The organism is Listeria immobilis (assembly GCF_014322845.1).
GTDB lineage: Bacteria > Bacillota > Bacilli > Lactobacillales > Listeriaceae > Listeria > Listeria immobilis.
Genome location: NZ_JAASUA010000010.1, coordinates 1 through 57,671 on the forward strand (window position 1 = coordinate 1; position 57,671 = coordinate 57,671).

Consider the following 57,671-nt stretch of genomic DNA (forward strand, 5'->3'; position numbering starts at 1 on the left):
CTTGCTACTGTACCCATTTTTCTTCATCCCTTTCTGCTCATTTTTAGAAAAAAACGCCACTTACGAGAATCTCATAAGTGGCGTATTCGGTATTAGGCTTAAAACCCGAAGTTTTAAGAAAATTGTTGCTCAATTTGATCCATCAAATTCGCAAATTCCGTCACCTTTAGTTTTAATTGATTAAACTGATCAAAAAATTGTGAAAAAGCTTGCCTCTCCCATTCACTGCGAAAGTGTTCACGTAATGGAAATAAGCATTATGGCATTTGTTCGATTTCTCGTGCACTAATTTCAAAAGGTTTCACACGATCCCGTAAATCAGCTGAGGTCATTCTAATTGTCCAGCCATAAAAACCATCTTCTATATATTTTTTCAATTCCCAATATATCACAACTCTACTCTATTGTCTGTGTCTAATTTGTGAAATTTATAACTTAAAAATATCCTGTTTGAGAAAGCTATTACTATCTATGTGTAAGGGTAAAAAACTAGGGGCACATGGATTGATGAAGATCTTTTTTATCATAGGAAAAAATTTCATTCGCCTAAAAAAATCAGCGGTACCAAAATCAACACAATAATAGTGTGAAATAAAAACATCCTTTTCAATCACCTAATCATGGAAAAAGTAATCAACTAATCACATATCCGGGACTATGATATGAACCTTATCCAAGTATCACTACCTTTACATTTGGATAGGGTATGTGTTTTAAGGAATTAAACATACCACACATATCAAGAAAATTGGTTTTTGTTTGGTATTCATTTTCGTGGAATTGGCATAGTTTAAAACAAGATGGCTCTGCAAACTAATAAATTATTTCCAGTGAAATCAAAAACCGCACTCCTTTAAAAGGAAATGCGGCTTTTTATTGGTTGTTATTTTTTCGGTGGGACGTTTTCTTGATGGTCTCCTTTTCTTGTAATGAATGGCCACCAGTTACCACGACCGAAAAGTTTTACCATAACTGGAACGAACAATGGTAAAATAACGATGGCATAAAGGATAAGCCCGATTAGAACTACTGTTGCAATTTCTAATAGCGAAAGAACACCAGCTGGCATCATTGCGGCAAATGTTCCACCAAGAATAATGACTGCCGAGAAAATGACGCCTCCCATGTTTTTCATCGCTTTTATCATTCGTTCACGAACCGAAAGTCCATTATATTCGTTAAATCGGGACATTAAGAATATGGAATAATCAATCCCAAGTGCGACTAGAACAACAAATCCAAAGAATGGAGTTGCCCAAGTAAGTCCACTATAGCCTAGGATTCGCATGAAGATAATTTCTGCAAAACCAAGGGCTGCAAAATAAGTTAATACGAGTGAGGCGATTAAATAAAGTGGCATTACTAGAGAACGTAATACAATAACTAGAGTAATAAATACACTTGCCAAAACAATGATCAGTACTAAATGATAGTCGGCGGTGGACATATCACGTGTATCATAATTAGCGCTTGTCATCCCGCCAATCCCAATTTTAGCATTTTCAAGTTTAGTTCCTTTTGTGCTGGCTGCTAACTGCTCATTAATATCATCTATTGAATCCATTGCTTCATTAGAATATGGATTTTTTGTTAATACAACATTAATTGTTGCTAGTTTGCCGTCATCAGAAATATATTGATCTAATACTTTTTGAAAATCTTCATTTTTTAGTAGTTCATCTGGAACATAAATTCCGGAACTTGCATACGGCACATTGGACCAATCATTGATAAGACCATTTGCAGTATTTAAACCACTTTGTACTTTGCCTAAACCGTCTGCTCCAGATTTTAAGCCACTCGTAAGTTCACCCATCTGCCCACTAATTCCAGAAAATCCATCTTTTAGTGCGCCTTGTCCAGCGGCAATTTGACTTAAAGCGGTTGATATTTCGGGCATTTTAGCAACAACTTGACTTTGACCATCTGCGGCTTGATTTAAACCTTGTTCCAATTGATCAAGTCCTGTTTCTATTTGGCTAAGGCCGGAATTAAATGCACTTAGACCACTAGAAATTTGTTTTGATTGTTCATTTAATTGGGCCATTGCAGTAGCCAACTGTTGGATACCTTGATTTAGCTCGGTCATTTTTGTTTGTAGTGTAGCCATTTGGTTATCGGCGGCTGTTTTAAGTTCAGTTCCAGCAGTTTGTAAACCTTGTATATTTGCGGCTAGTTGTTGGAACTTAGGATCATTGCTAATTTCTGGATGTGCCGCAGCGAAGGTTTGGAAGGAATCTGCAATTTGTTTAAACTGCGCTTCTAATTTAGATGTATCAATTGCTTCTGCATTTGGATCCGTGAAACTATTTAGCTGATCTGCTACACTTTGGAGATTTTTTTGAATTTCTACATAACCAGCTTGAATTTGAGTCTCGCCATCTTGTAGTGCAGTGAGTTGTGTTTTCGCATCTGATATGCCTTGTTTTAGGTCACCTGCTCCACTTGCTCCGCTTTCAATACCTGTTTGAATTTGTGTAAGAGCGGTTTGGAGTTGTGTGATACCTTGTTGAGTTGCGACGGTACCTTGTTGTAAATCACTAACACCTTCCACTGCCTGATTTAACGCTGGTTCCGATTTTTTTAGTTCGGAGCTGGCTGAATCAAGCCCCTCCTTCACTTGTCCAACACCATCTGTTGCTTGATCGACACCGTTATTTACTTGACCGGCTTGGTTGTTAATGTAGATATCATCCACACGTTTCCCTGCTGGTCGTGAAGCACTCATAACCATATCGACACCTTTTAAATGTGATAAATCTGCTGAAATTTTTTCAATTTGAGCAATATAATCTGCTGTCCGCATATTATCGTCATTTTCAATAAAGATTTGCGTTGGTGCTACTTGCCCTGCTCCAAAACTATCTGAAACAATTTCAAATCCTTTTTTTGATGGATATTTATCACTAATTTCATCTAATGAGTTAAATGATTCTGTTCCTGTATGAAGTAAAATTGGAGGTAAAGTAATGGCTGCCACGATAAGTAATGCTATCCAAGGTCTTGCAAATGCGAATTTACCAGCAGCTCCCCAAACTTTATTTTCTTTATGACTAATATTTTTATTTAATGGCCAGAATAAATGGGTTCCTAGTGTACTCATGAAAAATGGCACGAGTGTATAGAGCGAGGCTAGTAAGACGATAATACCAACACCAACTGCTACAGCGGAACGATATAAATCAAACTGTACAAAATAAAGAGAAGTAAATGCCACGAGTACAGCTACCCCACTATAGATGACTGTTTTTCCAGCTGTACGATAAGTTGCATGAACAGCTTCTTGCGGATTTAACCCTGCGCCCATTTCTTCTTTAAAGCGACTCATTAAGAGAATACAATAATCCGTTCCTATTCCAAACATAATACAAACCATAAATATTTGTGTATATGTAGAAACAGGGAAATTAAATAGGTCGATTAAAAAAGCTACGGAACTTTGAGCTACGAGATAACTTATGCCAACTGTGATAAGTGGAATAAATGGTGCTACTGCTGAACGAAATACAAGAAATAGTACGACAAGAATAAAGACAACAGTAATTCCTTCTGTTTTATGTAAGCCATCTTCTGAACCTTGTATAACGTCCTCTTGAATTAATTTATTCCCAGTTAAATAACTATCCATTCCTTGGATATCCATTTTTTTATCTAATGCGTTACGAATGCTCTTAACAGAAGCTTCTGAGTCATCCACTGTTAAAGTAGCCACCATTGTTTTTCCGTCTTTTGATAAGAATTTTTCTTTTAATTCTGGCTGGTTAAAACTAGATAAAACGTTGGTTACATGGAGCGCTTCTTTATCTTTATCAATGGAGTCCAATGATTTTTCGATATGCTTTAAATCAGTCCCAGTTAATTTATGATCTGCATTATAGACTGCTATATAGGCCGAACCTTTTTCATCAGGATTATGTTTCTTTTGCATTTCTGTAGCTAGTGAAGACGGATAGCCATCAGGTAATTTTAGCTCCCCTTTTTCACGTACTAAATCTGCCATGGGCGGCGCAACTAGCATTAATACAACAGCTGCCACAAGCCAAAAAGCCAAAATAGCCCATCGTAGTTTTAAAACCCATTTCATACCAAATCTCTCCTTTTACATTCTTGTTTGAATGACTGACCTGGTGATTTTTTCATATAGCTTTAAAAATTGTTCGCTCTCTGTTTCTCCTAGAATTTCTAACCATTCATTAACAAGGTTTTCCATTTTCTTTTCACATTCTTGATAAACCTCATTTCCTTTTTCGGTGATGGTTAAAACAATTGCTCGCTTATCACTTGGATTTTTTGCTCGGGTAATATAGCCTTTTTCTTCTAGCTTTTTAAGTTTTGGTGTGACTGCACTTTTATTTACTAATAAAGAAATAGCTATATCACTTGCGCTAATTCCATCATTATCAGCAACTTCACGTAAAACAAAAAATTGCTCGATAGATATATCCGCAGTATTAGTAGAAAGTTCTGATATAACTTGATGAATTTGTGTTAATGCAAATATGTATGTTTGTTGATAGCTACGAATCAGTTGTTTTATTTTTTGTTTTTCCAAATAAAGTTCACCCCTTTAACTATTTTTTAAGTTTAGTATTTTTTACGGATTTAGTCAAATAAAAAAACCTGCTAAAATGAGTCGGCTCCTAAAAGGTGAATTTTGAGTTTTCCTTTTAAGAACCGCTTCAAAAAGCAGGTTTCTCCTTATTCTACTGATTTAAGTGCTTCAATCATATCAATTCTTTTTAATTTAATATGCATAACTATCATTACAATAGAAGCGAAAATTAATGTTAGAATACTAGAAAATAGGTAACTTGTCCAATTAATTGTTGGGCTAAACATCATTTGGTCCACTTCTGCAGTGGTGATAATAAAGCGATGTAGGAAAAAGCCGAGTACAAAACCGGTGACAATCCCCATCAGTGTCAAAATAATGTTTTCTCTATATACATACATTGTCACTTCTTTTGGATAAAAACCAAGTACCTTTATGGTTGATAATTCTCTAATGCGTTCTGATACATTGATATTTGTTAAATTATATAATACGACAAAAGCAAGCAATGCAGCAGAAGTGATCAGTACGACAATAACAATATTTAAGCTATCCAATGTATCTGTCAACATCGAACTTACATTGTTAGAGAATGTTACGTTTAAAATCGATTTACTGTCCACTAATTTCTCCGCAAAATCGGTTTCGGTCTTTTGTGAAGTATCCTTTAGCATTAATAAATCTAAATTATAAACAGGCTTTTTATCAAAAATTTGCTGATAATAAGTTGGAGTCATATAAAGGTAGTGCATTGCATAGTTTTCGGTAATCGCACTAACTTTAATGCTAAACTTATCATTTTGCGCATTTTTAACTGTAACTTTATCTCCTGGTTTTATATCATATAATTTAGCTAATTTTTCACTAATAATCGCTCCATCGTTTGTTAGTTTTTCAGTTGTATGGCTCGCCCGATCGCGAAGCACAATATAATCAGGTAATTCATTTACATTTTTAGGAACAATAATCGAAAGTGCTTGTGCTGATTGACCAGACTTCACTGCATCCAGATTGGTTTGCGCAAAAGCCAATTTATTCGCAACATTTGGATCTGCTATAAGTTCTTGATACGTTTCTTTCGCTGACTTGGGTGCGCTAGTATCTTGATAGATGGCAGCATCGTACTTCATAATCTCCCCATACTGCATTGTGGCAATATCACTAATAGAGTTTCTAAGGCCAAAACCTGTCAAAATCAGCGCTGTACAACCTGCTACTCCAAGTACCGTCATTAACATCCGCTGCTTATAACGGAAAAGATTACGTGCTGTTACTTTACTTGTAAAATTCATTCGCTGCCAAATAAAATGAATACGTTCTAAGAAAATTCTTTTGCCTATTTTTGGTGCTTTCGGGCGCATTAGAGTAGCTGAATTCGCGCGAAGTTCCGCACGACAAGCCACATATGCAGTAAATGTAGTACAAAGTAGTGCTACAAATAAAGCTAATAGGCTGTAACTCCAGTAAAATGCTATGTCTACAGATGGCATTGCATACATTGATTTATAGGCATTAAAAATAATATTTGGGAAAAACTGGAAACCAATTAAGATTCCCACGACACTTCCAAGCACACTTGCAATGGAACCATAAACAAGATATTTCAAAATGATGCTGCTATTGGAATAACCGAATGCTTTTAATGTCCCAATTTGTGTTCTTTGTTCCTCCACCATTCGAGTCATTGTTGTTAAACAAACAAGGGCAGCAATTAAGAAAAAGAAGATAGGAAAAGCGGTTGAAAGGGAAGTTAAACGATCTGCATTTTCTTTATACTCGCTATAACCAGGATTATCATTTCGGTCCAGTACATAATATTTTGGTGATTTTAATGCATCTAGTTTTTCTTGACCAATTTGGACATCTTTTTCCGCTTTTGAAAGTTTGGTTTCTGCTTTTTTCTTTTCAGCTGTAAATAAGTTGAGATTTTTTTCGTATTCAGCTTCTGCAGTATTTAACTTCGTAAGTGCCTGTTGTAATTCTGCTTGTCCTGTTTCTTTTCCAGTAGCTAATTCTTGTTTGGCGGAAGTAAGTTTTTTCATTCCTGCCTCATATTGTGCTAGCCCTGTTTGATAAGTGGTTTTGGCTGTTTGTAATTCTTGTTTTTTCTGCGCAAGATTTTTAGCACCTTGATCTAGTTGTCGTCTATCAGCATTTAATTCATTTCGCGCTGCTTGATAAACTTGTTCTCCCGCAGTGACCTGTTCAAGTGCTGCATTAAGACTAGAACGAATTTCAGCATCTGTAATAGTACCGCTGTCGTAATCGTCCATCAAATTATCTAATGTCTCTTTATAATCAGCTTTTTCACTCGCTGATATTTCTAATTCTGTTGCAATTTGTTCAAATGAATCTGTTAAAGCTGCTCGGTCTAATTGATAATTAGTTAAATCTGGTTGGCTTAACGCATTTTCTAAAGTTGATCGTGCAGTTCTTAAATAACCATTAACACTGTTTAAAAGGATATTGTTATCTTCCCATACAGCTTGATTATCATTTAGCTCTTCTTCTGCTTGTAAAAGTGCTTCTTCTCCGTCGGTAATTTGGCTTTTAGCAGCAGTAAGTTTTGTATTGGCATTAGCAAGTTCCTGTTCTCCAGCAGTAATTTCTGCCTCCCCTTGCTTGATTTTAGCATCGTAACTTGCTTTAGCGGCATTATACTCTGAAAAACCCGTATCGATTTGTGCTTTTGCGTCTGCTAATTTAGCTTCATTTGCTTGCAGTTCAGCTCTAGCTTTATTTATATCATTTGTTGCATCGTCCAGTTTCTTTTGCTCTGTTTGTTTAATTTTAGCTAAGCGATTTGCTGGTTGTTCTTGAAGTGCCTTTTCAATATTTGCCTTGTCTTTTTTTTCTGTGGAAATATATGTATCACTAAAAGCTTTTTGGGAGGCTAAATTTTGAAATGTTATATTGGCAACTGTATATTCTGGCAAATCAAAATCTTGTTCTGGAATGACACCAAAAGCATCTGTTTTTCCTTTACCAACAGTACTTGAGCCACGTTCAGATTTTTGAATGTAAGCAGGCGACTGAACAAAACCAACCACTTTATAAGTTGATTTAGCTAATGTATTAGTTAATTCATCCCCGCTACTATCCACAAAAGTTACTTTATCGCCAAGTTTTACATTTTGGTGAATCGCTTTATTGTTATCCAGTGCAATTTCTCCAGATTTTTCTGGTAAATGTCCACTTATCACTTTGTATTTGTTTAAGTTTGCTTTTTCTGATAAGGAATATAATTTAGTTACTATATTTTTATCTTTCATCAGTGTATCTGCCGTATAGCCAAGTTCCACTTCTTCTATACCTGAAATTGATTCTAATGCTTCTTTATCTGATTTATCTATGCCATAGGTGGATTGTACACGAAAATTTGCTAACTCATATTTCTGAAAATAATTATCAGCAGTTAAAAGCATGTCTGGTCCTGTCGCTTTAAGTCCGGAGAAAAAAGCAACCCCCAGCATAATCAACATAAAAATTGAGATAAAGCGGCTTTTCGAACGCCAAATTTCACGGAAAATGTCTTTCCATAATGCTGTACGTTTCACTAGTTGCTCCTTTCTACCATTCTAAGTCATTAATAGACATTGGTTCCGGGTTTTCTTTAATACTACGAACTTTTGCGTTATTAATTTCGATGATTCGGTCCGCGATAGGAGTTATTGCTGTATTATGAGTAATGATAATAACTGTAGTACCCGTGTTTTTACAGGTTTCTTGGAGAAGCTTTAAAACTGATTTTCCCGTATCATAATCTAGTGCGCCTGTTGGTTCATCGCAAAGTAATAATTTAGGTGCTTTTGCAAGAGCCCTAGCGATAGCCACCCGTTGTTGCTCTCCACCAGAAAGTTGTGCGGGAAAATTATTTAAACGATGACTTAAGCCGACTTGTGTTAAAACTGTCTCCGCATCTAAAGCATTGGGTGCAATTTGAGCAGCTAATTCCACATTTTCTTTGGCAGTTAAATTCGGTACTAAATTATAAAACTGAAAAACAAAACCAACATCTGTTCGGCGATATTTGGTTAATTGTTTTGTATTATACTGAGCAATATCTTGGTTATCAACCATAATTTTGCCCTCACTGGCGTTGTCCATTCCTCCTAAAATATTTAGAACAGTAGATTTACCTGCACCAGAAGGACCAACAATAATAACTAATTCCCCTTTTTTTATTCCAAAGTTTATTTTGTCATTTGCTGTAACAACATTCTCACCCATTTGGTAGTATTTGGATACATCTTTCATTTCTACATAGGTCATTTTTCCCGTCCTTTACTTTGTGCCATATTTAATTATTATACCATGCACTATTTCATTAAGTGAAGTTAAAAAAGTTAACCTGTAAGAAAATTGTTTCTCACAGGTTAACTTGGATAATTAACGAATAATCGCGTTTAATTTTTCTTGTAACGCTTCGATAACCTTATTTGTTGCTTTTTGTACATCTTCTTCCACAAGTGTTCTTTCGTTATCAAGGAATGTTAATGTATAAGCGAGTGATTTTTTATTTTCCCCAATGCTTTCACCTTCAAAAATATCAAATAACTCTATATTTACCAACAAGTTTCCGCCATGTGCTTTGATAACTTGTTCAATCATTGCATGATCAGTCTCTTTGTCAACAAGTAGCGCTAAATCACGTGTCATTTCTGGATAGCGTGGAATTGGATGGTAGACAATTTTTTCTTTAGATGCCGCAAGTAATGCTTCCACATTGATTTCAAAGACATATGTTTCTTTTAAATCGACACTTGCTTCTAAAGCTGGATGAAGACCAGCAAGGTAACCAATTTCTTTTCCTTCTATATAAATGCTTGCAGTTCTTCCAGGATGTAACTCTTCTTTTTCAGTTTGTTTCCAAACTAGTTCTGCTTTAATGCCTAACTTCTTCACTAAACCTTCGACAATTCCTTTTAGAACGAAAAAGTCTACTGGTTTCGATGCTTTTTGCCAATCATTCTCTTGCCAGTTACCGGTAATCAATCCTGCCAAATGTTCTTGTTCAATTGGTAAATTATCACCTTCTGTTGCAAAAAATACTGTTCCCATTTCATAAAGTGCCACATCCGTATTTTTACGAGCAATATTATAACTTGCGCTACGAATCAGTTGTGGTACGATACTTGTTCTTAAATGGCTATGTTCTTCACTCATTGGCATTGAAAGTGCTACTGTGTTTTCGTTAGTTAGCGCTAAACGAGTCGCATCTTTTTTAGAAGTCAGCGAATAAGTCAATGCTTGGTTAAGTCCCGCACCTTCTAAATAAGTACGCATTACACGGCGCATTTTTTGACTTTCTGATAAGCCACCAGTTGTACTTGTTGCTGGAAGTGTAGCTGGAATTTCATCGTAACCATATATACGAGCAACTTCTTCTAAAATATCAGCTTCAATCGTGATATCCCAACGTCTAGATGGTACTTCAATGATTAAGGCATCTTCTTTTACTTCTAATACAAAGCCAAGTCGATTAACAATAGTTTCTATTTCAGATTGAGTGATTTCTGTTCCTAAAATGCGATTAATCCGTGTTAAGCTTGTTTCAATTTTATTGATTGCTTTTTCACGGTTATCTACTTCGACAACGCCACCAACTAATGTGCCACCAGTAAGTTCGGCGATTAGCGCACCACCATGAGCAAGTGCTTTCTCAACTTTCCAAGCATCTGATCCTTTATCATAACGAATACTTGCTTCGGTGCGTAAATATAATTCTCTCGATGCTTTCCCTATAGAAGAACTACTAAAAATAGCGCCTTCTAACGCAACAGTTGTAGTATTTGCCGTAACTTCTGAAGATTCTCCGCCCATAACCCCTGCAATTGCAATTGGCTCTGTTCCATTTGTAATGACAGTATGACCAGCTTGAAGTTTTCGTTTTTCACCATCTAATGTAACAATTTCCTCATGTTCTTTAGCGGAACGAACCACGATTTTTTTGCTGCCAATTTTATCATAATCAAATGAATGTAACGGTTGTCCATATAATAAATTAATGTAATTAGTGACGTCCACCACATTATTATGCGGTCGAATTCCTGCCTTCATCAGTTTTGTTTGTAACCATAGTGGCGATTCTTCGATAGAAATATTTTCAATCATTTTAATTGCATAATAAGGTGTTTCGGTAGGATTTTCCACTTCTACAGTTAAAAATGCCTCCGCTTTTCCTTTTTCTGAAACATCGGGTTGTCTTGGTTGCGCTGGTTTTTGGTGAATAATCGCTCCAACTTCATGGGCTACACCGTTCATACTTAAAGCATCTGCACGGTTAGGTGTAATAGCCATATCCAAAATTGCATCATTTAGACCCATTAATGCGATTGCGCTCACGCCAACTTCCACATGTGCCGGTAAAACATAAATTCCCTCTGCATAAGCTTTAGGAACAACTTTACTTTCAAACCCTAGTTCTGCGAGTGAACAAATCATTCCTTCTGATACTTCACCACGTAATTTAGCACGTTTGATTTTAAGACCACCGGGAAGTCTTGCGCCAACTTTAGCAACAATCACTTTTTGTCCAGCAGCAATATTTGGTGCCCCGCAAATAATTTGTACAGGTTCTTCATCGTCTGTTTGTACTAAACATTTATTTAATTTTTCTGCATCAGGATGTCGTTCACAAGTTAAAACTTCCCCGACAACAATGTTTTTCAAACTAGCGCTTAATTCTTCTACACCTTCAATTTCGATTCCGGTTCTTGTAATTGCTTCTCCTAGCTCTTCCGCAGATAACGGGAACTCTTCAAAAAATTCTTTAACCCAATTATATGAAACTAACATTAGATTTCCCCCGTTTCTGTACTTTGAAATTGCTTCGTAAAGCGTAAATCATTGGTATATAAATGGCGAATATCATCTACCGCATATTTCAACATGGCAACCCGTTCTGGTCCAATACCAAAAGCAAACCCACTATAACGAGTAGAATCTATCCCGGACATTTCAAGTACATTTGGATGAACCATGCCACTACCTAGAATTTCAATCCACCCAGTTCCTTTACAAACTCGACACCCTTTTCCACCGCATTTAAAACAAGAAATATCCATCTCAACGGAAGGCTCTGTAAACGGGAAAAATGATGGGCGCAAACGAATTTCACGTTCTTCGCCAAACATGGTTTTAGCAAGTACAGTTAAGGTTCCTTTTAAATCTGCAAAAGTAATATTTTCACCAACCACTAGTCCTTCGATTTGGGTAAATTGATGGGAGTGAGTCGCATCATCATTATCACGACGATATACTTTACCTGGACAAATTACTTTGATGGAACCATTTTTAAAATCATGTTTTTCCATCGTTCTTGCTTGTACTGGTGACGTTTGTGTGCGAAGTAAAGTATTTTCTGTAATATAAAAGCTATCTTGCATATCGCGAGCTGGATGGTCTTTAGGTAAATTTAATGCTTCAAAATTGTAATAATCTAGTTCTACTTCTGGACCTTCAGCAATTTTGTACCCCATTCCAATAAACATATCTTCCATTTCTTCCACTACTTGAGTCAACAAATGGCTAGTCCCAATACTTGGCTTACTTCCAGGTAAAGTTACATCAATTGTTTCGGATTTTAGCTTTTCATTAATTGCTTCTTCTTCTAAAATTGTTTGTTTTTCAGAGATAGCTTCTGTTAAAGCTGTTCTTACTTCATTAGCGAGTGAACCCATTTTTGGTCTTTCTTCAGCAGAAAGTTTCCCCATTTGTTTCATGATTTCTGTCATAGGACCTTTTTTACCAAGGTATTTCACTCGTAAATCGTTCAATGTTTTTAAATCAGTTGCCGCGGAAATTTGTACTTCTGCCTCACTTTTCAGCGTTTTCAATTGTTCTAACATACCGTTCACTCCTTCTTTTTAGACAAAATAAAAAAGCTCTATCCACAAAGGGACGAGACTTCTCGCGGTACCACCCTAATAAGAACAAATAAATTGCTCCCACTCAAAATTTTGATAACGGCTTAGTAACCGGTCCACCTTCACGTTAACTACGCTTCCCAGTGGCGACTCCAGAGCTGAAATGTTCACAAATTTGTTTGCAAAGTGGCTTCCAGTCTTTGACCACTTCTCCCTATCCAGACGCACTTTGTTACTTTTCTCTTTCATTGTCTTTTCGTATTTAGATAGTATCTATTATAATATGCTTTAATCAAATATTCAAGCTAAAAAATAATCTCTCCAAATTTAGAGGAGAGATTATCCTTCGTTTAATTTGGCACTTCCACCCATTTATCAGCCCAGCACTGGACCTCTAGCATTACTTCTTGGAGTGCTTTACCTTTTTCAGTTAGTTCATATTCAATGCGTACAGGAGTTTCTGGATATACTTGTCTTAAGCAAATATCCATTTCCTCAAGTTCCTTCAAACGTTCTGCAAGCACCCGATCACTCATTTGTGGTATCTCAGCGGCAACTTGTTTAAACCGTTTTGGACCAGTCAGTAAGACATTGATGATAAGTCCTGTCCAGCGTTTACCTAATAATTGGAACGCCGATTCAAATTTCGGACATACTGTATGTGCATCAGTCATAATTCTCACCTCTCAAGACATTGTAACATATTTATCATCAGAAAGTAACTAATTAATACCACGTTGCTTATTTTTAGTAAGTTGTTGGTCTATTTGACCTATTTTTGCTTTTGGATTAAACTATTTATAAGAAATATGATAAAAAGGAGAAATTACTATGCCATCTATTCGTTACCTTGTAAAAACAGATGTTTCTGAGACTTTAGAGATTATTAAACGAGGTCAAGTTGGTTCTAATATTGTCTTTTCAGAAATTCAAACATTTGAATTTGGAGATTTGGCGATGCTTGCTTGCGAAAAATATTATTTCCGTTCCTCTAATCGGGCAGCTTTATTTGTAAATATTAATAACTTTCACGGAGAAACTGAGGTTACCATTATTTCAACAGGTAGCTCGAATGGCTTTTTTACGGGTATTGATTGGGGAGCAGCGTTTGATTATATGCATAGTGTGGTAGCAGATTTAAAAAATGTCGTTATACGTGAAGTAGAAATGGAGCAAATGAAAGAAGTATAAATAAAAAAGAGTGCGCAAGTTTTTAATTACTGTAGTGCGCTCCTAATGTTAGATTTTTATTCTAATTTTAGGGGCGCATACATACTTAGCACTCTTTTTTATTATTTTCGTAATCCGTATAATAAAATTCCTGCAGCAACAGCGACATTTAATGATTCACTATCACCATAAATCGGAATATACACTTTTTCTGACAATCGCGCTTGTAATTCTGCTGAGATACCATTTCCTTCATTCCCAACAATTAAAGCTAGTGTATCTCGTTTCATTGTGTCATTTAATGACTTAGCTTGATTATCAAGAACAGCTCCAATTACTGGTACACCTTCTTCTTCCAAGTTCACAATCCAATCCACTAAGTTTGCTTGGATTACAGGAATATGGAAATGGCTACCTTGCGCACTACGAATAACTTTTGGATTATAAAGATCTGCACTGCCACGCCCAAGAATTACGGCATCATATCCAGCTGCATCTGCTGTACGAATCAGGGTGCCAACATTACCAGGATCTTGAACGGCATCAACTAAAAGTAGTTTTTTTCCGTAAAGCAATATCAAGTCCGGTTCCGTAGTAGCAACTACCGCAAAGACTCCTTGTTCTGTCATCGTCTCACTTATCAAATGACTGATTTCTGTACTAATCTCAAAAATATCGTAATGTCCTTTTAGCCACTCTTCTGGAACAGATACACCTTTTGAAACAAGTAACTCTAGTACGAGACCGTCTTGGCGTAATGATTCTTCTACTAAATGAAAACCTTCTACCAAATAAGTACCTGTTTTATCACGGCCTTTTCTAGTTTGTAATTTTTTCCATGTTTTCACACGGTCGTTTTTTACAGATTGAATCTGCTCCATGAAAGTTTTCCTCATTTCTCGAAACTCAACCTAGTCGAATTTCTGTTACTTTTTCTTGATCAAGTCGTTTAACAACTTCCGTAATTAATTTTACTGCATTTTCGAAATCATCGCGATGTAACATAGATGAATGCGAATGGATATAACGGGTTGCGATAGTAATGGATAGCGAAGGAATTCCATTGCCAGTTAAATGGATAGAACCAGAATCTGTTCCGCCCATTGGAATAGCTTCAAATTGGTAAGGAATGGATAATTCGTCCGCAACATCGGTCACAAAATCACGAAGACCTGCGTGTGCAACCATTGACGCATCATAAATAACAATTTGTGGTCCTTTCCCCATTTTACTCATTGCTTCTTTCTCTGTTACACCTGGAGTATCTCCTGCGATACCAACGTCAACACCAAATCCAATATCTGGTTGAACAAAATGTGTTGCTGTTTTTGCTCCGCGTAAGCCTACTTCTTCTTGAACTGTTCCAACTCCATAAACAATATTAGGATGTTGCTCTTTTTGTAAATTTTTTAGTACTTCAATGGCAATTGCAAGGCCAATTCTATTATCCCATGCTTTTGCAAGTAAAAATTTCTCATTTTTCATTACTGTAAAATCAAAAGCAGGAACAATCATATCACCAGGACGAATTCCGTAACTTTCAACTTCAGCTTTATCAATTGCACCAACATCAATAAACATATCTTTAATATCAAAAGATTTTTGGCGTTCTGCTGCGGTCATAACGTGTGGTGGTTTTGAACCAATCACACCCGTAATTTCTTCTCCAGCACGAGTGACTATCGTTACCTTTTGTGCAAGCATAACTTGTGAAACCCATCCACCTACTGTTTGAAATTTGATGAATCCTTTATCATCAATTTGGCTGACCATAAAACCGACTTCATCTAAATGACCGGCTATCATAATTTTTGGTCCAGCTTCATTACCTACTTTTTTAGCAATTGCGCTACCTAAACCGTCCATTTCAAACGTATCAGCTAACGGTTCAATGTATTCACGAAATACGTTTCTAACTGCACGCTCATTACCAGGGATACCTTTCGCATCAGTTAACGCTTTTAACATCTTTAATTGTTCATCCATATAAAATAACCCCTCCTTAATAAACTCCTTATACATTATAACAGTTTCTTCAGAAAAAACCTGTTAAAATGCAAAAAAAGCTGAGAATGACTTTTCAGCTTTTTGTGATATTATTACCAAGTGATGGATTGTATATTTAATAAAGGTACTTTTTGAACTAATTTTTCTTTTGGCTTAGTGATAGCATACTGTGTTTTATGAAGTTCTGAAGTATCGATTTTCATATTGATTACTAAGCGATTTTGCTCATCTGTTTTTAATAGCGACTCTAACGTAGGTGAATAATCTTCTGACTGATAAAAGTTTTTAACTGCTGTGCTTTCCACCCAACCAATTGATTCACCATTTTGATGGATGTGATACCATAAAATATTGGAATCGGATAGCTTTACTTCTTGGTCAATCGAAACTTTTCGCCCAATATATTTAGAAATACTTTCTAACGGTTTTGCTTCTTTTGTACCACTTGGAGCGGACCAAATAAAACTATTGTCTTTTGATGTTACTGCCCCAACAGCTTTAATTGCTTTTTCAGATACAGGTTCACTGTATACTGTGTCATATTTATTTAAATTTGCTTTTTTTATTAGTTCGATTAATTTTGCTGCATATTCTGGATCAGATGAATAACCTGTTTTACCTAATGCAATAGCTGCTTTTTCAAAATCATATTCATTGATTAAACCTGCATATAAATGTTTGTTCCAAGATGGGCCATTAACAAATAAAAGTGCGTGATCCTTCATGGATTCGTACCAACTTGGATATGCTCTAAATTTAGCATCCGTTCCAACCCATACCACACCATTATGCTCTTTGGTAGGTAATTTAATGGATGCTCCGTTGTAAGCTCCTTTTATTCCGAATAAATTATTACCATCTTTTGCGAGCACACTTTCTCCCCAGTTAGATTCAAGGATTGCTTGCGAAATAGTAATGCTTGCCAAAATGCCATGTTCCTTTTGTACTTTCTCTGCATGCGGCGCAATCTCATTAATAAACTTCTCTTGCTTGGAAGTTAAGCCGTCCTCTAGACCAGCAGCTTGGCTATGGAGTGGTAATGCACATAATGTAATTGTAAGTCCAATTCCAATTGTCACCAAATGCTTCTTTGCGAGTTGTAACATAATGATTTTTTGCACATCCTTTTTGAGTTATCCTTCTAGTTTTGATTTGCAACTAGAAACCAGTGTCCTTTTAAACAACCACTTTATTCTATCAAAAGTTTCCTGTAATACACATTACTTTTAGATGACATATGTTACAAAACGTGGCAGTATTTGGTAATGAAGTTATTTGCTTTGCTTATTTTTTGCAAATAAAATAGAAAAAGCCGGAACAAAGGACTATTTGCCTATAAATAAGACAAGCCTTTTTGCGTCTTTTTCTATTATTTCGTTATTTTTTTTCCACTAATTCTTGTTTAACCCAACCAATTGGCTCATCTTTTACAGCTATTTGATACCATGTTCCACTATCTGTTTTTGCTTCACGTAAAAGTTTTAAATCTTCTCGTTTATAGTAGTTTATTTCTTCTACTTTTTGCGCACCTGATAGTCCATATGGTCTTGTCCAAATGGCCCCCGATACATCTTTTTTAACATTACCATAGCCTGTTGATTTAGTATCATAATAGATTTTGTCATCAATTCTATCATATAGCTGTAAATCATAGTTTTCAATAATAGTCGTTAGTTTTTCCGCATAGTCGGGGTCCGTTGCATAACCTGCTGCTTGCAGTTCTTGTGCAGCTTTTTTATAGTCATCTGCTGCTACAACACCATTGTATTTATCTTTACTCCAAGTGGTTCCATTTAAGAAAAGTTCTGCGTGCGCATCTAATGACTCATTCCAGTCTTTATATTTTCGAAAGTTTGCTTTTACTTCCAGCCACTTCCCATCTACGAATTCCTTCGTTGACATTGTTACAAGTGGTTGCGGTGATTTACCTTTTACACCAAATAAATTATTACCTTTTTGCGCTAAACCACTTTGTCCCCAATCAGATTCCAAGATTGCCTGAGCTAAAGTAATACTGGTTAAGATACCATGTTTTTCTTGTATTTCCTGCGCATGTGGTGAAAGTTCATTTAGAAAATTTTGCTCTTTGGAATGAAAAGCTGGATCAGGTTCTGGAGCCGTCATAATTAAATACTGCTGTTTAACAACGGAGGCAATAACACCAACTAAGATGATAAGAACTAGTACTCCTGCTATTCCAAGTAGTCTTTTTTGCTTTTTCTTTTTAGATAGTTTTCGATATTTCAGAAGCCGTCACGCCTTTCTGTCTACGAATCCCTTGATGGTATTAGAATACGTTAATTTAGCAACAATTGCAATCCATCTTGCGCTCTATTTATATCAATTTAACAAATCTTAAACATTAAAAAAAATCACGTTTCTTCTATATTATAAGAAATCAATTTGTAGTGATGTAAAGAATGACTTTACTTTTCATTATGTTTTTGCTAGACTCAAATGGAAAGGTGGTGTATAAATGTCAAAGGCAAGCTTTATTGCTTCTTTGCTACAACAAGGTCAATTCATTGAAAAGTATAAAGAAGCAGGAAATTCTATGTTGCCAATTATAAAATCGAACCAACCAGTCAGTCTTGTTCCGATTACAACTGATACCAAACTTGAGGTAAAAGATATTGTATTTTGTAAAGTAAAAGGTAATTACTATACACACTTAATTTCAGCGATTCGTACGCGGAATAATCAAGTAGAGTATCAAATTTCTAATAATCATGGATTTGTTAATGGATGGGTTAAACAACGAAATATTTTTGGTAAAGTAGTAAAAATTTGGTGAATCGCCAAATTTTATTTTTTTGCTTTTATTTTCTTTCAAATGATTTTGGTTTTCTAACATGGGGTAGCATTTCTCTTTCACAGGCGCCAAATTCTTTATAATTTTGTTGTCCTTCTTTTAGTGTCAGCCCATGATTTGCGCTGGAACGCATTTCACCTCTATCTAATATTAAATTTGCATCATCTTCCCAAAAACAGACTGGACAAATATCGTAATTCCCTCTTGTTTGCAATGTTAAATTGCCGCAACAAAAGCATTTATATTTCTTCAATTCATTTTCCTCCTTCAATGCTTCTTTGATAATTAGCCGATCTGCTACGCTAGTTTAAAACACCTTATGCTCCACCTTAAATCTATCTCTTTCACTAATATCTGAAATACTTTTTTCTTTGGCATGGTTTGTCGAATAATTCCAATTTAATAATCAAGCGAATTTTTTCAGTGCTTTTTTTAAAATGAAGTTAAAAGGGCCTATGTATGTTTTTATTTTAAAAAGTTATGCATTTCATTATATCAGTATAACGTCAAGTTCATCCAGCTAAATCATCTCTAGTTACGAGCCATATATATAAAAGCAAGCACCATCCGAATATTTACACGAATAATACTTGCTTTTAAATTTGCTTATTCTATTTAGATACTACACTAAAACGTTGATTTAAATGTTGGGCCTTTTCTATTTCGTCCACGAAGGCCATGGCATAATCAGCATAACTAATTTCGCTGTTTCCTGCTGCATTTGTCGTTAGAACATTCTGTGCGGTTTTATATTCCTCCGTTCTAGCTCCATCTGGATTAAAGAAAGCGGCTGGACTTATGTATGTCCAATTAAGATTCGTTTCTTTTTGCAGTGCATCAAAAGCGGCTCCCATGTTAGTTGCTGTTGGTAAAAATGCAGCTGGGAAATCTGGTGTATCCATAACTCTAATCGTTTCTTCCGGGTCAACATATAAGCTTCCTGCCCCACCAACAACGATTAAGCGTGTTTTCGTCCCTTTTAATATAGTAGAAAGGTGTTTTAACGATGTTTGATGTAGGTTTTCTTCCCCTGGAGCTGCATTAAAAGCATCCACAACTGCATCAAAATTTTCTAAATCGCTGGTTGTTAAAGCAAAAATATCTTTCTCTACCGCTTTAATTTCAGTCGAAAGTTTTGCTTTATTTCGAACAAATCCCGTAACGTCATGTCCACGGCGAATTGCTTCTTTTGTAATTTCATTGCCTGCTTTTCCAGTTGCACCAATAATTGCTATTTTCATTATTTATTCCTCCAGTTTCATTAGTAACCATATTAGTTACATTTAGTTTAAAAATGAACGGGAAATACATCCCGCTAGTTTGTTGCTTTTTGTTTAATATCAGAAATTATTTGACTCAATGTTGTCCGTTTTAGATCTGCTTCCATTTGCTGTTCAGCGTGGTTAAAAACGTTGTCTAATGTGCCTTGAATATTTGCACCTACTTCACAATTTGGATTAGGATTTTTATGAATATCAAACAGATGATCCGCTACACCCACTGCTACATATATGTCATATAACGTGATTTCAGAAGCGTCTTTTAATAAATAGGTACCGCTTATTCCAGGGCTAGACTTAATTAGTCCTGCTTTTTTTAGTTTGCTCATAATTCGTCTAATTACAACTGGATTAGTGTTAACACTTGCAGCAATAAGCTCAGAAGTAATCGAGCGTTCTTGATTCATATCTATTAATGTTAAAATATGAACTGCAACGCTAAAACGTGTTGAAATGGCCATTTCCTCACCTCTTTGTAACCATTATAGTTACATTTGTTTTTATTGTCAAGTACTACTATTTAATTTATTGATTTTTCGTGTGAGATTAATAAACATTTTTCCATATAACACGATAATTAATACAATAAGAATAGCATAGATAAATTTTAAAGAATTGGATGGAAGAAATATGGCTATAAAAAGCAAAATCAGGCTTAATAATCCGCCAAATAGCGACCAGCGTTTACGGATGTTTTGAAATAAATGAACGAACGATTCTTTATCCGTGAAAATGGCTTCGGTTGTTTCAGTCTCAGTAGCTAGTTTACGAAAATACATCCAGTTGCCATTTAAAATTGGGTATGAATAGACATGTTCCCAACCTGCATCCGCAAAAAGTGTTTTATACGCCTCTTCATCACCAGTTGTTTCTTTAAAATCGAGTGCATAAGTGTAAGTTGCTGGCTCTCCTTTTTCAAAATGATATCTAAATGATTTGTACTCTGTAAAAAGCCAGCCTTGCTTTGCCATTTCATTTAAATAGGCTACTTCCTTTTCCATATTGTCCACTGTGAAAAATTTCAAGACTTTCTTTTCCATTTTTATATCCCCCTCGTATTTCTATATAATTCTTCAATGCGTGTTTTTTCTAACTGTAAAATTGCTTTGCCGGTTTCAGTAATTTGATAGATTTTTCGATTGCTTTCTTCTTGGATAATCTGGATAAGTCCGTCTTTACTCATTTTGGATAGGCTTCCGTAAATAGTTCCTGGGCCGAGTTTTATTCGATTATTTGTCATTTCAGCAACATTTGTGATAATTGCATAGCCATGTCTTGGTTCTATTAATGATAATAATATGTAAAAAGCGGTTTCTGTCATTGGTAGATAGATTTTTCGTAATTTTTCTTCCATAACTATATCGCACCTCGATGTATTTAATAATCATACTATATCACGACTCGATATAATTTGCAAGATAGTTTTAGCTAACTTTTCACTTCCGATATTTTTGTTAAATACCAACCATTTTTCGGGATTTTCCATCATTTTAGTATGAATAATGGCTTTGCTTTTACTAGTAAATAGGTTATCCCAGTAAAACATTTTTTGGAGCATTTTCCATTTAACTGGATAATGTGCTGATTCGATTCGTAGCCATTGTTTAACTTGGCGTTTTATTAATTGATAGCGGATTTGCTTTTTAGGAAAATCTAAAAAAACGATGATATCTGCTTGATTAAAGCTATCCATCGTCCATTGTTCTATATGTACGCCTTCGATAAGCCAGTCTTCCTTTTGCAAAATCTGCCTTAATAATGCGGCTTTTTCAGAATTGGGTCGTCTTACTTCTGTTTGCTCTCTTTTCCAGACAAGTTGGTCGGTTTCAAAATACGGAATACCTTCTTTTTCTGAGAGTTTTCTTGCTAGTGTCGTTTTCCCACTTCCGACAGATCCAATGATACGGATTTTCATTCAATTACCTCACTTTAAAATTAATACTATCTTTTTACCCCACTTTTATTTTATAATTATCTCATTGTGATACAAAGGAGGGACTTACTTGATTATCTTATTTATCGTATCTGGTTTACTTGCCGGCATGGTTTTACCAGTACAAACAGCTATTAATACACGGCTTAGTACATATACGAAATCCCCATTTCTAGCTTCATGGGTTTCTTTTATGGTCGGGACAACCGTTTTACTGATTGTTTGCTTATTTACCCAAAGGTCGTGGCCGATTTCATCCGAAATGATTAGCTCTAATCCTTGGTATATTTGGGTTGGGGGTGGTACTTTAGGAGTTATATTTTTAACTGCTAATATTTTACTTTTACCTCGTCTTGGTTCTGCACTACTGGTAATGATTACAGTTTGTGGACAAATGATTATGGCTATTATAATTGATCATTTTGGTTTATTTCAAGTACCAATACATGAAATAAACATGGAGCGTTTGCTTGGTGTTATTTTAATGTTTGGTGGCATTTATTTGATGCAACGATTTTAAAAGGGGGACAAAAACATGGCAAAAAGATCATCTAAATCATTAATACTTTTTATGGCGATGGGGCTTGTTTCTGGGCTTTTGTCACCGATTCAAACTTCGATTAATAGTCAATTGCGTGTGACAGTTGGTTCTCCTTTTGTGGCATCTTTTATTTCTTTTTTAGTCGGAACCACTTTACTTACAATTGTTTGCTTAATCATAGAGCGACGTTTAACGTTCCAGCTTAAAGGGGTTGGCCGGATTCCGTGGTGGGTCTTTACAGGCGGCGCGCTTGGAGTACTTTTTGTTACTTCAAATATTTTATTGTTACCGTTACTTGGTTCAGCGATGACGGTTGTTTTAGCACTTTGTGGTCAGATGATTATTGCACTTATTATTGATCATTTTGGCTTTTTTGGTGTCATTCCCCATCCGATTAATCGTTACCGAATGATTGGCGTTCTATTAATGCTTATCGGTGTGTTTTTAATTCAACATTTCTAATAATAAAACCTCTCCTACAATTGGCTGGAGAGGTTTTATTATTATTATTTCTTTTTATTTCTAAACACTAATTCGGAATTTTTATAAAAAACATCTGTTTTACCTGCACGGAAATTGACTACTCGAGCAACTGCAAAGAAATAGTCTGACAAGCGATTGACATATTTCAGTACCTCTTGATTAGAAGTGGCGATTTTTAGCATCCCAACGATTTCTCGCTCTGCTCGTCTTGCCACGGTTCTTGCCATATGAAGTAAGGCCGCTGCTTCTGTACCACCTGGAAGGATGAATTTTTCGATTTCTGGTGGCTCGTCGGCATAGTTATCAATTCGATTTTCTAACCATGCAACGGGTTCACTAGTTAGTTTATATGGACGTTTCCCTTCTTCTGTTGCTAAGTCTCCTCCAGCATCAAATAATTGTTGCTGGATTTGTTCTAATTCTGCTTGAATTTCCGGTTCAGTGGAAAGTGTTGTAATCGTATAACCAATCAGCGAATTTAGTTCATCGAGTGTTCCATAAGCGTCTATTCGAATGTTGTCTTTACTAACTTTACTACCTCCAATAATTCTCGTCATTCCTTTGTCGCCGGTTTTAGTGTAGATACGCATATTTTTTCTCCTTTCATAATTTTCTCTAGCTGATCCATTTGAATATTTTCTTCTAATAGGGTTGCTAATTTATTGTATTCTTGCTCTTTATGTTCTTTTAAAGGAATGATTTCATGGGGATATAGCATTTGTTGTTTCCTAATTAGCAATTCATCTAATAGACTTTTTAAGAAATCCGCATTATCAAAAACGCCGTGGATATATGTTCCGATAATATGTTGATTGGCAGAAACGGCACCATCTTGATGAATTTTTTCGTCCCCATTGACGGATTGAATTTCACAAAACGGCTTCGTATTTTGCATTCGTTTCGTTTGTCCCATGTGGATTTCGTATCCTTCAACTGGTTCGCCTAAAAATGTTACTCCGCTAATTTGTGTCGTTTGTTTTTCGGTTTGAAAAGTGGTTTCGGTATTTAACAATCCTAGTCCGGCAATTTCATGATGATTACTTTCGACTTGGTTTGGATCCAACATTTTTTGACCTAGCATTTGATATCCACCACAAATCCCAATTACTTTGCCATTTTTACAAGCATAGTTTTGAATTGCTTTTTTAAGACCTGACTCTTCTAAAAAATGCATATCCTCTAGCGTATTTTTGCTGCCAGGAATAATTAGTAAATCTGGATTATCAAAATCGGCGACATTTTTTATGTAACGTACACTTATGTCTGGTTGGATTTCCAAACTATGAAAATCAGTAAAATTGGAAATGCGCGGTAAGCAAATAACGGCAATATCAAGTAATGCGGAATCGTCTGCGGTGACATTTTTCCCACTAAGAGCAACACTATCCTCTTCTTCTAATTGTAAGTCTGCATATGGAATAACGCCGATAACGGGGACATTGGTTAGAGCTTCTATCATTTCAATTCCAGGTTGTAGTAGTGCCACATCTCCTCGGAATTTATTGATAATCACTCCTTTTAACCGTGCACGCTCTTCTTCTTTTAAGAGCATTATCGTTCCATAAATCGAAGCGAACACGCCGCCTTTGTCTATATCTGCAACTAAAACGACTGGCGCATCTACCATTTTTGCCATTCCCATATTGACGATATCGCGATCATTTAAATTAATTTCTGCTGGACTACCGGCACCTTCTAATACAATAATATCATTTTCAGCTGCTAAACTCTGGTAAACTGCTTGTATTTTTGGAATGAGTGTTTGTTTGAAATCATGGTAACTAACTGCGTCCATATTGTTGAGAATCGTTCCCATAAAAATCACTTGTGACTGCCGGTCGTTTGTTGGTTTAAGTAACACTGGATTCATACGGACATCAGGAAATACTCCGGCTGCTTCTGCTTGGAAAACTTGCGCTCGTCCCATTTCTTCTCCTGTTGCTGTAATAAAGGAATTTAGTGACATATTTTGTGATTTAAAAGGAACTACACGAAATCCTCTATTTTTAAATAAGCGACATAAACCTGCAACAATAACGCTTTTGCCTGCGTCCGATGCGGTTCCTTGGATCATAATTTGTTGCGTCATTCATTTACCTCCTTGCTTGACTGTGCGAAAAATTCAGCTTCTTTTTTAAATAATGGATAACCCGCTTGCTGATGTAATTTAATTAACCATGGTTGAACTAGACCTGCTGCTTCTATATGGTTTTTTTGTAAAAACACAGCACTAGTTTCCCCATCAGTCAAAACTTCCCCGTTTTTTAACATATACACATAGTCACATATTTCATATATTAAATCGATATCATGGCTAGAAATAAGTATTTTCTTTCCTTCTTTTGCCAACCGTTCGATAATTTCCATCATGATTTTTTTACCAATTGGGTCTAGCCCAGCAGTAGGTTCATCGAGGAGCAACCAATCTGTATCAAGGACTAATGCACCTGCAATTGCAACTCGTTTTTTTTGACCGTAGCTTAAATATTGAACTGGTTTGTCTTGGAAATCTGTTGCACCAACAATATTAAGTACGTGCGAAACCCTCGCTTCAACTTCTTGTTCTGCAACACCTAAGTTTCTTAGCGCAAAAGCAACATCATCCCGAACATTGGAATAAAAAATTTGCTGTTCTGGATCTTGAAATACGATACTCACTTTTTTTCGTAAAGCAAATAAGGTTTTTTTATTATAAGTAAGTGGTTTACCTTCAAAATATACCTTGCCTTGTGTTGGCTTATTAATTCCTAATAATTGCATAAAAAGCGTGGATTTTCCTGAACCATTTGCACCAATTAAGCCGATAATGTTTCCTTTTGCTAAATCAATCGACACATTAGTTAGCGCTTTTTTTCCGTCTTCGTATGCAAATGAAAGATGTTCTGTTTTAAGCACCTTGGCTTCCTCCTAGATATGAAATTCACCTTGATATAGCTTAACATCAAGTGTTATTACCATTTCATTATATCTTTTCATCACTCGATTAAACAATGTATTTACGAGCATTCCAAACGAACGATAGCTATTTTTAAGCCCATAATAACCAAAACGCAAACTCTGTGCTTTTCGAATTGCAGCTGCTTCTTCTAAAAAGATAAAGATAAATCGATAAATCAAAATCGTTAATTCAATAAGTATTTTAGGAATAAAAATTTGATGCATTACTTTGGTTAACTGTACTACAGGAACTGTCAAAACAAAGAAGTATGTTGCGGATAAACAAGCAATGCTACGAAAGAAAACTTGTGTTGCCGTTGTAATTGTCACTTCTGAAATTCCAAAATAGAAACTACCAATGGAAATGGATGTAATAAAACTGCTAGGATCTTTGGAGATGGAAATTAAAATAGAGAGCAAACTAAATAATAAAAACGAAAATGGTAATAGGAGCCATTTCAAATACAGTTTAAAATGAATTTTAACAACATATAAAGTGAGTGGCACTATACATAAAAACAGGAGTGCTTGAACAATAACGGGTCCTGTTAGCGATAAGATTAGTATAGCTAAATAAAATAATGCTTTTCCTGATGGAGAAAATGCTATCCAGCGATTTTGGTACGCGTATTTATCAATCGTCAACATCAGTTTGCGCCTTCTTTTTACCGCGACTTACGCCAATAACATAAGCAATTATTCCTGTTCCAATACAACCTTGAAGTGTAAATAATAAGCTTTCAATTTCACCACTTTTCGGTTCATAAATCGGTGTAAACCATGGTTCATAGTCAGGATCGATTTTGGTAATTTCTGCTTCTGCCTCGCCGTCAGAACCTCCGTATTCAGCCGTTTTATTGAAGAAAAATGGACTCACCATAATTAAAATGACTAAGAGGATTAAAATAATATTAATATTAATTTTTTTCATCGTAATTGTGCCACCTTTTCTGGTAGATTTTTACTAATTAGGTTATACATAACAACTGTTAGTAACCCTTCTGCAATGGCAATTGGTACTTGGGTAACACAGAAAATCGCCATAAATTTAAGAATAGATGCCATCATTCCGGATGCCGGATCTGGAAAAACAACCCCCAGCTGTACACTAGTTGTAAGGTATGTTGCTAAGTCTGCTGTCATTGCACACAGGAAAATCGAAACACTTTTATTACAGTTTAATTTACGTGCTAATTTATAAACGACAAAACCAACCATTGGACCAATAACAGCCATTGACATTGCATTTGCTCCAAGTGTTGTAATCCCACCGTGCGCCAGAAGTAAGGCTTGGAAAAGTAACACAATGACACCAAGCACACTAACAACAAGAGGACCAAACATAACCGTTGCAAGACCAACACCGGTTGGATGCGAACATGAGCCTGTTACTGAAGGAATTTTTAGTGCTGATAAAACAAAAATAAAAGCCGCACATAGAGCTAAGAGTAATTTATTATTTTTATCTAATGCAATCAATTTACGAATTCGGATTAAGCCAAGTACAAGAAATGGAATAAAAACAATCAACCAAAAAACAGCCCATTTAACTGGCAAAAACCCCTCCATAATGTGCATTGCGTGGGCAGATTCTGGATTTGTTAAAGTAAAATAAATGACGCCAATTAAAATAAATGGTAGGAATTTCCATAATTTTTTCACCTGTATTGCTCCCTTCTTTTTTTCACGATAATGGTGGTAAAATAAGATATTTTCTCTGTAGGATTAATGTTTTGCATGCCATTTGTTATTTTTTCTGTCGCCATTGCAACATCACTAACGATAACTGCTGCATCTAATAAATTCATTTTTTCAAGTAAGGTTTTAATAAGTGGTAAATTACTTGCTGCTTTCATTAAAACAACCGTATCAAAGTGCTGTAATGCTTGCTCAATTTTTTCCGCACCTGCTGTTACAGGAACCACTGCAAAACTTTCTTCATCCATTACAAGTGGCAATTCAATCCGAGAAGCGATATTTACGAAAGAAGAAATTCCTGCTAAAGTAGTTGTTTCAATTTCCCCTTTTAAAAGCTCTAGTAAATAGCTGTATGTACTGTAAATCATTGGGTCACCAAGGGTAATAAAGCCAACATCATATCCTTTTTTAACATCTGCTTTAATTTCTTCGGCAATTTCTTTCCATGCGAGCTTTTTCTCATCTTTATTGTAGCTCATTGGAAAATGGCGCTCTTTTATAATAAGTGAGTCTTGTAAATAAGGTGCTACAATTCTCTTCGCTAAACTTTCTCCACCTTTCTTTGGCTGTGGTGTGTAAAGAATAGCTAATTGTCCTAGCCTTTCAGCTGCTTCGATAGTGATTAATTTGCTATCTCCTGGACCAGTACCAATTCCATAAAATTTAGCCACGATGATTCACCCTTTCAATTGCGGTATGAATATGTTCGATAAACTGAGCTTGGATAAGCGGATTTTCACCTAATCCTTGTAAATAACATTCAGTCTCGATGCCAGCTTTTTCTAATGTACTTTTCCATGAATCCTCTTCATCTGAAGCCATATCATTTGTCGCATGGTCTCCGGCAACAAGCATAAATGGCATTAGATGCGCTTTTGTTATTTGCGCCTTTTGTAGCCGATCAATCACTTGGTCAAGACCTGGATAACTTTCTACTGCACAAAGATAGATAGGTTCATTTAGCAGCATATGATCAAGGCAAGCATAGGCACTAAAAGCGTGATGTTTCGAACCATGTCCCATTAAAATAAGTGCTTCATTTGCATTTAATTTTGGCATTTGATAGCGAATCGCTTTGATAGCTGCTTCATAATCCTCCTTAGAATCTAGCAGTGGCTGGCTAATAATGATCGAATCAAAATCTGCTTGAAATTTTTCAACTTGAGCAGTAATTTTCTCGAACTCCCCACCACTAATAATATGAAGTGACTGAATAATGACTTCTTTATAGCCTAATTCTTTTAGTTGACGCAAAGCCTGACTCGGCGTATTAATGTCCATGTTATCTCGTGTTTTCAATTTTTTTATTATTTTGTTGGAAGTAAAAGCGCGAAAAACCGTATAATCGGGAAATTCCTTTGCAACTCTTTTTTCACACGCTTCGATAGTTTTTTCTCTTGTTTCTGGGTAACTTGTACCGAAACTGACAACTAAAATGGCTTTTTTCATTGTGGTACTCCTTCTAGTTTTGTTTTTTTAATTAATTTAATAAGACTTTCAGGCGTAGCGCTTTCGGCTTCGTAAAAATCATGGAATCCAAACGTTTTTAATGTGGCACTAGTGAATTTCCCGATGGATAAAATGGTTTTCTGTTGTAAAAGAGCTTTTTCTTCGGATGTTAATACTTCTAGTAAATTATGAACTGCGCGCGAACTTGCAAAACAAATTTGATCAAAACATTGTAGATCAAATGGGCGTTCGGTCACTGGTCGCATATCATATAGTGGCATCATTTGGATAGATGCTATTTCTGGTAACATCGCTTTTACTTCCGCTGTATCAATCACACTTCCAATAATAAGGCTGCTCTCATTTTTTTGGATACGCGGTAAATGTTCTAAAACAAGCTCATTACTACGTCTTTTAATGAATGTATCAGGAATAATTCCTTTTTCTTTAAACGCCTCGTTTGTTTGCTTGCCAATTGCTGTAAGATGCGTATTTTTCAAGCTGCGTATATCCAAATTAATTTCTGTAACATAGCTAAAAAATCGTTCTACTGCCTCTTTAGAAGTAAACAGTAGCTCACTTTTTCCAGCAAGTTGCTCAGCTGTTGTGGTTGGCTCGATGTCTAACACTTGAATATTAGGATACATGGTTACTTCTCCGCCTAAATCACGAATATTTTCTGCGAGCATGCTTTTTCCTGCTCGTGCTCTTGGTAACAATATTTTTGTATGGAATAAAGGCATTTCTTCAAAAAAGTTCAATTGCGGTCTGAGTGTAACCACATCCCCCACTACAATAAGTGCTGGTGATGAAATACCTGATTCAGCTACTTTTTGTTCAATCGTAACTAGGTTGCCAGTAACAGTAAGTTGTTTCCCGCGTGAAGCCCACTGCACGATTCCAACTGCGGTTTCTGGCTTTCGACCTCCTGCTAGCAAGTTAGCGCAAATATTGGGAAGATTAGTCATTCCCATCAGAAAAACGAGTGTTCCTTCTAGTCGCGCTAATGCTTCCCAATCAAGTGGATCGCGACCTTTTTTCAAATGTCCCGTAATAACGTGAAAACTAGAAGCAAAATCCCGATGTGTAACTGGAATTCCAGCATAGGCTAATCCACCAATGGCAGAAGTAATTCCTGGGATAACTTCAAATGGAATCCCTGCTTGGTAAAGTGTTTCACCTTCCTCCCCACCTCGTCCAAATACATAAGGATCACCAGCTTTTAGACGAACAACCAACTCATTTACTTTTGATTCGCGGACTAAAATTTGTTCGATTTCTTCTTGTGGAATTGGGTGATGGGATGGTTCTTTTCCAACATAAATTAGTTTACAGCTTGCTTTTCGTTCTTGAAGCATTGCTGGTTCGACTAAACGATCATATACAATCACATCTGCTTTTTGGAGTGCAGCAAGTCCTTTGACTGTTAGTAACTGCGCATCTCCTGGACCGGCACCAATTAATATGACTTTTCCCATTAGTAGACCTCCAATTGTGTTAAAATTTCTGGTAGTTCGGATAGTTGATTTATTTCAACTGGATAATTTAAGCATTTCCGGCGAATAACGATCACCGGAATGTTTAGTTCGGCGGCGGCGACTAGTTTTTCTTGAAAACCACCTTGCTTGCCGCTTTCTTTTGTGATTAACACATCTGCTTGCGTCATTTCCAGCTGTGTTTTATTTGCTTCTGTTGTGAAGGGACCTTTCATTCCAATTAACTGATCCGCCACTAGTCCTAGTTCTTCTGCAGAACGAATAACTGCTGAGACTGGTAAAATGCGTGCAATAATATGTTTATGCTTTAATCGCTCGACAAAATCCGGTAAATTTTTGCTGCCAGTAGTTAAAAAAATTCGTTCTCCGAGTTTATTAGCAACTGTGCAAGCTTCTTCTACATCTGCAACTAAAATAGTATTATCGGTTTGTTCCCTCGTACGTTCAAAACGAATATAAGGAATATCTGCTTCTAAACATGCTTCCATCGCAGTTTCAGAGACAATCGTCGCAAACGGATGGGTGGCATCAATTACGGCTGTCACTTTCTCTGTTTGCCACTTTGTGAGCATCTCTGCTTTCGTTAATCTGCCACAAAAAACCTTTTTCGCATGTTGCTTTGCTAGAGTCTCACCATATTCCGTTGCAACAGAAAGTGAAAAATTAGCTCCTTTTTTTGTTAGCATATCACTAATCATTAAACTATCCGATGTTCCGCCAAGTACGAATATCATAGTGAGTATCCACGTGGCGTTATCATTTTGCCATTTTTTACATAGGTTTCTTTATTTCCAACAATAACCATCGTAGTCATATCTACTAATTCATAATCAATGTCACGCATAGTAGTAATGATTTTTCGCTCTTCTTTACGACCAACATCTTTTACTATACCGACGACTGTATCAGGTGATTTAAATGCCATCATTTGCTGAAGAGCATTAGCTAAATGATTGGCGCGCCCTTTGCTTCTTGGGTTATAAAAGCAAACGATAAAATCGCCCATTGCAGCATATTTTAGCCGTTTTTCAATAACTTCCCACGGGGTCATTAAGTCACTCAAACTAATATGGCAAAAATCATGCATAATTGGTGCACCAAGGACAGCCGCCGCACCAATACTCGCTGTTATTCCGGGAATGACTTTTACTTCTAGGTTTGAATCACTTTTTTCAGCTAGTTCTAAAACTAAACCAGCCATGCCATAAATCCCTGCATCTCCGCTTGAAACAACCGCAACTTTTTTTCCAGTTAAAGCAATATCAACCGCTTTTTGACAACGATCAATTTCTCTCCGCATACCTGTTTTTACAACTTCTTTTCCTTTGATAAGTTCTTTGATTAATTTAATATATGTTACATAGCCAACGATAACGTCTGCTTCCTCTATAGCTTGGAGTGCTTCCCCTGTCATTAAACGTTGATCTCCTGGGCCAATACCAATCACATAAATCATTTTGCCACCTCATTATTATTAGTTAATTTTCCTGCTGCAAATGTCACACCATTTTCTGCATATCTAGTAGAAATAACATTCCCATTACTTCCAATATCTGCAGCGGATAAAGCAACATTTCCCACTTTGACTGTTTTTTTGACAAATTCGGATGTTGGATATTTTTCTGCAACAGTTTGTAATTTTTCTGCAGTATGGACGATAAATTGCATCTCCCATTTTGCTGCTAAATGTTGCATTGCTGGTTCTTGTTCTTTAATAGAAATACTATGAATTTCTGAAAATGCACGTGGATGAATGTTTTCTTGTTCACAAAAATGCTGAAAGGCTAAATCAATCGTTTCATTTGAAATGCCTTTTCGACAACCAACACCTAGCACATATAACTTAGGAATTAGCTGAATTTGTTCCACGTTAGTTGCTGGAATTTGTTTTTTTGTGGAAATATAAATTTGCGGACTAACTGGCTTTTCAGTAAAGCCTCTTCGGTCAATCGTAAGTGGTTCGTCGACATATAGACCAACCTCTTTACCAGCAGCAAGTAAACCATTAATTCGTTTTGTTGTTGCTTTAAAATCTGGTAGATAGCCATTGATAGCTTTGGCGATATTGTCAATTGCCGCCACATTTGCGCGGTCAGTTGCAGTGGTGATTACGGCCACACCGTTTGTTATTAAAGCAATTTCTTCTGTTAATTCATTGGCTCCACCGATATGACCAGATAGCAAACTAATTATAAATTCTCCGTGTTCATCCATAACAAGTACCGCTGGATCAGACAGTTTATCTTGAATGACAGGGGCAAGTGTTCGAACGACGATTCCAGTAGCCATAATACAAATCAATGCTTGATACTCCGAAAAAAGTTTTCGCAGTCCTTCACCAAAATTAGGTTTTAAGGCTTTACTTTTTTCATTTTTATATTTTTCTGGGACAAAAATAGTTCCCTCTAGCTTATGGTTTAATTGAATTGCAAGATTTCTGCCACGTTCAGTAACAGCAATGATAGCAATTTTATCTATACTCATGTTTAAAATCCTTATCATACAGTTTGGAATAATAGAATTCTTCCCCTAAAAAGTCTCCCACCATAATAAGTGCGGTTTTGGTAATACCTGCCTCAGTGACTTTCATAGCGATATCAGCCAATGTTCCTGTTACTTTTTTCTCTTCTGCCCAAGTTGCTTTATAAATGACAGCAGCGGGAGTTTCAGGTTTATAACCACCTTTAATAAGTTCGGAAACTACTTTTCGGATACCTTGAACTGAAAGAAAAATTACCATGGAGGTTTGATGTGCCGCATATGATCGAAGGGACTCACGATCTGGGACTGGTGTTCTTCCCGCCATACGTGTAATAATCACACTTTGACTTACTTCTGGAACAGTATATTCCACACCAAAACTACTTGCTGCTCCAAGGAATGAGCTAACGCCTGGTGTACAAGTAAATGGAATATCACGTTTTTTCATTTCCTCTACCTGTTCTCGAATTGAACCGTAAATGGAGAAATCACCTGTTTGCAAGCGAACTACCTCTTTTCCGGCTGTTACTCCTTGTTCCATACAATCAATTATTTCAATTAAATTCATACTTGCACTATTATGAATTTCACAGTCAGTTTTACAATAATCTAGTAATTCTGGATTTACGAGCGATCCCGCATAAATGACTACATCTGCTTCTTTTAATAGTTGATATCCTTTTAAGGTAATTAATTCTTTGTCTCCCGGACCTGCGCCGACGAAATGTACTTGTGCCATTTTTTTCACTCCTCTATTTTTTTACAACCAATAACGATTGTTGGATTTTGCGGTTCAAAATAATGCCCCGCGCCAAGCTTATGCCAACTTGCTACTTGAATTTGTTTCATTGTTACTTCACTAACTGCACACTTTTCTATATGTTGCATTGCTGTAAGAGCATTTTCGACTAAAATAAAGTTGAGTACTAAGCGGCCATTCGTTTTTAAATGTTGTAATGACCAATCGATTATTTCAGTTAAATTTCCGCCACTACCACCAATGAAAATGGCATCAAATTTATTGGTGGATGCTATTTCTACTGGTGCATAAGCTTGGATAATGTCGATATTTTGCAAACCGAATTTTATTTTATTTTGTTCGATAAGCGCAACAGCATCTGGATTTCGTTCAATTGCTGTTACGTGAATTTGAGGGTAGTTACAGGCAACTTGTAGCCCTATACTTCCTGTCCCAGCACCAACATCGAGTAATTTTTTGCTCGAATTATCTAGTTCCAGTAAATCAATGCTCGCCGCACGTACCTCTGCTTTTGTCATTGGGACTTTACCCCGAATAAATACTTCATCTTTCATCTACAATCACCACTACATTCATATCGTATTTTTTTGCCACTTTATTTGGCGTCAGTTGATGGATTCGTTCCTCCGTGGTACTTAAATTTTCTCCAATGTAAATGATTTTTTGTAAGCCACGTTTTAAAATTTCTTGAGCGATTTCATATGGACCGATAAGTGAATCCGTTACCATCGCTACTTTGGAATGCTGTAGTAAAAAATCAAAATCAGGTGTTTTTCCATGACTACTTGTGATAAAACAATCATTCATTGGAAGCTTCATTTTATGAAACATCATTTGGATAGAGCTAATCCCCGGAACAATCCGAACTTCACTTGTAAAATGACGAAGCACCCAATTTCCAATCCCGTAAAGCAAAGGATCTCCGGAAGCTAAAATAACAATCTCCTTGCCTTGATGCGGAATTGTTTTTAATTCCGCTAATTTTTTCGGTAAAAGTTGTTTAGTAGCTGTTGTTATATTGCTAATTTCTTGTAATTGTCGCTCTGATCCAAAAACTGTATCCGCTATTTTTAACACTTCTGTTGCTTCAGTTGTTAAAAAATTCGCATCCCCTGGACCAATTCCTACAACACTAATCACTGCCATTCCTCCCGTAAAACTTCTATATCTTTCGTAGAGGCAAGTAAGCCACGTTCAGTCGAAAAAGTAACCACATCAATTTCTACACTTGGTTTGGTGAATTTGAGAAAACGCTCAGATCTAGCTTTTATTTTTTGAACAATTACATCATAAACGTGTGAATATCCAGCTGCTTCAATTAATTCACCAGCTGCCTCTGTTGTATTACATTTTTCAACTTCTTCTAACAGAGAAATTGGTGCCCCAAGAAGTGCAAGATTAGCAACTAAAATTTCAGCCCGAGCATCGGCATCTTTACTATAAGTTGTGAAAATCCCCGCGGATACTTTAACTAATTTTCCAAAGTGCCCTACCATTAATACGCGTTTAAAAGCAAGGCGCTGCGTTTCTTTTAACATATAACCGACAAAATTACTCATCGAAACGACTTGATTATTCGAAAAGCCAAGAGTATTTTGAACAAAATCATCGCCGTAATTACCTGGCACTAAGATAATTTGTTCCATACCTTGCGTGCGCTTCATCTCTAATTCAATGGAGAGCGATTTCTTCCAACCTTCATCCGACATTGGCGTCACAATTCCGGTTGTTCCAAGGATAGAAATTCCACCTACAATTCCTAAGTTACTATTCATCGTTCGTTTCGCACGTTCTTCTCCTTCTGGTGCATAAATTACAATATTTGCGCCACGAGTTTCACCAAGAGAGTCACGCATTGTTGCGATAATATTTTTTCGCGGTGCCGGATTTATTGCTGCTTCACCAACTGCAACCGAAATGCCTTTTTGTGTAGCGCGACCAATGCCTATGCCTCCGTCTAAATGGATTTTATTTTCTTCGGTGAGTTCTACATCCACAAAAATCCACATTCCATGAGTTGCATCAATATCATCCCCGCCATCTTTTTGCACAGCTGCAGTTGCCTTTGTTTTAGAAAATTGTTGCTTGGCTACGGGGATTTCAAGAATTTGCCCACCGGTTGTTTCTACTTGAACAAGACTTACTTCTTCTTGTGTTAAAATCATTTGCGCGCAAGCTTTAGCGGCAGCGGCGGCACAAGTACCAGTTGTATAACCTTTTCGATATTTTTTGCCATTATAATAAATAAAATCTTCCATATTTTGCCTGCCTTCTTTACATTGTGATAAGAATTGCATTGACTATCGCTGCGGCTAAATTACTTCCACCTTTTCTTCCACGTGCGACAATTGCTGGAATATTGGTTGCCAGTATTTCTTCTTTACATTCTGCGGCGCCTACAAACCCAACAGGTACAGCGATGACTGCATCTGCTTGTAATTGTTCACTTTCGGTCATTTCAATAATTTTATATACAGCTGTTGGGGCATTTCCAAGTACAAATAATTTTGGTCCTTCTTTTAAAGAGGCCAGTTTAATTCCCGCCATCGACCTAGTGATACCATGTTGTTTAGCGATTTCAACCGTTTCTGGATCACTTACATAGCAATGATATTTGCAACCAAGTTCATCTAAAAGTCGCTTATTAATTCCACTTAGCGCCATATTAGTGTCAGTAAAAATTGTTCCTTTATTTTGTAAACAATGAATAATTTTTGAAATTACATCCTGTTGAAAAACCAGACTATCTAAATAATCAAAATCTGCTGTCGTATGTATTGCTCGTTTAATAATTGCTTCTTCTATATTATTTTGGAAGCTGTAATCAGGTCTACTATCATCAATAATTTGTTGAATAATTTCAAAGCTTTTTTCTTCAATTTTCGCTGGATTTTTAATGTAGTTCATTTTGCCACTCCTTTAAAATAGTAATAAATGTATACTTGCAAAAATAATAAACGCACAAATTGACGCTGTGTAAAGTAAATAAATTGTTTGGCTAATTTCTTTTTGTGTAACAGGAGCTAAACCGTCTCCTATAGTTGGTTTTACGACCTCTTTGCCAAAATATTCATGTGTTCCGCCAAGTGTAATATCCAGTGCACCTGCAACAGCGCCTTCTGGATAGGCACAATTGGGACTTGTATGTTTCTTTCGGTCTCGCCACCCAATTTTCCAAGCCGCTCGTCCATCGTATTTTAAAAGGAAACTTGCTAGCACTAGAAAAAGCCAAGTGAGCCTTGCTGGAATGAAATTAGCAACATCGTCCATTTTTGCTGAAACAAAACCAATAGCGCGATATTTTTCATTTTTATAACCGACCATTGAATCCAGTGTATTTACTGCTTTATACATTAGCGCAAGAACAGGACCGCCAAGAAATAAGTAAAAAAGTGGCGCAATAACACCATCGGCAGTATTTTCTGCCACTGTTTCAATCGTCGCTTTACTAATTTGTTCTCTGGATAGGTTCGCCGTATCACGACCAACAATCATGCCAACTTGAATTCTTGCAGCCGCTAAATCATCCTTCGCCAATGTACGCTGAATTTTCCGAGCTTCTTTTGCAAGACAAGTCATTGCAAGCGTTGAATATCCCAAATAAATAAAAATCACCACATAGAGCCAGTAAGCTATTTTGCTACTAACTAGAAGGAGTAGCCAAGTTATCACTCCTGTTAACCCCACCGTTACTACAAACAAAATTCCTCCTGCAACAAAGAGCCATTTTTCCGACTTGCTTACTTTTCGTAGCAGCGTTCCTAATAACTGAATAAAATTACCGATTGCTTTAATTGGGTGCGGCCAACTGTACGGATCCCCTAGTAGTAAATCTAATATAAAAGAAGTCGTATAAAACAAAACTGGAATCATCTCACCGCTCCAAACATCGAAGCTAAAATAGCAGGGTTTTGATAGAAATGAATATGCAAATAACTCGCAAAAGTATTCCCTTTCTGGTAGCCACCATTCCATTTTTTTACGACAACCCCGTCTCGAATTTTCGTCAGTTCCAAGCAGGTTTTTTCCGTTGTTTCAAAAATAGAGTGATGGAACTCATGCCCGCGAATTGTTGTCCCAGTATCACCAAGCAATGTTGTAGCATCCACAGGAGTAGCAATACAATAGCCAAACTTTCGAAGTCGTTCCGTCATTTTACTAACACCTGAAAAAATTCCAACCATTTCATAAAGTTGACCAGCTACTTCTAAGCTTGTGCCTAAATACATCAATCCACCACATTCCGCATAAATGGGTGTTCCTTTTTGATGTGCATTAAAAATCGCTTGACGAATGGCATAATTTTGCGATAGTTGCTGTGCAAACACTTCTGGAAAACCGCCACCAATATAAATAAAATCAGCTTCTGGTAATGTTTTGTCATTAAGTGGACTAAAAGGAATCAACTCTGCCCCAGTGGCACTGATTAAATCTAAGTTGTCTTGATAATAGAAGTGAAATGCTTCATCTAGCGCATAGGCTACTTTCATTCCAGCAAAGTCTGGTAGCGGAAAGTCTAACTTAGAGACAGAAAGCTCCACAGCAGATTCACTTATTTGCAACAATTTTTCCATATCAAGGTGTGCTTCAATCAAGCTTCCAAGTAGCTCCCACTTTGTTTCAAGTTCTTTCATTTCTTCTTGTGGAACTAAACCAAGATGTCTTTCAGGAAGAGCCACATCCGCATTTTTTGGTAAATAACCTAGTACTGGTACATTGGTATACCTCTCTATTGCCCCTTTAATTAAAGAAAAATGATTTTCAGATGCAACCCGGTTTACAATAACACCAGCTAATTGTAACTCTGGGTCAAAATTGTTAAAGCCAGCAACGATAGCAGCCGCAGAAGTAGAGATTGCTTTTCCATCAATGACTAAAATAACAGGTGTCTTTGTGCATTTTGCGATAAAAGAAGTACTCGCATTATCTCGGTCCACTCCTAATCCATCAAATAATCCCATAACACCTTCTATTACTGCTATATCAGCTGATGCTGCGTGCTTTTGAAATAAAGATGCTAACCTGTAATCATCAGCAATTAAGAAACTATCTAAATTAATGGATGGAACTTCTGTAATTGCTTGATGGTAATTAGTATCAATATAATCGGGACCTACTTTAAAAGGCTGCACAGTAAGACCTCTTTTTTTTAACGCCTGCATAATGCCAAGAGTTACTGTTGTTTTTCCAGCGCCACTGGAAGCTGCTGCAATCACGATTTTTTTCATCAGTTTTCACCTTTCTCTTTCTGCATAAAAAAAGACACCAAACAGAACTTTGGCGTCTTTGGGCAGATTTATTCTAGGTATTTCTTTCAAACTCAAAGAAACTTTCCTATCATGAAAATCTGTTTAATAAAGACAACTCGCTCCCTTAGAAGTTGTTACTTAAATATCGAATATACTAGCGGTCTCCTGACTTAACATCATCCTACTTACCAGTCTTCCCGGAAAAAAATTTCCAGTGACATACATTTGGCTTTCGTCCGTATTACAGTAGCTAGGGCCTGTAGAGGATTTTCACCTCTTTCCCGGATTAATATATTCACCTATTTAGTTGTTCAATACCCGGCAATCCGCTTTTTCCAGCGTTCCGGTAAAACTTGATAAACGATTTCTGCTACAAAAATGTTGCAAATCGTGCCAATCGCTAGGACTGGAAATAATACAAATACTGCTTCGTGCATAAATGGATAAATTGCAAGTAACGATAACGGACAGTTAAAAAGAAAAGCAACAATACTAGATAAACTAATACTAATGTATGGTTTTTTATCTGCTAGTTTTTGTCGCGTAAAACCGTAAGCAATCATTGTTATCCCCATCATTCCGGCGACAATTAAATGTATTGGTAGCGTTAATGGAAAACCTGCTAATAAAGCAGAAGTCAAATGACCAAATATTCCAAGTATCGCTCCGTACATTGGACCAAGTAATAAAGTCCCAATGAAAGCTGGTGCCGCATCAAATGCAATCGAACCCATTAATTTTATGTTTGCGCCGATAACACACATCGCAATCAACATCGCACATAATACTAATTTTTGAATCTTCAACTGAAAAGATCACCCTCTCATGAAAGCGTTATTTCCACCTCATTATATCTCTGTTAAACCACTGGTACAAGGGCGCAAACAGGCTATAAAACAAAATAGTGCAAGCTTTTACAATCTTATTATTCTCTTTTTCCATGCTAAAAATAGCCCCCAGTGTGAACTATTTATCATATTCCTTCAACAACCAAACAAAGATGACAATATTTTGTTATAAAAAAGAATTTATTGTTCTATTTAAAATGCAAGATAAAACGTTATTTCAAGCTGTTTTATGGTATAATTACGGTAAGAATAAATGGAGGAGCGAGGCATTTTGGAGAAAGAAAATGTGGTAAATATTCAACCTGTTATGTTAAATCAAGTAGAAAATCAATTTACAGAGCAAATCCAAACAGACTTTAACCAAAAAAATCCTGATCACTCCGCCCTGCTTCATTCACTTGAAACAGTGGAAGTACTTGATGTGTTGAGTGATTACTACACTGCACATGAAAAACAAAAACAACCAAAAAAAGAACTCACAGCTTCCAATAAAGGTTGCGGAGAACATAAAGAAATCAAACAAGCAATCCGCTATATTAAGAAAAACATTCACCGCTCGATTACTTTAGAAGAAGTAGCAAATTATGTTTATTTAAGCCCCTTCTACCTAAGTAAATTGTTTAAAAACGAGCTAAACATTAATTTTATCAATTATGTAAATGAACAAAAAATGCTTTATGCAAAAGAGCAGCTGGCGAAAAGTGATTGGGCAGTACATACCATCGCAAAAAATTTAGGCTTTTCAAGAGCTAGCTATTTTTGTAAAGTTTTCAAAAAGACATTTGATATGACACCAAAAGAATATCGTGATTCGCTAAAATAAAAAACCGATTCTAACAAAGCTACCTTTTCCCAAAAGCGGGACATGATGAAAAAACCACTGTTTAATTTATACAATAAATGTGCAAATTAAACAGTGGTTTTTTATAGTAAAAAATTTAGTATTAAAAATTGGAGTCATCTCAAAAACTGAATGAATTACTGATTTTTAACGGAGCCGATGTGAAAGAACAGTATTAGTAAACAATTAGAGAATCTAAATGGTAATTCAAATAAAATAAATTGCCCCTGGTTTCTTCCCAAGAGCAATTCTGAACAACATAAGTTTTTTTGTGGTGATTCCGTTTTTTTGAATATTTCTTGCTAGAATCTTTTTTCTATGATTTCATAGATTTTAATTTCCTAGTTATCCTATTTTTAAAATTACGAAACGCTACAACTAGCGAAAATCCTGAATTATCAAAATGATACTTTTTCCAATTTAAATATTGATCATTCTCTACATTTACAATCCGAATATATTCTTCAAACACATTATCATTTTGAGTGTTTTTTGTTAATAATTGTTTTAAACTATCATGATTCTTTTTGGACACTGTAAGAAACCATCCATTCTTTTTTGTCGGGTGGTCTTGTAGTTTTTTTGCTTGCTCTGCTGTAATATAATAGTCACCAGGTTCCGTAATTTTAGCTATTGATGATACGTCTGGAATTGTAAGTGTTCGAAAACCACTATTCACCATATTCCATTTAGAATTCTTTTTTCCTCCAACAATTCGAACAAAAATTTGAATTGAGAAAGCAACAGTAGATTTTCGTAACTCTTGCATATAACTATCCTTACCATTCCGTGGATAAACGATGAAAAAATATCCTGCATTATCTGATGTTGGACGATCTTCCATTGTTAAATATGTTGCATTTGTCAAATAATACACACCAATTTCTTCAATATCTGCCAATTTATTAACTCCAGAAGGAATTTGTTTTGCTAATCCTCCTGGTTCGAAGCTAGCTAATTTTCTCGGTGCATAAAATCTGTTTTCAACTATATCCCAGAGTTCTTTAAATTTTTGCTTATAATAATATGGATTATAATGCATATAACAAGTTCCCCAAGGATTATTCTCTGCCCCAAAATATTCTTCTGAATTAAACTCTAGCGATTCCAGATCAAAATTATTAATTGCATATCTCTCAAAATAATCAATACATTCATCAATTTTCGCTAAGGTTTCAAATGTATGATGATCCTTTGTTTTCCTACGCTCAATCATACTTTCCATTTTGTTGTCTAAAGAATAATATATTCTCGCAACTTGCAGGCGATTAATAATTATATGCGTATTAGGACAATTCTCTTTCATAAATTGCATAAATTGATTAAAACTTTTTATCCAACGCTGTTTAAATTCTGTTGGATTTTCTAAAGGAGAATATACTTTTTTCATTTCAAAGTTTTTAAAAATATCCAACTTTTTATAACGAACAATACGATTTGTAATAATTCCCCCATCTTCTAATTCAATAAACCCATTAAACGTATCAACATGAAAATCCAACACTAAATATTCTGGTTGTGTTGTTTTTAAAGTGTTTAGAAATGATTTCAACATATCTTGTTTAAATACGCTTTTTTCAAATCCACTTAAATCCCCTTGTAGTTCATTTTCTGAATCAATATCAATAGGTTTAGACATTAATGAAACAATACTGCAATGTTGTTGATATGAAACCAATTGAAAATGATTTTTCCAATCACTAACAAATGCCTTGTTGAACAAATCTCTTGTTGCACAACAACCATAAGTAGCTATTTTTGTAAGCATTCTTTACTCTCCAATCAATACCCCTGTAATGTAAGCGCATCCTTATTTTAAAACAACTGGTAATGCCAATATAGCTTACCTAGCTTTTCTAATTATAAATCATAGAAAAATAATTAGCAAGAATCTTAAAATCTTATTAAAAACATAAAAAGCTAGAAATTCAATGGATGTATCAATCGAATTTCTAGCTCTATTTCACTTTATGACTGCCAATCAGCCGGGTAAGTAACATAAACAAATCTTGCTTCACCAGTAACAGAGAACTTAATTTTACTTCCTTTTGGAATGAAAATAATTTCTCCTGGACCTGCTGAAACGGTTCTGCCATCAATCACAACATCTAATCTACCTTCAATTATATAATCCACTTCATCATAATCTAAAAACCAATCAAATGTTGTATCTTTCATTTCCATTAAGCCAAAACCTAGTCGTTTGCTTTCTTCTAATGTGACTAAATCTTTTGTATACACTACGTCACTAGGATTTCCAGTGTCTAATCGATCTTCTTCTGCCACTTTTACTTCTGGAAGTTTGATAGATAAAATGCCACTAACATCCACTTGCTTCGTTGTATTCCCCATTTTTTCTAAAACTACTTGTTTGACTAATTGTTCTAATAACTCTTTCGTAATATCAGCCATTATTTTTCACCGCCGTTTGCTCTTTTGCTTTATTTTTCTTCATCATTCGGTTAGCCATATAAATCGCTACCCCAACAGCTGTAACCCCACCAACTAATTTTCCGACAATCATTGGGAAAATCATATCTTTAGCAACACCAGCTGTAAAGCCTAAATGATCTCCGAGAACGAAGGCAGCAGACACTGCAAAAGCGACATTGATAATTTTTCCGCGTTCATCCATATCTTTCAGCATTTGAAGCATAGGAATACTATTTGCCAAAGTTGCAACCATACCTGCAGCAGCAACTTCATTCATTCCAAGTAATTTACCCATTTTCATTAATGGTTTATTGAAAAGTTTTGTAATAACGAATACTAAACAGAAGGCTCCTGCCAGTACAAGGGCGATACCACCAACGATTTCAATCCCTTCACTTACTGGTGCAATTCCTGGAATAATAGTTAAGCCAGTTAATTGTTGAATCGCTCCAGCAACTAGTCCGATTGTTGCAACAATAACTACACCTTTTCCAAAAATAGTGAAGCCTTTAATCATTGCTTCTGGTTTAAACCAAAGCCCAATCATAATTAATACTGCTACTAAAATAATTGGTACTAAGTTTTTAAAAATCATGATTGGTGAGAAGCCAGCTACAAGTCCGCCAATTAAACAACCAATTGGAATCGTAATAATACCAGATAATACACCTGTTGCTAAATATTTATGATCTTCTTTTTTAATAATTCCTAATGCTACTGGAATTGTAAAAACAATCGTTGGTCCCATCATAGAACCTAAAATAGCTCCAGCAAAAAGCCCAGCATCTGGTGTTAACGCAAGTTCTTGAGCTAGTGCAAAACCACCCATATCATTTGCTAAAAGTGTTGTTGCAAACATCGCCGGATCTGCTCCAAGTGCTGTATAAATTGGCACAACAATTGGACTTAAAATTTTTGCTAAAACTGGGGCAAGTGTGATAATCCCAACCATGGCAAGCGTTAGCGATCCCATCGCCATAATTCCTTCTTCAAACTGTGCTCCTAAGCCAAATTTATTCCCAATAATTTTGTCAATGGCGCCAAGAATCATAAATATTACCATTAAATATATAATAATTTCATTAATGCTCAAAAGTGTTCCTCCATTCTATAGATAGCGTTTTAAAAGTTCATCAGGAGAAGGAATAATCGTGTGATGTATCACCTTTTTTGGTTCAGCAGTTTTGATAAGAATCTGCATCCCTTCCTCGATAGCACTAACTTCCCCTGTAAAAACAGCAACAAATTTCCCACCAATCGAAGCACCAAGCGTCATCCGTTTTAAATGAATATCCGCCTTTTTTAGCGCTTCATTAACAGCATTTAAGCCAGCTCCTAATTGACTGATTTCGATAATTCCAACTGCATCAATATCAACTTTAGGGTGTTTATTCTGTAAAAAATTGAGCAATTCTTCATGCACTAAATGAAGTATGTAAGAAGAAACATGAAATTTCCCTGCCTCTTCTTTTGCATGTTGCATTGCACTAGTAAGTTCTCCAGAAGCACCTTGCAAAATAATTAAAAATTTACCTGGACAAGTGGGACGAAAAGTAAATAAAGTTACATTTCCGGCTTTTAAAAAATTATCTGCCATTTCATAACCTTTACTTATACTTCTGAGTTCAAGAATACCTAAGGATTGTTCAGCCATCACGTTCTACCGAGTCAATAATGCCAACGATACATGCATCTACTGGAATAGTATTATCTCCCGTTGATGCCCGTGCTGCGCTACCAGTTGTAACAAGAACGATATCGCCACTTCCTGCTCCGGCATTATCAGCTGCCACGATGGAATGTCTTACATCTTCCACTTCATCGGTACAAATCTCTACAAGTAGTAATTTTAAACCATTTAGTTTTTCATCTTTTCTCGTTGCCCATAAACTTCCGGTAACTTTTCCAATTTGCATGTGGCTCTTCCTTCCTAACTTTCTTTAATGCTAATTCGGTGTTCCTCTAAATAGTCTTTTGCTAGTGGAGTTAAGAAACTTCCCGCTGGCAAAATAAATTCGCTTTTATTCTTCGTAAGTTTAATAACATCTTGTTCGCTTATAACTTTGCTTATTTTCGCTTCTTTTACCGGACTGTCGATAAATTCTACTCCAAAACGAACGAGTTTTTCTTCATATTCTTGAAGCGCTTGTCTAATAGCATATTTAGCAGAATGTTTATAATCCTTTGCTTTAATTCCGCTTTTCAACAACCAAATAGGACGTCCTTCTAAAAGATGTTCTACGATAAATTGTTCTTTTTTGTTCATAGGTGCAAGCAAACTAATTCGAGCTAGTTCGGCGATTTCGATTTCTTCTAATAATAAAATGTCACAAGTGCGTTCAGAACGATCATAAAGCGAAACTTGATATTCTTTTTGATAACACTGTCTGAGAGTGTGTTCTGAATCCTGCCCCATGATAATCATTTTTTTATCTGGAAGTTGCAAACGGCGCATAACTTCCTCAGTGACGGCTTTTATAAGAGCTTCTATATCCATACTCATTTTGCCTTTGTTTTCTTAATGATTTGACCTCGAATTCCTTTTTTAAAGCCGCATGCATTGGCTTCGTCATAATCAATATGCATATATGTAGCAAAATCAGGGCTAATTCGAACGACCACATCATCAAAAATAAGCGGTCTGTCGCCATTAATTTTCACTTGCACAATTTCGCTTTGTGTTACTTGTTGTTTTTCTGCATCTTGTGGTGTCATATGAATATGACGTTTGGCAACAATAAGTCCTTCAGATAATTGAACACTATTTTTTGCAGATAATAGTAAAATTCCAGGCGTTCCAGCTATGTCTCCACTTTCACGAACTGGTGCTTTTATACCAAGTGCAGTACCATCTGTAGCACTAATTTCTACTTGTGTTTTTTTACGGATTGGTCCAAGAATTACCACGTTATGAATTACGCTTTTTGGTCCAACAATACTAATTCTTTCTTTACAAACATATTGACCTGGTTGAGAAAGATCACGGAAATGTGTAAGTTCATACCCAGTTCCGAATAGTGCATCGACAGTTTCACGATCTAAATGTACGTGACGACCAGATGCTTCTACTTCGACGCCAGTTTCTAATAGTGCCCGGCGAGTGACTTCTTCAATAAGGCTTGTTATTAACTCATTATTCATGAATAAGCCTCCTTACTTTTTATATTCACCAGTTCTTACACGAAACATAAGTATCCAAAATAAGCTAGATAATCGGTTAAGCGCTTCGATAATATCTGGTCTTTTTACTGAATAATCCGCTTCCTTAAATGCCGTAAAAGCAGCAAGTTCGGTTTCGCGAACCATTGTTCTTAATTTGTTTAAATGAATTACAGTACTTCCCATTGTATAATCGGGCATAAAGTGCGTCATTTGATAATATTTTTTCGGATTATGACTACGTTCTCGCAGTTCTTTTTCATCCATTCCAAGCAAATTAATTGTTTGGATTGGCTCGTTTAAAACTTCTGACCGAACAATATTTCTTACAAAGGTGAGGATTTCTTGTAAATCTTCTGCAAGTTTTTTAAATTCAGAAGCAACCGAACACTGAGTTTCCAATATTTCTGCCTCTAATGTATCTAATTTTCCGCGGAAAGCGATTTGTGGATGATCTTTAAACACAAGCAGATTGCCGCGCAAATGTGTCATATGCTCTGGCTTCTCATCTAATGCGCCACCATAAATCGTTTGAAATTTTGCACGCGACATTTCTTTTTTTACTGGTTCTACTTCTACTTTAGTTTCTGTAACTTCATCAATATAACAAAGGTCGATTTTCTTTTCAGATAAAAAACTCTTGGCTGATGGTGTGATAATCGTGCCTTTTTTTATATCTAGTTTTTTCTTTGTTTTTAAATCGGTGTGTAAGTAGGCTTTTCGTAACTCTTCTTCTGTCAAAATAGCCAAAGAACCACATCCTTTTGTCCCATTTACAATTGGTGTTAGTAATGATGGGAAGCTTTGTCTTACTTAAATTTAGGAAAAAGCGGAAGTTTGCGGCATTTTCTTTGGAGTCTGATGGAACTCTTGCCTTCGCTAACGCTTTTTCCCGATTGATGTTAGAATTTCGTCTTATTCAGCACTTTTTGGTAAAATTGCATCTACTTCGCTGTGTGGACGTGGGATTACATGTACGGATAATAATTCTCCAACACGTTCTGCTGCTGCTGCGCCGGCATCTGTTGCTGCTTTTACTGCGCCAACATCGCCGCGAACCATTACTGTTACTAGACCGCCACCAACTTGTTCTTTACCCATAAGTGTTACGTTCGCTGCTTTCACCATTGCGTCTGCTGCTTCTACTGCTCCTACTAAACCTTTTGTTTCGATCATACCTAATGCGTTTGCGTTTGCCATTTTAAAATTCCTCCAATTAGTGTTTTATTTTTTATTTTAATTCTGCTAAAACTTTTTCGACTAAACTTTGGATGAGTGCATCTGCATCAGCCGGAAGTTCAGATGTTGCTTGGTTTTCTTCTTTACGAATGTCTTCTAATTCTCTAACTCCTGTTGCGATACGGCGAATGTTGAATAGATTTTCTGGTCCGATATTGTCAGACGATGAACTTCCACCAACTGCCCCACAACCGAGTGTTAAAGCAGGTACTAAGTTTGTTGTTGCGCCAATTCCGCCAAGTGCTCCTGGTGTATTAACAAGCAGACGAGAAACTGGTTTTTTCAGTGCGAATTCGCGAATGATTGCTTTATCTTCGGAGTGGATGATTAAAGTATGACCAGCTCCTTCATGATAAAGAATATCCATGCTAAGTTCACAAGCATCTTGCCAAGTTTCCGCTGTATAAAACGCCAAGATTGGTGCTAATTTTTCTCTTGAATAAGGGATTTTAGCGCCCACTTTTGTTTCTTCAGCGATAAGTACTCTTGCGTCAGCCGGAACAGTTAATCCGGCAAGGTTAGCGATATGTTGCACGCTTTTACCAACGATGGCAGGATTCATTGAGCCATTTGGACGTAAGATGAATTTACCAAGTTGAACAGCTTCGGCATCGGATAAGAAATGCGCCCCTTGCTTTCTAAATTCAGCAATTACAGCTTCTTTATTCACTCGTTCCACTACAACAGATTGCTCAGATGCGCAAATCGTTCCGTTGTCAAACGTTTTTGAATCAAGAATATGTTTTACTGCTTGAGGTATGTTAGCACTACGTTCGATAAATGCTGGACCATTACCTGGACCAACGCCAATTGCTGGAGTACCAGATGAATAAGCGGCTTTTACCATTGCAGAACCACCTGTAGCAAGGATTACTGCTGTATCTTTATGTTTCATCAGTTGATCTGTTCCTTGAATTGTTGGAACTGTCATACAGCTGATAGCCCCTTTTGGACAGCCAGCTTTTTCTGCTGCTTCACTAATAATTCTCACTGTTTCAAGAATTGCTTTTAGTGCATTTGGATGTGGAGAAAATACGATACTATTTCCTGCTTTGATAGAAATAAGTGTTTTGTAAATAACAGTGGATGTTGGGTTTGTTGATGGAATTAATCCTGCAACTACGCCCAGTGGAACGGCAACCTCCATTACTTGCTTTTCGTTATCCTCTTTTAACATACCAATGGTTTTCATATCTTTGATGTAATTGTAGACGTGCTTGGAAGCGAAGACGTTTTTAATTACTTTGTCTTGCCAAATTCCAAAACCAGTTTCTTCATGTGCCATTTTTGCGAGTTTTTCGCGCGCATCATAACCGGCATCTGCTATCGCTTTTACAATTGTATCAATTTGTTGTTGGCTCATTGCAGCAAGTTCTTTTTGTGCAGTGTTAGCTGATTCAATGAGGTTTCGAACTTCTTGGATTGAGCGTAAGTCTTTATCTTCTAGTGCCACTAGTTTTCACTCCTTCCATAAATATCTTTTAGTGCGTGAACAAGTTTATCTTTGTTCGCATATTTAATCTTGCTTTTTGGAATAGGTACATTAGCTAATGTGTAAGCAAGTTTCCTTAAATCAATAACTTTCATTTCGCGAAGTTTCTTTTCTGTTGCATCGGTTGTTGTTTTTACTTCCGCTACTTCTTGAATAACTTCACTTGTTTCTTCTTTTTCTTGCTCTTTTGGGACAAAGAGTGATTTGGTTTCTTCACTCATTCTTGCTATCACATGACTAGAAATGAGACAACCTAAACTTTCGGTTGCTGCTTTTCCTGCTTCGACTGCTGCATTCACTGCGCCAACATCACCAGTTAATTCAACGGTAGTTAGTCCGCCTTTAATAACTTCACATTTAATGAGTTCCACATTGGCTGCTTTTAAACAAGTATCGGCAGCGACTACAGCTCCAAGGAAACCAGTAACTTCAATTAAACCAAGTGCTTCATTTGGCATTTATCAGCACCACCTTAATATTGAAGTGGATTTTCAGCCACATTTTCTACTGCCATTTTGAACGCATCACAAGCAGCTTTACATGCAGATTGACTACCTGTTAAAAGTGCTCCGCCGAAGTTTGTTTCGGATGGTGGTCCGTAGAAAGTTCCAATTGTTACATCTGCTGCTTTAAGTGCTGCGTCTAATGCGTACATTGCTTCAAGTGGAGGTGCGATTAAGTAAGCAATCGCTTCTCCTTCTGCTACGTTTGCTTCTTTGGAAAGGAAGGTTCCAGTTCTTGATACACAGTGCGCAAAGTAAGGTACACTATCATCTTCATTAGCACTAACAAAGCTAGCACCATTTTCAATGAAGTCTACTGCAACTGATAGACCACTTTTTACTTCTGCTGGGCTAGGTCCGGCGATAATACCGATGACTTCACCAGCTAATTTTGTTGATGCATTTCCAGCACCAGCATACATACTTTTCGCATATACAACATCAACTTCTGCTGCTTTTGTTGCTTCATCAAGTGCTGTGTATGTAACATCATCACAATCAGATGTAATAATACCTAGGCTTCTTTGATGTGGTTTTAAGTCTAGTTGTTTAAATAAACCGTTGTCTACATTTGATACAACTTTGACACTTAAAACGGATGCAGGTAATTTATCATTTTTCATGAAGTTTCCTCCTCTAACTCGCTTATTTTAAATCAATACCAGAACATTTTTTCTCTAACATATCGTGAATTAATTCAGCAATATAGGCACCTGCTTCTACTGGTGGAGTTCCGCCGCTATGAATATTAGAAATAACTGTACGACGAGCTTCTGGCATACCAATAGTTGGTTTGTAAGCAATATAAGCACTCATGGATTCAGCAGTTACAAGTCCTGGGCGCTCACCTACAAGTAAGCAAACTACGTCAGCGCCGGTAATTTCGCCGATTTGATCCATGGATGGTACACGACAATGTTTGACAAAAATAATGTTATCGAAATCTAGGTTATACATTTTTAGACCTTGTTTAATAGATGGCAAGATGTCTTTGATGTTAGCCTCGATTGCCGCTGAACTAAGTCCATCCCCAACAACAATTTGTAGTTTTGCATTTTTAGTTGTATTGGTACGAATAACTTCTACCATTTCTTCAGAGAACTCACGACCTAAGTCTGGACGAGTTAAGTATTCATCTTTATCTTGGCATTTAGTACCAACTGGGATAAAATTCATTTCTTTGATTAAATCCTCCGAAACATAAGAGAACACGGAGTCTTGCGCTACTGCATGGTCTGCACGGAAACGAAGAATTGTTTCTGTTTTATAACGTGGACCGGCACGCCATAAACCTAGTCTAGCTGGCGTCATTTGCTTCATCTTCAAATAGCCTTCGCGGTCAGCTGGTTCTGGGACAAGTAATTGTTTTTTTATGTCTACTTCGGTTATATCTGGAACGCTTCCTTCTGATACAACAGTTTCAGTCGCTGCTTTTGTCGGCATTACTGATGCTGTTTCAGTTGCTTTCCCACTAGACATTTCCGTTAAAATGCCTTCAATCATTTGTTTTAATTCTTGTTCGTTCATCGCTTTATTCCTCCCTTCCTTATTTTAGGAAAATAGATGCATCTCCAGCACGGCTAGTTAGTTTACCATTTTCGCTGAAGCCCATTTTTTCCATCCACTGATCAAATTCTTTAATAGGTTTTAAACCAAATAATTCGCGTAGAGTGGCTGTTTCATGGTACCCAGTTGTTTGATAGTTAAGCATAACGTCATCACCGTGAGGAATACCCATAATAAAATTACATCCTGCTGCTGTTAAAAGTACGGATAGATTTTCTACATCGTTTTGGTCCGCTTTCATATGGTTGGTATAACAAACATCACAACCCATTGAGATACCAGTTAATTTACCCATGAAGTGATCTTCTAGACCGGCACGAATAACTTGTTTGGAATCATATAAATACTCTGGTCCAATAAATCCAACAACGGTATTAACTAAGAATGGATCAAATTTCTTCGCAAAGCCATAACAACGAGCTTCCATTGTTACTTGGTCTACACCAAAATGTGCATCAGAAGAAAGTTCAGAACCTTGGCCTGTTTCAAAATACATCACGTTTGGTCCTGTTGCAGCACCACTTTGAAGTGCTAATTGTCTCGCTTCTTCAATGGTTGCTCCATCAAAACCGAAAGCAGTATTTCCTTTTTCAGAACCGGCAATAGATTGGAACACAAGACCAGTTGGAGCGCCGCGACGCATTGCTTCCATTTGAGTCTTCACATGTGCTAATACACAAGTTTGCGTTGGCACGTCCCATTTGCTACGGAATTCTTCAAATTTATTTAGTAACCGAACAACGCTATCTGTAGAATCATCTACTGGATTAAGTCCGATTACCGCGTCCCCGATCCCATATGTTAATCCCTCCATTAGTGATGCAAGGATACCATCTGGATCATCTGTTGGGTGGTTTGGTTGTAGTCTAGCAGAGAATGTTCCTGGAAGACCGATTGTTGTGTTTGCATGAGCGATTACACGGATTTTTTTTGCTCCATAAATTAAATCTAAATTGGACATTAATTTGGTTACAGCAGCAATAATTTCTGATGTAAGTCCACGTGCGACACGTTTAATGTCAGCGTCTGTAGTTTTATGATCTAAAATCCACTCCCGCAATTCTTCCACTGTCCAGTTCTTAATGGAATCATGGATACGATCGTTTACTTGGTCTTGAATAATACGTGTTACCTCATCTGTTTCGTATGGGACAACAGGATTATTACGCAAATCACCAAGTGTCATCTTAGAAAGCACTACTTTTGCAGCCACTCGTTCTTCTGCAGATTCAGCAGCAACTCCAGCTAAGCGATCGCCTGATTTTTCTTCGTTTGCTTTTGCCAACACATCCGTGATGGATTTAAATTGATATGTATGGCCGAATAAATTCGTTTTTAAAATCATTCGATAAATCCTCCTCTCAAAATTAAAGCTATATATATGGATCAGTTAAAGACTAGGGTTTTTACTACAACTGGTAGTACTTTCCCGTCAGCAACTGGTTTTCCTATATCAATATAATCACCATTATCAACTTTGACACTATCCAAGCAAATAAGTGGATAGCCAGCTGGTAAATGCCCGAAAATACTTTGTCCGAGCGCTTTTGCCATATCGTGCCAAGTAATGATAATTAATGGATGACCAAGTGCGATTGGTTCTTTCATTCCTTCACAAATGGCTTTTGCATATTCTGTAACTGTTTGGAAACTCGGGCTATTTTCGCCTTCAATCGCAAGTGCAATCCGTTCCATTTCATTATCTATTTTGAACCAGTTTAGTTTTTCCTGGATGATTTCTGCCATTTGCTCATTCTCTTCTTGTTTGGCAAGTTTCAAAATCGGAATATTTTTCACTGGGAAAATTTTTTCGGTGTAAGTAATGGTGCTACCACTAATTTCGGCTGTATGTGAACCGGCTCCGACTACAGTTGCCCGTATGGTTTCGACAGATTCGATATACTTTTTTTCGGTCATCAGGCTAGATTCTGCTATTTCCTTGCCTAGTAAAAGACCAATATCTCCGTATCTAAATGGATCCGTTAACGCTCCAGTTGTGATACAATCTGCCACCCCGCCGGAAAAGGAAATAGCTTCCATTTCATTGGTTTGTTTTAAGCCTTTATTGGTGATAATTGTTTCATAAAAGTCATTTGCCGCCCCAAGTCCCACACTATTTTTAAGTAATTCAACCATTTCACCTAAAATTGGTTGTAAATTTTCTGGCGAAGTAGTTGCACCAAGCGTAATTGGATAACCACGTTTTTCGATTAATGCTTGGATTTTGGGTGCTATATAGGTAATTTTTTTAGTTTCACGGTCGACTTTAATTAATCTGCCACCAATATCTAAACATGCTGTATCAATTAGTTCACCACGATCAAACAATGATAAGTTTGTCGTCCCACCACCAATATCTAAGTTCACTACAGAAGTATTATTTTCTTTGGAATAGGTATGTGCGCCTGCTCCTTTTCCAGCGATGATACTTTCTAAATCTGGTCCAGCAGTTGCTACAACAAAATCCCCAGCAAAGCCGCTCATAGCATCAAGAACATTACTGGCATTATCTTTTCGAGCTGTTTCGCCTGTAATAATTACTGCTCCCATGCCGATGTCTTCTTTTTTTATACCTGCATTAGCGTATTCTTTTGTTACAAAATCGCGAATTGCTTCTACATCAATCATGTTATCCGCGAGTATTGGCGTAAATAGTATTTCACTTCTGAAAATGATTCGTTTATCTGAAATAACAATTCGTGGCACGGTAAAGCTTGATGCCATATTTTGAATTTCTAGTTCTGATAATATTAGCTGCGTTGTCGATGTTCCAAGGTCAATTCCTACACTTAAAATCGTTTCCGCCAAACCATTCACTCCTCTCATTCCAAAAAGAAAAAGCTTAAAGACAAATAACGTTATCGTTACTTGGCTTTAAGCTTCATCGCTTTTTCATCACTACTTCTTTGTAGCGTGGATAGAATTGTATTTAAAATCAAACATTGTTTTCGTCCCATGTTCATTTGATTCAATCGTTACTTTGCCGCGAAGTTTATCTTTTATGTAGCTTTTTACAATCGAAAGTCCGAGGCTCTTCTCAGAAACTTTGCGAACGTTAAAGCCATGTCCATTATCAGTTACTTCGGCGTGAATAATATTTTTTTCTTCTTTTATTTGTAGTAAAATTTCACCTGATTCATTTGGATGAAATGCATGATCATAAGAGTTTTGTAATAGCTCATTCATGACTAGAGCAAGTGCAACGGTTCGATCACTATCCAAATAAATTCGTTTATCAATATCCATCCGCACTGCTATTTTAGGGCAATCAGTACAGCATCTTTCTACATTGTAAGCCACCGTTTCGATTACCATATATAAGTTGATGCCGTCTTCCATTTGCTTTGATAGCAATTCGTGCGTTGCGGCAATAGCGAGAATTCGACTAACGCTCTCATTTAAAATCTTTTGTGCCTCCACGCTTGTTGACCTACGCCCTTGAATTCGGAGCAGCGATACAACAGATTGAAGATTATTTTTAACACGATGGTGAATTTCACGAATGGCAACTGACTTTGATACGATCTCGGCTTCTTTTACTTTAATATCTGTTATATCATGTAAGATAAGGATAAACCTACATTCCTGTGCATCATCTTCTTTGACAAAAATTTGCTTCATTATGAAATAGTTCCCAGCAATGACCACTTCTTTTTTTAGCTGAATGGGCTGTTTACCAGTTTCGATTTGGTACATAATCGCATCAAACATCATTTGATCCAGCGATAAATTATCATAATGCATTCCGTGGATATTTTCCATGTAACCAAGTCGTTCATAATACTGATCGGCTGCATAATTCTTTTGTTGTAAAATACCATTTCTGTCAAAAATTAAGATTGCATCATCAAGTTGATCCGTAATAGAGTCTGTTAATTTACTCATTGCAGACAAGGTAGTTGAGACATCTCGATAGGCCATATCTTCCGTATCAATTTCAAAATGTGCTTTAATTTCTGCACTTATATCCTTTTCTAAAATCAAGACAGCGATAACTCGTTGCTTATTTCGAATGGGATACACTTTTTGACGAATTAAAACATTTTCTTGTGTTTTTGCAAGCAGATCATTGGAATTCATTCCCGTTTCGAGTGTTCTCAGTACACCTGGTTCATTACTTCGAAGGGCTGTTTCTCCAATAACAGTGTTTTTATAAAGTGAGTTGGTTGTTTTTGGTGGTGTATGGTGAACTACGAGTGCCTCATTTGTTAGCTTATTATAGACATCAATAAAAACATCCACGTCTTGATACATCGCTGACTTACTTAGAGATTCTGCTGTATGAATCAATTCGTCAATATCATACTCGGCTAAATCAGTATAGCGTAAACACATTTCTCTAATAGTGTTAGTCATCGCTCATCACAATCGTTTCTGCAATTTCCATCATCGGGCAACGTTTATCCATGCTTAGATTACGAATCATATTATACGCTTCTTCCTCTGTGATGTTATTCTCAATCATAAGCACACCTTTTGCTTTTTCAATCACTTTTCGTTCTTCTAATTTTTTGGTTAGTTTTTCTAACTGCTGTTCTAGTTTTCTTGTTTCTCGTCCTTTGGCAATACTCATTTCAACTGTTGGAATTAAACTTTTTTCGTCAAGCGGTTTTACTAAATAGCCTAATGCTCCGAATCCTTTTGCTTTTTCCGTGTTTTTTGGATCACTAAACGCGGTTAGTAAAATAATCCCGCCAGCAAGGCCTTCTGAAATAATTCGTTTCCCTGCTTTCAAACCGTCTAAGAGTGGCATTTGAATGTCCATGATGACTAAATCTGGTTGATGGCTTTTGCAAAGTTCAATTGCTTCAAAACCATCTGTCGCTTCCCCTACAACAGTGTAGTTCGCTTCTTCCAGTATGTCTCGGATATCCATTCTTGTAATAGGTTCATCATCGGCTATTACAATTCTTCCATTCATTCCTGTCACGTCCTCTTTTTTTGCTATAAGTTAACTCGTACAAAATATGTTCGAATCACTATTAGAAGCATTTACTTGAGCGAAAGAGTTAAAGAGCTAGAGAAAAAATCTCCAAGAAAATAGAAAGAGCCCCTTAAAAATATTGTGTAATATTTTTGAGGGAGCCCCGTTGCTCTGCTATATTTATTATTCCACACGTCTTTGTGCTCGGTTCTATTATAAGGTAGCATGAAAACGATGTCAATAGGTTATTTATTTCACAACTAGAATTAACTTAAAATTAAGCAAGCATTTTTTCCAAGATAGCACTTACGTCTGTTTCTGTAGGTATTCTCGGATTAGTTGCTGTACACCCGTCATTTAGCGCACCTTCTGCAATTTGTGAGCTATATTCATTTAATTCTGTGCGGCTAATACCACATTCTGCTAAAGTCGTTGGCATATTCAATTTCTTTTGAAGCTGTTTAATCGCATTAATTAAACTCCGCACGCCAAGTCTTGTGTTAGAAGCGGGCATTTTAAGTAATTTCGCAATCGCTGTGTACCGTTCTGCTGCACGGCTGTCTGGATTGTTACCAAAATCACTTGTTAGTCCAGCATTATAGCTAATAACATGCGGTAATAGTAATGTGTTCATACGACCATGTGGAATTTTAAATTTAGCTCCTGCAGTATGTGCAATTCCATGATTTAAACCTAATGAAGTAATATTAAAAGCCATTCCCGCGAGACAAGAAGCATTGTGCATTTTTTCGCGCGCTTCTAAATCATTTCCATCTTTGTAAGCACGTTCTAAATAGGTGAAGACTAGCTGAATTACTTTTTCCGCCATGGCATCTGAATAATCATTGGCTTTAGTTGAAACATAGGCTTCTAGTGCATGTGTAAGTACATCCATTCCTGTATCCGCAGTAATTGCTGGTGGAACTGACTTAACCAAATCCGCATCCAGAATAGCTTCATCTGGTAAAATCGCATCCGTAATAAGTGGATATTTAATGGCTTTTTCTTTATTGGTAATGACAGAAAAACTGGTCACTTCTGAACCTGTTCCACTAGTTGTTGGGATAACGATAAATGGCATTGCGCGTACCGTACCTAGTTTTTGTCCGAAAAATTTCATTGCTTTCGCTGCATCAATCGCTGAACCACCACCAATAGCAATCATTAAATTAGCATCACATTGATTTAAAACTTCAATTCCAGCCACTACATTTTCAATTGGCGGATCTGGGATGATTTCACTAAAAATAGTGTATGTATTGGATGGATCAATTTTTTCTGTAATTGCATTAATCATGCCCGAACTAACCATAAATGGATCTGTTACAATAAAAATTTGTTTGTCTTTAAAATCTAGTAAACGCTCTGTTGCTCCTTGGCCAATATAAAGGTCTGTTTTAAAACTAACTTTTTGCATGAGATTACCTCCTAAATTTTTTAAAACTAAAAAAGAAGCTTTGAGTAGAGAAATTTCCTCTTTCAACTCAAAGCTTCTTTGCTAAGTAAACAGCACGCCTTTGTACTGTAAAATATTTTATTTGTCCACTTTATTAAAAACCAAACGAGTGGAAATGTCAAATCTTTTTTGTTAATAGGCAATGTAGATACGCTCTTTGTATCCCTCTTTTCAACGTTGAAAAGACCATTGCCCACTATAAACTTAAGCGGTGCACATCTTTGTGCGTATGGTGCTTGGTAAATGATAAATCCAGCTCAATTCTCGGCACCAAAACCATTACAGTGGGCTTATTTGCTAAAAAACAAATAAAAAAGCCCCAGTGAGACAACTACACTGGAACCAAGAATTGTACTTGCTTTGCCTCGAAGCAGTACAACCAGTTAAAACAAATAGATAAAAGACCTGACTTAGAGCGTCTAACTCCTTACAGTGGCGGGACCGTGCTGGATTTTCACCAGACTTCCATTATCTATTAGTTTGTATGAGCGAAT

The 57,671-nt window shown here is 36.5% G+C and carries 62 protein-coding genes, 2 riboswitches and 1 other annotated feature; of the genes, 6 read left to right on the plus strand and 56 right to left on the minus strand.

What is annotated here, in order from left to right:
* On the plus strand, positions 1-184 hold a 184-nt coding region (locus HCJ45_RS14875; RefSeq protein WP_222717938.1), incomplete at its 5' end, for a hypothetical protein.
* Positions 185-257: 73 nt separating this feature from the next.
* Here HCJ45_RS14875 and HCJ45_RS15060 read toward each other — a convergent pair.
* From HCJ45_RS15060 to HCJ45_RS11755, 8 genes are all read right to left on the minus strand, one after another.
* A complete protein-coding gene (locus HCJ45_RS15060) occupies positions 258-392 on the minus strand; it encodes a hypothetical protein (protein ID WP_281384482.1) in 135 nt (44 codons plus the stop codon).
* Between the two features lie 491 nt (positions 393-883).
* Positions 884-4,084, minus strand: coding sequence for an MMPL family transporter (locus HCJ45_RS11725; RefSeq protein ID WP_187124921.1), 3,201 nt, complete (start codon positions 4,082-4,084; stop codon positions 884-886).
* Between the two features lie 15 nt (positions 4,085-4,099).
* Positions 4,100-4,552 carry a MarR family winged helix-turn-helix transcriptional regulator gene (locus HCJ45_RS11730; RefSeq protein WP_187124922.1) on the minus strand — a complete coding sequence of 151 codons (453 nt, stop codon included), beginning with the start codon at positions 4,550-4,552 and terminating at the stop codon, positions 4,100-4,102.
* A 146-nt stretch (positions 4,553-4,698) separates the two neighbouring features.
* Positions 4,699-8,109, minus strand: a complete 3,411-nt coding sequence (locus HCJ45_RS11735) for an FtsX-like permease family protein (RefSeq protein WP_187124923.1) — start codon at positions 8,107-8,109, stop codon at positions 4,699-4,701.
* Positions 8,110-8,122: 13 nt separating this feature from the next.
* Positions 8,123-8,824, minus strand: coding sequence for an ABC transporter ATP-binding protein (locus HCJ45_RS11740; protein WP_185347658.1), 702 nt, complete (start codon positions 8,822-8,824; stop codon positions 8,123-8,125).
* A 117-nt stretch (positions 8,825-8,941) separates the two neighbouring features.
* Positions 8,942-11,350, minus strand: a complete 2,409-nt coding sequence (gene pheT / locus HCJ45_RS11745; RefSeq protein ID WP_187124924.1) for a phenylalanine--tRNA ligase subunit beta — start codon at positions 11,348-11,350, stop codon at positions 8,942-8,944.
* Complete coding sequence (gene pheS / locus HCJ45_RS11750; RefSeq protein WP_187124925.1) at positions 11,350-12,402, minus strand: phenylalanine--tRNA ligase subunit alpha; 1,053 nt, start codon at positions 12,400-12,402, stop codon at positions 11,350-11,352. Before pheS ends, pheT begins: the two co-directional genes overlap by 1 nt.
* Positions 12,403-12,447: 45 nt before the next feature.
* Positions 12,448-12,678, minus strand: a binding site (T-box leader).
* Between the two features lie 92 nt (positions 12,679-12,770).
* Positions 12,771-13,094, minus strand: coding sequence for a winged helix-turn-helix transcriptional regulator (locus tag HCJ45_RS11755; RefSeq protein ID WP_003721618.1), 324 nt, complete (start codon positions 13,092-13,094; stop codon positions 12,771-12,773).
* Positions 13,095-13,251: 157 nt separating this feature from the next.
* Here HCJ45_RS11755 and HCJ45_RS11760 point away from each other — a divergent pair, with 157 nt between their 5' ends.
* Positions 13,252-13,611, plus strand: a complete 360-nt coding sequence (locus HCJ45_RS11760) for a DUF6054 family protein (protein WP_187124926.1) — start codon at positions 13,252-13,254, stop codon at positions 13,609-13,611.
* Between the two features lie 101 nt (positions 13,612-13,712).
* On the opposite strand, the gene HCJ45_RS11765 is transcribed toward HCJ45_RS11760, so the two are convergent.
* From HCJ45_RS11765 to HCJ45_RS11780, 4 genes are all read right to left on the minus strand, one after another.
* The gene (locus HCJ45_RS11765; protein WP_187124927.1) at positions 13,713-14,471 is read right to left on the minus strand and encodes a TrmH family RNA methyltransferase; all 759 of its coding nucleotides are present in this window, start codon (positions 14,469-14,471) and stop codon (positions 13,713-13,715) included.
* 25 nt (positions 14,472-14,496) lie between these two features.
* Complete coding sequence (locus HCJ45_RS11770) at positions 14,497-15,576, minus strand: M42 family metallopeptidase (protein WP_185347648.1); 1,080 nt, start codon at positions 15,574-15,576, stop codon at positions 14,497-14,499.
* A 113-nt stretch (positions 15,577-15,689) separates the two neighbouring features.
* Positions 15,690-16,703 carry a glucosaminidase domain-containing protein gene (locus tag HCJ45_RS11775; RefSeq protein WP_222717939.1) on the minus strand — a complete coding sequence of 338 codons (1,014 nt, stop codon included), beginning with the start codon at positions 16,701-16,703 and terminating at the stop codon, positions 15,690-15,692.
* Between the two features lie 271 nt (positions 16,704-16,974).
* A complete protein-coding gene (locus tag HCJ45_RS11780; protein WP_187124996.1) occupies positions 16,975-17,844 on the minus strand; it encodes a glucosaminidase domain-containing protein in 870 nt (289 codons plus the stop codon).
* 229 nt (positions 17,845-18,073) lie between these two features.
* Between HCJ45_RS11780 and HCJ45_RS11785 the strand changes: the two genes are divergently transcribed.
* Positions 18,074-18,391 carry a phage repressor protein gene (locus HCJ45_RS11785; protein WP_187124928.1) on the plus strand — a complete coding sequence of 106 codons (318 nt, stop codon included), beginning with the start codon at positions 18,074-18,076 and terminating at the stop codon, positions 18,389-18,391.
* Between the two features lie 25 nt (positions 18,392-18,416).
* On the opposite strand, the gene HCJ45_RS11790 is transcribed toward HCJ45_RS11785, so the two are convergent.
* The 6 genes from HCJ45_RS11790 to HCJ45_RS11815 all read right to left on the minus strand — a co-directional run bounded on the left by HCJ45_RS11790 (position 18,417) and on the right by HCJ45_RS11815 (position 21,604).
* On the minus strand, positions 18,417-18,662 hold the full coding sequence (locus HCJ45_RS11790; RefSeq protein WP_187124929.1) for a CPCC family cysteine-rich protein: 246 nt from the start codon (positions 18,660-18,662) through the stop codon (positions 18,417-18,419).
* A 358-nt stretch (positions 18,663-19,020) separates the two neighbouring features.
* Positions 19,021-19,650: an NAD(P)-dependent oxidoreductase gene (locus tag HCJ45_RS11795; protein WP_187124930.1), complete on the minus strand. Its 630-nt coding sequence runs from the start codon at positions 19,648-19,650 to the stop codon at positions 19,021-19,023.
* A 74-nt stretch (positions 19,651-19,724) separates the two neighbouring features.
* Positions 19,725-20,150 carry an Rrf2 family transcriptional regulator gene (locus HCJ45_RS11800; RefSeq protein WP_187124931.1) on the minus strand — a complete coding sequence of 142 codons (426 nt, stop codon included), beginning with the start codon at positions 20,148-20,150 and terminating at the stop codon, positions 19,725-19,727.
* A 45-nt stretch (positions 20,151-20,195) separates the two neighbouring features.
* Positions 20,196-20,729: a DUF2812 domain-containing protein gene (locus tag HCJ45_RS11805; protein WP_187124932.1), complete on the minus strand. Its 534-nt coding sequence runs from the start codon at positions 20,727-20,729 to the stop codon at positions 20,196-20,198.
* Between the two features lie 2 nt (positions 20,730-20,731).
* Positions 20,732-21,043 (minus strand): PadR family transcriptional regulator, encoded by a 312-nt coding sequence (locus HCJ45_RS11810; RefSeq protein WP_185381587.1) that lies wholly within the window; start codon positions 21,041-21,043, stop codon positions 20,732-20,734.
* Positions 21,044-21,073: 30 nt separating this feature from the next.
* Positions 21,074-21,604 carry a shikimate kinase gene (locus HCJ45_RS11815; RefSeq protein WP_187124933.1) on the minus strand — a complete coding sequence of 177 codons (531 nt, stop codon included), beginning with the start codon at positions 21,602-21,604 and terminating at the stop codon, positions 21,074-21,076.
* Positions 21,605-21,692: 88 nt separating this feature from the next.
* Between HCJ45_RS11815 and HCJ45_RS11820 the strand changes: the two genes are divergently transcribed.
* Positions 21,693-22,142 carry a DMT family transporter gene (locus HCJ45_RS11820; RefSeq protein WP_185347633.1) on the plus strand — a complete coding sequence of 150 codons (450 nt, stop codon included), beginning with the start codon at positions 21,693-21,695 and terminating at the stop codon, positions 22,140-22,142.
* A 15-nt stretch (positions 22,143-22,157) separates the two neighbouring features.
* Entirely contained in the window at positions 22,158-22,625 is a 468-nt protein-coding gene (locus HCJ45_RS11825) for a DMT family transporter (RefSeq protein WP_187124934.1), read from the plus strand.
* 44 nt (positions 22,626-22,669) lie between these two features.
* Here HCJ45_RS11825 and HCJ45_RS11830 read toward each other — a convergent pair whose 3' ends face one another.
* The 20 genes from HCJ45_RS11830 to cblT all read right to left on the minus strand — a co-directional run bounded on the left by HCJ45_RS11830 (position 22,670) and on the right by cblT (position 39,522).
* Positions 22,670-23,236, minus strand: a complete 567-nt coding sequence (locus HCJ45_RS11830; RefSeq protein ID WP_185347629.1) for a cob(I)yrinic acid a,c-diamide adenosyltransferase — start codon at positions 23,234-23,236, stop codon at positions 22,670-22,672.
* A complete protein-coding gene (locus HCJ45_RS11835; RefSeq protein ID WP_187124935.1) occupies positions 23,200-24,735 on the minus strand; it encodes a cobyric acid synthase in 1,536 nt (511 codons plus the stop codon). The genes HCJ45_RS11830 and HCJ45_RS11835 overlap by 37 nt, the downstream gene beginning before the upstream one ends.
* The gene (locus HCJ45_RS11840) at positions 24,732-25,541 is read right to left on the minus strand and encodes an ATP-binding cassette domain-containing protein (protein ID WP_187124936.1); all 810 of its coding nucleotides are present in this window, start codon (positions 25,539-25,541) and stop codon (positions 24,732-24,734) included. The genes HCJ45_RS11835 and HCJ45_RS11840 overlap by 4 nt, the downstream gene beginning before the upstream one ends.
* A 12-nt stretch (positions 25,542-25,553) precedes the next feature.
* The gene (locus tag HCJ45_RS11845; protein WP_187124937.1) at positions 25,554-26,231 is read right to left on the minus strand and encodes an energy-coupling factor ABC transporter transmembrane protein; all 678 of its coding nucleotides are present in this window, start codon (positions 26,229-26,231) and stop codon (positions 25,554-25,556) included.
* Positions 26,218-26,514 carry an energy-coupling factor ABC transporter substrate-binding protein gene (locus HCJ45_RS11850; protein ID WP_187124938.1) on the minus strand — a complete coding sequence of 99 codons (297 nt, stop codon included), beginning with the start codon at positions 26,512-26,514 and terminating at the stop codon, positions 26,218-26,220. The genes HCJ45_RS11845 and HCJ45_RS11850 overlap by 14 nt, the downstream gene beginning before the upstream one ends.
* A complete protein-coding gene (locus tag HCJ45_RS11855; protein ID WP_010990808.1) occupies positions 26,511-27,161 on the minus strand; it encodes an energy-coupling factor ABC transporter permease in 651 nt (216 codons plus the stop codon). The genes HCJ45_RS11850 and HCJ45_RS11855 overlap by 4 nt, the downstream gene beginning before the upstream one ends.
* A gap of 80 nt (positions 27,162-27,241) precedes the next feature.
* Positions 27,242-27,952 (minus strand): cobalt-factor II C(20)-methyltransferase, encoded by a 711-nt coding sequence (locus HCJ45_RS11860; RefSeq protein WP_187124939.1) that lies wholly within the window; start codon positions 27,950-27,952, stop codon positions 27,242-27,244.
* On the minus strand, positions 27,945-28,730 hold the full coding sequence (locus tag HCJ45_RS11865; RefSeq protein WP_187124940.1) for a sirohydrochlorin cobaltochelatase: 786 nt from the start codon (positions 28,728-28,730) through the stop codon (positions 27,945-27,947). Before HCJ45_RS11865 ends, HCJ45_RS11860 begins: the two co-directional genes overlap by 8 nt.
* Entirely contained in the window at positions 28,727-30,208 is a 1,482-nt protein-coding gene (cobA, locus tag HCJ45_RS11870) for a uroporphyrinogen-III C-methyltransferase (RefSeq protein WP_187124941.1), read from the minus strand. Before cobA ends, HCJ45_RS11865 begins: the two co-directional genes overlap by 4 nt.
* Entirely contained in the window at positions 30,208-30,960 is a 753-nt protein-coding gene (gene cobK / locus HCJ45_RS11875) for a precorrin-6A reductase (RefSeq protein ID WP_187124942.1), read from the minus strand. Before cobK ends, cobA begins: the two co-directional genes overlap by 1 nt.
* Positions 30,957-31,682, minus strand: coding sequence for a precorrin-3B C(17)-methyltransferase (cobJ, locus tag HCJ45_RS11880; protein WP_187124943.1), 726 nt, complete (start codon positions 31,680-31,682; stop codon positions 30,957-30,959). Before cobJ ends, cobK begins: the two co-directional genes overlap by 4 nt.
* Entirely contained in the window at positions 31,679-32,710 is a 1,032-nt protein-coding gene (gene cbiG / locus HCJ45_RS11885) for a cobalt-precorrin 5A hydrolase (RefSeq protein WP_187124944.1), read from the minus strand. The genes cobJ and cbiG overlap by 4 nt, the downstream gene beginning before the upstream one ends.
* The gene (locus HCJ45_RS11890) at positions 32,697-33,446 is read right to left on the minus strand and encodes a cobalt-precorrin-4 methyltransferase (protein WP_187124945.1); all 750 of its coding nucleotides are present in this window, start codon (positions 33,444-33,446) and stop codon (positions 32,697-32,699) included. The genes cbiG and HCJ45_RS11890 overlap by 14 nt, the downstream gene beginning before the upstream one ends.
* A 5-nt stretch (positions 33,447-33,451) precedes the next feature.
* On the minus strand, positions 33,452-34,021 hold the full coding sequence (locus HCJ45_RS11895) for a decarboxylating cobalt-precorrin-6B (C(15))-methyltransferase (protein WP_187124946.1): 570 nt from the start codon (positions 34,019-34,021) through the stop codon (positions 33,452-33,454).
* Positions 34,011-34,607, minus strand: a complete 597-nt coding sequence (locus tag HCJ45_RS11900; RefSeq protein WP_187124947.1) for a cobalt-precorrin-7 (C(5))-methyltransferase — start codon at positions 34,605-34,607, stop codon at positions 34,011-34,013. Before HCJ45_RS11900 ends, HCJ45_RS11895 begins: the two co-directional genes overlap by 11 nt.
* Entirely contained in the window at positions 34,604-35,725 is a 1,122-nt protein-coding gene (gene cbiD, locus HCJ45_RS11905) for a cobalt-precorrin-5B (C(1))-methyltransferase CbiD (RefSeq protein ID WP_185381576.1), read from the minus strand. Before cbiD ends, HCJ45_RS11900 begins: the two co-directional genes overlap by 4 nt.
* A 16-nt stretch (positions 35,726-35,741) precedes the next feature.
* The gene (locus HCJ45_RS11910) at positions 35,742-36,374 is read right to left on the minus strand and encodes a cobalt-precorrin-8 methylmutase (protein ID WP_185347600.1); all 633 of its coding nucleotides are present in this window, start codon (positions 36,372-36,374) and stop codon (positions 35,742-35,744) included.
* A gap of 12 nt (positions 36,375-36,386) precedes the next feature.
* Positions 36,387-37,337, minus strand: coding sequence for an adenosylcobinamide-phosphate synthase CbiB (gene cbiB / locus HCJ45_RS11915; RefSeq protein ID WP_187124997.1), 951 nt, complete (start codon positions 37,335-37,337; stop codon positions 36,387-36,389).
* On the minus strand, positions 37,337-38,695 hold the full coding sequence (locus HCJ45_RS11920; protein ID WP_187124948.1) for a cobyrinic acid a,c-diamide synthase CobB: 1,359 nt from the start codon (positions 38,693-38,695) through the stop codon (positions 37,337-37,339). Before HCJ45_RS11920 ends, cbiB begins: the two co-directional genes overlap by 1 nt.
* A 160-nt stretch (positions 38,696-38,855) precedes the next feature.
* Positions 38,856-39,034, minus strand: a riboswitch (cobalamin riboswitch).
* Positions 39,028-39,522 carry an alpha-ribazole transporter gene (cblT, locus tag HCJ45_RS11925; protein ID WP_185347596.1) on the minus strand — a complete coding sequence of 165 codons (495 nt, stop codon included), beginning with the start codon at positions 39,520-39,522 and terminating at the stop codon, positions 39,028-39,030. Its footprint overlaps the riboswitch before it by 7 nt.
* A 313-nt stretch (positions 39,523-39,835) precedes the next feature.
* Here cblT and HCJ45_RS11930 point away from each other — a divergent pair, with 313 nt between their 5' ends.
* Positions 39,836-40,387 carry a helix-turn-helix transcriptional regulator gene (locus tag HCJ45_RS11930; RefSeq protein ID WP_187124949.1) on the plus strand — a complete coding sequence of 184 codons (552 nt, stop codon included), beginning with the start codon at positions 39,836-39,838 and terminating at the stop codon, positions 40,385-40,387.
* A gap of 334 nt (positions 40,388-40,721) precedes the next feature.
* Here HCJ45_RS11930 and HCJ45_RS11935 read toward each other — a convergent pair whose 3' ends face one another.
* The 18 genes from HCJ45_RS11935 to HCJ45_RS12020 form a co-directional block, all read right to left on the minus strand.
* A complete protein-coding gene (locus HCJ45_RS11935) occupies positions 40,722-42,173 on the minus strand; it encodes a DUF6270 domain-containing protein (protein ID WP_187124950.1) in 1,452 nt (483 codons plus the stop codon).
* Between the two features lie 200 nt (positions 42,174-42,373).
* Entirely contained in the window at positions 42,374-42,817 is a 444-nt protein-coding gene (locus HCJ45_RS11940; RefSeq protein WP_187124951.1) for a cupin domain-containing protein, read from the minus strand.
* Positions 42,810-43,931, minus strand: a complete 1,122-nt coding sequence (eutH, locus tag HCJ45_RS11945) for an ethanolamine utilization protein EutH (RefSeq protein ID WP_185347590.1) — start codon at positions 43,929-43,931, stop codon at positions 42,810-42,812. The genes HCJ45_RS11940 and eutH overlap by 8 nt, the downstream gene beginning before the upstream one ends.
* Before the next feature lie 15 nt (positions 43,932-43,946).
* Positions 43,947-44,492: an ethanolamine utilization microcompartment shell protein gene (locus tag HCJ45_RS11950; protein ID WP_185381459.1), complete on the minus strand. Its 546-nt coding sequence runs from the start codon at positions 44,490-44,492 to the stop codon at positions 43,947-43,949.
* Entirely contained in the window at positions 44,485-44,754 is a 270-nt protein-coding gene (locus tag HCJ45_RS11955) for a EutN/CcmL family microcompartment protein (RefSeq protein WP_185347586.1), read from the minus strand. The genes HCJ45_RS11950 and HCJ45_RS11955 overlap by 8 nt, the downstream gene beginning before the upstream one ends.
* A gap of 14 nt (positions 44,755-44,768) precedes the next feature.
* On the minus strand, positions 44,769-45,341 hold the full coding sequence (locus HCJ45_RS11960) for a TIGR02536 family ethanolamine utilization protein (protein ID WP_187124952.1): 573 nt from the start codon (positions 45,339-45,341) through the stop codon (positions 44,769-44,771).
* Positions 45,338-45,979 (minus strand): ethanolamine utilization phosphate acetyltransferase EutD, encoded by a 642-nt coding sequence (gene eutD, locus HCJ45_RS11965; RefSeq protein ID WP_185381457.1) that lies wholly within the window; start codon positions 45,977-45,979, stop codon positions 45,338-45,340. The genes HCJ45_RS11960 and eutD overlap by 4 nt, the downstream gene beginning before the upstream one ends.
* A 12-nt stretch (positions 45,980-45,991) precedes the next feature.
* Positions 45,992-46,747 carry a cobalamin adenosyltransferase gene (locus HCJ45_RS11970; RefSeq protein WP_187124953.1) on the minus strand — a complete coding sequence of 252 codons (756 nt, stop codon included), beginning with the start codon at positions 46,745-46,747 and terminating at the stop codon, positions 45,992-45,994.
* Between the two features lie 165 nt (positions 46,748-46,912).
* Positions 46,913-47,197 (minus strand): BMC domain-containing protein, encoded by a 285-nt coding sequence (locus HCJ45_RS11975; RefSeq protein ID WP_003719393.1) that lies wholly within the window; start codon positions 47,195-47,197, stop codon positions 46,913-46,915.
* A 31-nt stretch (positions 47,198-47,228) separates the two neighbouring features.
* Positions 47,229-48,689: an acetaldehyde dehydrogenase (acetylating) gene (locus HCJ45_RS11980; RefSeq protein WP_185381455.1), complete on the minus strand. Its 1,461-nt coding sequence runs from the start codon at positions 48,687-48,689 to the stop codon at positions 47,229-47,231.
* Positions 48,689-49,186, minus strand: a complete 498-nt coding sequence (locus HCJ45_RS11985; RefSeq protein ID WP_185347576.1) for a BMC domain-containing protein — start codon at positions 49,184-49,186, stop codon at positions 48,689-48,691. The genes HCJ45_RS11980 and HCJ45_RS11985 overlap by 1 nt, the downstream gene beginning before the upstream one ends.
* A 14-nt stretch (positions 49,187-49,200) precedes the next feature.
* Complete coding sequence (gene eutL / locus HCJ45_RS11990; RefSeq protein WP_187124954.1) at positions 49,201-49,854, minus strand: ethanolamine utilization microcompartment protein EutL; 654 nt, start codon at positions 49,852-49,854, stop codon at positions 49,201-49,203.
* A gap of 22 nt (positions 49,855-49,876) precedes the next feature.
* A complete protein-coding gene (gene eutC, locus HCJ45_RS11995) occupies positions 49,877-50,758 on the minus strand; it encodes an ethanolamine ammonia-lyase subunit EutC (protein ID WP_185347572.1) in 882 nt (293 codons plus the stop codon).
* A 19-nt stretch (positions 50,759-50,777) separates the two neighbouring features.
* Positions 50,778-52,142 (minus strand): ethanolamine ammonia-lyase subunit EutB, encoded by a 1,365-nt coding sequence (locus tag HCJ45_RS12000; protein WP_003721574.1) that lies wholly within the window; start codon positions 52,140-52,142, stop codon positions 50,778-50,780.
* Positions 52,143-52,183: 41 nt separating this feature from the next.
* Positions 52,184-53,605 (minus strand): ethanolamine ammonia-lyase reactivating factor EutA, encoded by a 1,422-nt coding sequence (gene eutA / locus HCJ45_RS12005; protein ID WP_187124955.1) that lies wholly within the window; start codon positions 53,603-53,605, stop codon positions 52,184-52,186.
* 90 nt (positions 53,606-53,695) lie between these two features.
* Positions 53,696-55,153 carry a sensor histidine kinase gene (locus tag HCJ45_RS12010; RefSeq protein WP_185347568.1) on the minus strand — a complete coding sequence of 486 codons (1,458 nt, stop codon included), beginning with the start codon at positions 55,151-55,153 and terminating at the stop codon, positions 53,696-53,698.
* Positions 55,146-55,727 carry an ANTAR domain-containing response regulator gene (locus tag HCJ45_RS12015; RefSeq protein WP_185347566.1) on the minus strand — a complete coding sequence of 194 codons (582 nt, stop codon included), beginning with the start codon at positions 55,725-55,727 and terminating at the stop codon, positions 55,146-55,148. The genes HCJ45_RS12010 and HCJ45_RS12015 overlap by 8 nt, the downstream gene beginning before the upstream one ends.
* Before the next feature lie 271 nt (positions 55,728-55,998).
* Positions 55,999-57,138: a 1-propanol dehydrogenase PduQ gene (locus HCJ45_RS12020; protein WP_187124956.1), complete on the minus strand. Its 1,140-nt coding sequence runs from the start codon at positions 57,136-57,138 to the stop codon at positions 55,999-56,001.
* A 383-nt stretch (positions 57,139-57,521) separates the two neighbouring features.
* Positions 57,522-57,671, minus strand: a riboswitch (adenosylcobalamin (AdoCbl) riboswitch).

What these genes read in the sequence shown, in the direction of transcription:
- HCJ45_RS11725 (WP_187124921.1), bottom strand. Translation starts at nt 4,084, where the DNA reads ATGAAATGGGTTTTAAAACTACGATGGGCTATTTTGGCTTTTTGGCTT.
- HCJ45_RS11740 (WP_185347658.1), bottom strand. Translation starts at nt 8,824, where the DNA reads ATGACCTATGTAGAAATGAAAGATGTATCCAAATACTACCAAATGGGT.
- pheT (WP_187124924.1), bottom strand. Translation starts at nt 11,350, where the DNA reads ATGTTAGTTTCATATAATTGGGTTAAAGAATTTTTTGAAGAGTTCCCG.
- pheS (WP_187124925.1), bottom strand. Translation starts at nt 12,402, where the DNA reads ATGTTAGAACAATTGAAAACGCTGAAAAGTGAGGCAGAAGTACAAATT.
- HCJ45_RS11755 (WP_003721618.1), bottom strand. Translation starts at nt 13,094, where the DNA reads ATGACTGATGCACATACAGTATGTCCGAAATTTGAATCGGCGTTCCAA.
- HCJ45_RS11760 (WP_187124926.1), top strand. Translation starts at nt 13,252, where the DNA reads ATGCCATCTATTCGTTACCTTGTAAAAACAGATGTTTCTGAGACTTTA.
- HCJ45_RS11765 (WP_187124927.1), bottom strand. Translation starts at nt 14,471, where the DNA reads ATGGAGCAGATTCAATCTGTAAAAAACGACCGTGTGAAAACATGGAAA.
- HCJ45_RS11770 (WP_185347648.1), bottom strand. Translation starts at nt 15,576, where the DNA reads ATGGATGAACAATTAAAGATGTTAAAAGCGTTAACTGATGCGAAAGGT.
- HCJ45_RS11775 (WP_222717939.1), bottom strand. Translation starts at nt 16,703, where the DNA reads ATGTTACAACTCGCAAAGAAGCATTTGGTGACAATTGGAATTGGACTT.
- HCJ45_RS11785 (WP_187124928.1), top strand. Translation starts at nt 18,074, where the DNA reads ATGTCAAAGGCAAGCTTTATTGCTTCTTTGCTACAACAAGGTCAATTC.
- HCJ45_RS11795 (WP_187124930.1), bottom strand. Translation starts at nt 19,650, where the DNA reads ATGAAAATAGCAATTATTGGTGCAACTGGAAAAGCAGGCAATGAAATT.
- HCJ45_RS11800 (WP_187124931.1), bottom strand. Translation starts at nt 20,150, where the DNA reads ATGGCCATTTCAACACGTTTTAGCGTTGCAGTTCATATTTTAACATTA.
- HCJ45_RS11805 (WP_187124932.1), bottom strand. Translation starts at nt 20,729, where the DNA reads ATGGAAAAGAAAGTCTTGAAATTTTTCACAGTGGACAATATGGAAAAG.
- HCJ45_RS11810 (WP_185381587.1), bottom strand. Translation starts at nt 21,043, where the DNA reads ATGGAAGAAAAATTACGAAAAATCTATCTACCAATGACAGAAACCGCT.
- HCJ45_RS11815 (WP_187124933.1), bottom strand. Translation starts at nt 21,604, where the DNA reads ATGAAAATCCGTATCATTGGATCTGTCGGAAGTGGGAAAACGACACTA.
- HCJ45_RS11825 (WP_187124934.1), top strand. Translation starts at nt 22,158, where the DNA reads ATGGCAAAAAGATCATCTAAATCATTAATACTTTTTATGGCGATGGGG.
- HCJ45_RS11830 (WP_185347629.1), bottom strand. Translation starts at nt 23,236, where the DNA reads ATGCGTATCTACACTAAAACCGGCGACAAAGGAATGACGAGAATTATT.
- HCJ45_RS11835 (WP_187124935.1), bottom strand. Translation starts at nt 24,735, where the DNA reads ATGACGCAACAAATTATGATCCAAGGAACCGCATCGGACGCAGGCAAA.
- HCJ45_RS11845 (WP_187124937.1), bottom strand. Translation starts at nt 26,231, where the DNA reads ATGTTGACGATTGATAAATACGCGTACCAAAATCGCTGGATAGCATTT.
- HCJ45_RS11850 (WP_187124938.1), bottom strand. Translation starts at nt 26,514, where the DNA reads ATGAAAAAAATTAATATTAATATTATTTTAATCCTCTTAGTCATTTTA.
- HCJ45_RS11855 (WP_010990808.1), bottom strand. Translation starts at nt 27,161, where the DNA reads ATGCACATTATGGAGGGGTTTTTGCCAGTTAAATGGGCTGTTTTTTGG.
- HCJ45_RS11865 (WP_187124940.1), bottom strand. Translation starts at nt 28,730, where the DNA reads ATGAAAAAAGCCATTTTAGTTGTCAGTTTCGGTACAAGTTACCCAGAA.
- cobA (WP_187124941.1), bottom strand. Translation starts at nt 30,208, where the DNA reads ATGGGAAAAGTCATATTAATTGGTGCCGGTCCAGGAGATGCGCAGTTA.
- cobK (WP_187124942.1), bottom strand. Translation starts at nt 30,960, where the DNA reads ATGATATTCGTACTTGGCGGAACATCGGATAGTTTAATGATTAGTGAT.
- cobJ (WP_187124943.1), bottom strand. Translation starts at nt 31,682, where the DNA reads ATGATTTATGTGATTGGTATTGGCCCAGGAGATCAACGTTTAATGACA.
- cbiG (WP_187124944.1), bottom strand. Translation starts at nt 32,710, where the DNA reads ATGAGTATAGATAAAATTGCTATCATTGCTGTTACTGAACGTGGCAGA.
- HCJ45_RS11890 (WP_187124945.1), bottom strand. Translation starts at nt 33,446, where the DNA reads ATGGCACAAGTACATTTCGTCGGCGCAGGTCCGGGAGACAAAGAATTA.
- HCJ45_RS11895 (WP_187124946.1), bottom strand. Translation starts at nt 34,021, where the DNA reads ATGAAAGATGAAGTATTTATTCGGGGTAAAGTCCCAATGACAAAAGCA.
- cbiD (WP_185381576.1), bottom strand. Translation starts at nt 35,725, where the DNA reads ATGGAAGATTTTATTTATTATAATGGCAAAAAATATCGAAAAGGTTAT.
- HCJ45_RS11910 (WP_185347600.1), bottom strand. Translation starts at nt 36,374, where the DNA reads ATGAACTACATTAAAAATCCAGCGAAAATTGAAGAAAAAAGCTTTGAA.
- HCJ45_RS11920 (WP_187124948.1), bottom strand. Translation starts at nt 38,695, where the DNA reads ATGAAAAAAATCGTGATTGCAGCAGCTTCCAGTGGCGCTGGAAAAACA.
- HCJ45_RS11935 (WP_187124950.1), bottom strand. Translation starts at nt 42,173, where the DNA reads ATGCTTACAAAAATAGCTACTTATGGTTGTTGTGCAACAAGAGATTTG.
- HCJ45_RS11940 (WP_187124951.1), bottom strand. Translation starts at nt 42,817, where the DNA reads ATGGCTGATATTACGAAAGAGTTATTAGAACAATTAGTCAAACAAGTA.
- HCJ45_RS11950 (WP_185381459.1), bottom strand. Translation starts at nt 44,492, where the DNA reads ATGGCTGAACAATCCTTAGGTATTCTTGAACTCAGAAGTATAAGTAAA.
- HCJ45_RS11955 (WP_185347586.1), bottom strand. Translation starts at nt 44,754, where the DNA reads ATGCAAATTGGAAAAGTTACCGGAAGTTTATGGGCAACGAGAAAAGAT.
- HCJ45_RS11960 (WP_187124952.1), bottom strand. Translation starts at nt 45,341, where the DNA reads ATGAGTATGGATATAGAAGCTCTTATAAAAGCCGTCACTGAGGAAGTT.
- eutD (WP_185381457.1), bottom strand. Translation starts at nt 45,979, where the DNA reads ATGAATAATGAGTTAATAACAAGCCTTATTGAAGAAGTCACTCGCCGG.
- HCJ45_RS11975 (WP_003719393.1), bottom strand. Translation starts at nt 47,197, where the DNA reads ATGGCAAACGCAAACGCATTAGGTATGATCGAAACAAAAGGTTTAGTA.
- HCJ45_RS11985 (WP_185347576.1), bottom strand. Translation starts at nt 49,186, where the DNA reads ATGCCAAATGAAGCACTTGGTTTAATTGAAGTTACTGGTTTCCTTGGA.
- eutL (WP_187124954.1), bottom strand. Translation starts at nt 49,854, where the DNA reads ATGAAAAATGATAAATTACCTGCATCCGTTTTAAGTGTCAAAGTTGTA.
- eutC (WP_185347572.1), bottom strand. Translation starts at nt 50,758, where the DNA reads ATGAACGAACAAGAATTAAAACAAATGATTGAAGGCATTTTAACGGAA.
- HCJ45_RS12000 (WP_003721574.1), bottom strand. Translation starts at nt 52,142, where the DNA reads ATGATTTTAAAAACGAATTTATTCGGCCATACATATCAATTTAAATCC.
- HCJ45_RS12010 (WP_185347568.1), bottom strand. Translation starts at nt 55,153, where the DNA reads ATGACTAACACTATTAGAGAAATGTGTTTACGCTATACTGATTTAGCC.
- HCJ45_RS12020 (WP_187124956.1), bottom strand. Translation starts at nt 57,138, where the DNA reads ATGCAAAAAGTTAGTTTTAAAACAGACCTTTATATTGGCCAAGGAGCA.